This is a genomic window from Streptomyces sp. NPDC094032, assembly GCF_040303965.1.
In the GTDB taxonomy this organism is placed as follows: Bacteria; Actinomycetota; Actinomycetes; order Streptomycetales; family Streptomycetaceae; genus Streptomyces.
In genome coordinates, this window is record NZ_JBEOUE010000007.1 from 1 (window position 1) to 55,801 (window position 55,801).

Here is a 55,801-nt window from a genome sequence, read left to right on the forward strand (position 1 = left end):
CACGACTGGGCGTCCCCGCCCCAGCCATGACAGCGGACCTGAAGCACGCATGCGCGTCGACTCCCACCCTGGCAAACAGACAAATGCACACGCCTCGATCAGGCGCGTGCGTGCGTACTGTCCGTCAGGTTCGGCGGGCGGAGCAAGATCACATCTTTTCGGTTGCACACGCGTGAAGTGATGTAGGCCACACGGCAGTCCGCCATAGATGATCACCAGTGGCGATCTTTGCGATCATTAACTCAATTCGGTGCATCAAGGGCTCTTGTGCCACACGAATCCCCCCAAGGCGGACCTCGGTGACGAACGGTCAAGGACTCCACCGTTCCGCGTAACGGTCTTATAAAATTCTCATCTATGGACGCTCCGTGGCGGCTGTGTGATCGTGTGTTCGCTTTCTGCCCCGCGGCCTGCCGTCTGGGGCTGTTTGTGCTGTCTTCCATTCGTCTGGTTCACACGGGAGTAGACCGCCGTGACCGCGCCGCCCTATCTCAGCCCCTTCGTGCGCACGCGCACGCGGCTGTCTCTGACCATCGGCCTCGTTCTGGCCGCCCTCACCGCTGCCCTCTTGCCCTGGTGGCAGCCCGATTCCGCGCCCGTCACGGCCGGTGGCAAGCCCACCGACGTCAAGCGGGTATCCACCGGCCCCAAGGACGAGACCGCCGCGAGGGCCGAGGCCGTTCGCAGTGGCAAGAAGGTCCTCGTCGACACCGCCACCACCGCGAACTCCCTGACCTGGGCCCTGCCCAACGGCCAGATGCGTTCGCAGACGCACGCCCTTCCGCAGCGCGCGAAGAACGCCGCCGGGAAGTGGGCACCCGTCGACAACAAGCTCACGCGCGCCGCCAAGGCACCGCGCGGGCTCGGCGTCACGCCGGTCAACGCCGTCTACCCCGTCCGCTTCTCCAGCGGCAACGGCAGCGCCGGGGCCGACCGGGCGGACCGTTCCTTCGTCCGCGCCGAGACCCCCGGGCAGTCGACTCTGGCCGAGGTCGAGTTCGGCGGCCACACCATCGCCTACACCTGGCCCGGCACCCTGCCCGAGCCGGTGCTCGACGGTCCGCGCGCCCTCTACTCCGAGGTCCTGCCCGGCGTCGACCTGCTGCTCGTCGCGCGTGAGGAGGGCGGCTTCGCCCAGGTCCTCATCGTCAAGACGCCCGAGGCCGCCCGCCAGGAGGCCCTCAAGTCCGTCTCGTACGGGCTGCGTTCCGCGACCGCGACCTTCCGCCACGACACCAAGGCCAACCGCGTCCTGGTCCTCGACAAGGCGGGCAAGGAGGTCGGCTCCATCCCGACCCCCTTCGCCTGGGACTCCTCCGGCCGCGACCCCGAGCTGCCCGACGGCACCGTCGCCCGCACCGCCACGGACACCCCGTCCAACGTGCTCAAGCTGTCCGGCCTCACCGGCATCGAGCCCGGCGCCAAGTCCGCCCAGCTCCCCGTCGAGCTGGAGGGTGACAAGACCGGGACCGCGCGCCTGGCCCTGGATGTCGCCGGTTCGGGTCTGCTGACCCGCGAGGGCGTCAAGTACCCGCTCTTCGTGGACCCGACGATGAACGCCGGCTGGCAGTCCTGGACCACGGCCTACCGGCCGTACCCCAACTCCAGCTTCTACAACGGCACCAACTTCTCCTCCGGCACCTCCGACGCCCGCGTGGGCTACGAGTCGGACACCGGCGGTCTGGGCCGTTCGTTCTGGCGCATGGACTTCGACTCGAAGATGAAGGGCGCCACCGTCACCTCGGCGTCCTTCAAGGTCCAGAACAACCACTCCTGGTCCTGCACGGCCCGTGAGTACAAGTTCTACCTGACCGGTGGCATCTCCACGGGCACCACGTGGAACGCGCAGCCGTCCTGGACCACGCACCTCCAGTCGAAGTCCTTCGCCCACGGCTATTCCTCGACCTCCTGCCCGGACGAGTTCGAGGCCTTCAGCAACTCCGCCGTCGTCGCGGCAGCGCAGCAGGCCGCCACCGGCGGCTGGTCGAACATCACCTTCGGCATGCGGGCCACCAGCGAGTCCGACACGCAGACCTGGCGCAAGTTCCGCGCGACGTCGGCGACCTTCGAGGTGGACTTCAACACCCCGCCGAAGGAGCCGACCAGCGGCACCTCCTCCCCCGGTGGCGCCTGCGTCGTCGGCCCCGGCGCCGGAGTCACCGTCGGCAAGACGAACATCGTCCTCAAGGCCTACTCCTCCGACAACGACGGCAACCTCACGGGTCTCCGCTTCAAGTTCTGGAAGGCCGGAGCCGCCGTCCCGGCGGGCACCCTGGTGACCCCGACCGGCGGCTGGGCCTCCACGACGATCGCCGCCACCTCCCTTGAGGACAAGGCGACCTACTACTGGGCCGTCCGGGCCGAGGACGCAGCCGGCGCCGCCTCCTCGTACTTCCCGGCCAACACCACCGAGAACTGCGCGCTCACCGTGGACGGTTCGGCCCCGCCGCCGCCCACGGTCGACGAGGACACCACCCCGTTCAAGCGCGCCACCTCCGACGGCGCGACCTGGGCGAGCGTCAAGTTCGGCGGCACCGGCGACCTGACCGTCACCTCCCCCGGCGCGGCCAAGTTCCGCTTCGGCTGGGAGGGCATGTCCTACACGGACTACACGGCGACCAACGGCTCGTACACCTTCACCGGTCTCAAGCCGCCGCACGCCGGCCCGAACTGGATCCACCTCTTCGCGCTCGACTCGTTCGGCAACGTCAGTGCCCGCACGGACTACGCCACCTACATCCCGCCGCGCGACAGCGCCGACGGCCCGGGTGACGTGGGCGGCGACGGCATCGCCGACCTGATGATCATCGACGCCAACGGCAACCTCTTCTCCTACCCCGGATCCCCGGACGGAGAGCTGTACGCGGGCCTGACCGGCTCCTACACCATGGGCACCGACGGCAAGCCGGTCCTGGCTCCGAAGGCCCCGTGGTGGAACGGCACCAAGCCCGCGCTCATCAGCCACTACCAGGACGTCTACCCCGGCGACGGCTCGACCGACCTGTTCGCGGTCGACCCCGACGGCACGTTCTACCTCTACCCGGGCGACGGCTACGGCTCCTTCAACGTCGACGACCGCCTCAAGATCCGTCTCCCCTCGAACGCCCCGGCGCCGAAGGACTGGACGGAGATGAAGGCGATCGGCGACATCACGGGTGACAAGCTGACCGACGTCGCCGTCACCACGGGCACGCAGTTCTGGATCCTCTCCGGCTACACCGGAGCGACCTTCCAGACCGCGACGCTGATGGAGGGCACCGCCTGGGGCCCCCGTGACATCGTCAACATCGCCGACATCGACCTGGACAACACGCCCGACCTGCTCTGGCGCAGCCTCGACTCCGGCACGATCTACATCCGTCACGGCAAGCCCGGCACCGTCGCGGGCAGCGTCGACATCAACTCGCTGAAGACCGCCGCCGCCTCCCGCCAGGGTGTCGACACGTCCTACGGCACCAACTGGACGACGGCCAACATCACCGCGGTCATCGGCATCCCCGACGTCAACGGCGACAAGATCCCCGACCTGTGGGTCCGCTACGGCGCCGACGGCACGATGAAGGTCTACCACCCCAGCACCACCAACACCGGAGCGGCCGTCAAGACGGTCCTCTCGGTGAACTGGGCGGGCATCAAGTCCTTCGGATGATCCCCGAAAGCTGATCCCCACTAGGAACACCCCCTGAGCCCCCGGCGCCCTCGCGGCGCCGGGGGCTCAGCTCCACCTCCGCCCGCACCGTCTTGCCGACGGGCACCCGCGCCAGGATCTCCCACCGCGTGGCGAGCGCGTCGACGATACGGAGGCCCCGCCCCGCGTCCGTGAGCCGCGGGTGACGTTCCGTACGCGTGTCCGAGACATCAATGCGGAGGTACGGGTCGGGCGTCGCCGAGGTGTACGAGACCACCACCTCGAAGTCCCGCCCGGGCACCCGCCCGTGGGTCACCGCGTTCGCGGCGAGCTCGGCCACGATCTGCGCGGTCGCGTCCGACGCGGCGCTCCCGTGCGGGATCCCCCACCGGTCGAGCTGATGGAGAACAAGCCGCCGGGCCAGCCGGGCGCCGCGCGGAGTGGAGCTGAAACGCTGGGTGAACACACGTACGGTAACCGGCTCTTCGCGTGTCTGCGGTGAGGTCATGGGGCCAATGTGGCGCCGAAAAGGGCGGGTTGCCAGGTCAGAAACTCGTACGCTAAGTAAGCGTACGGGTTCAGAGGGTGGACAGTACTCGTCACCGCCCGTGAGCATTCCGCTTGGAGGTGTGCGCAATGACGGACGGCAATGCGGAACCGGAGACCTCGGACAGCCTGAAGGCCTTCGGGGAGGTGGTCAAGGCGTTCCGCAAAAGGGCGGGACTCACTCAGGAGCAGTTCGCACCCCGCGTGCGGTACTCGGTGGAGACGATCGCGTCCATCGAACAGGGACGCCGACTTCCCTCGGTGACCTTCGTCGAACGGGCCGAAGTGGTCCTGGACGCGTTCGGGGTGATCAGGGCAGCGGCGAAACATCTGACCCGGGAACCGGGGCTGGCGAGGTGGTTCATCCAGTGGGCCAAGCTGGAGAAGACGGCACTGTGCCTGTACACGTACGAGAACCGCCTGGTGCCGGGCTTGTTGCAGACGGAGGCGTATCAGCGGACGCTGTTCGCGGGGCAGCTCCCGCCCATGGGGGACGCGGAGGTCGAGGAGAACATCGTCGCTCGTGTGAAGCGGCAGAAGCTGCTCACCCAGCGGGTCAACACCGCCTACAGTTTCATCATCGAAGAGCACGTACTGCGGAAGCAGACCGGCGGGCCGGAGACGCACCGGGAGCAGATCGAGCACCTGCTGCTCATGTCGGAGCGGCGGAACATCGAGATCCAGATCATGCCGCAGGACCGCGAGCACCACGCCGGTCTCGATGGGCCGATGCAGTTGCTGGAGACCCCAGACAACCAGTGGCGCGCCTACTGCGAAGGCCAGGAGAGCGGGCTACTGATCTCCGACGCCAAAGTCGTCGGCATCCTCAAGATGCGGTATGCCAGTATGCGGTCACAGGCTCTCACCCTCGAAGACTCCCGGAGCCTGTTGCGGCAGATGCGAGGAGCTACATGAGCACCACAGACCTGGCCTGGTTCAAGAGTAGTTACAGCAGCGGCGGAAGCGGCGACTGCGTCGAAGTGGCTCTCTCCTGGCACAAGTCCACGTACAGCAGCAGCGGCGACGGAGACTGCGTCGAGGTCGCCACCTGCCCCACCACCATCCACGTCCGCGACTCCAAGCGTCCCCACGACGCCCAGCTCACCCTGGCTCCCGCCTCCTGGCGGGAGTTCGTGGACGGCTGCGGGCGCATCTGATGGCGTACCTGGACGACCTGTTCTCCCTCGCCGGCCGCACCGCCCTCGTCACGGGCGGCAGCTCCGGCATCGGCAAGGCCATAGCGCGGGCCCTCGCGAGGGCGGGCGCGTCGGTGGTGATCGTCGCGCGCCGGGAGGCGGAGCTGAAGGCGGCGGTCGAGGAGCTGGAGCAGGCGGGCGGCACGGCCGCCTGGGTGACCGGGGACCTGAGCACCCGGGACGGCGTGAAGGCCGCCGCCGAGGAGGCGGCCGGGGTGTTCGGGGAGCCGGACATCCTGGTGAACTCGGCCGGGATCAACCTGCGTCCGCCGCTCTCGGAGCTGTCGGAGGAGGTCTGGGACTCGACCATGGCCGTGAACCTGGAGGCGCCGTTCCTGCTGGGGCAGCGCTTCGGGCCGGGGATGGCCGAGCGCGGGTTCGGGCGGATCATCCACGTGACCTCCCAGCAGGCGCACCGCGCGTTCGTGCAGTCGGGGGCGTACGGGGTGTCGAAGGGCGGCCTGGAGTCGCTGGCGCGGTCGCAGGCGGAGGCGTGGTCCCCGTACGGCGTCACGTGCAACACGCTGGTGCCGGGGTTCGTGATGACGCCGCTGAACGAGCGGCTGTCGGCCGACCCGGTCAGGGTCGCGGACCTGGCGGCCCGGACGATGGTCGGGCGCAACGGGCTCGCCGAGGACTTCGAGGGGGCGGCCGTCTTCCTGGCGAGCCGGGCCTCCGCGTACGTCACGGGGCAGGCGGTGTACGTCGACGGCGGGCTGTCCGTCCACTGACCGCACGCCTCGTCCCACCCATGGCCCCCGCTTTCCCGAACGCCTGTCGTAGCCCGTTGCTAAGGTTGCGCCAGCGACGGAAGGCGGGGGCCATGACCATCGACGCGCATCTGAAGACCTCGGAAGAGGATCTGACGAAGCTGGCGGACGATCTCGACGCGATGCAGCGTCATATCGACGGCCAGGTACGGCGGATGGACGGCATCGTCGACCGGATCGAGGCGGGCTGGAAGGGCGGGACCGGGAAGGCGTACCGGTCGCTGCACAAGGCCGCGTCCGAGGACGCCGTGCGCATACGCGAGATCCTGGTCGTGCTTGAGCAGGCCGTGCGGTCGAGCCGCGACGGCTTCACCGAGCAGGAGATGGAGAATCTGCGGCGCCTGCGGAAGATGGAGAGCTCCGTGGACGTGGCGGCGGAGGCGGCGAAGCTCCAGGCGCCCGACGTTCCGGCGCCCGCCGGGCCGCACAGCGGCATCCTCGACATCTGACGGCCGCATCGGCCGCGTCGGCCGCACCATGACGGAGCACGGGGGTTCTCTTGTCCGATGACCACATAGGCGTCGACTTCGGCACGCTGGGCGATCTCGCCACGGAGCTCGAAGACATCCTCAAGCAGCTCAACAGCAAGCTGGAGACGCTCTACCAGCGCACGGAGAAGGTCGTGCTCGCCTGGGACGGCGAGGCCCGCGACGCGTTCGTGGACGAACTCGACCAGTGGGACCGGCAGATGCAGGACCTCCAGGCCGCGCAGAAGTGGCTGCACGAGGTCGTGACCAACGGGCAGGCGAACTACGGCGCCGCCCACCGCGCCGTGCTGCGCGGCTGGGGGGCGGCCTGATGGCGACCCCCACCACGCCGACCACCCCGGGCGCCGGATTCGACGTCACGCCCGCCCAGTTGAGCGGGGTGGCGGGCAGTGTCGCCCTCCACCAGGGCAGCCTGGACAAGGCGGCCAAGGACTTCCTGCACGCCGTCAGCCAGTACATGGACTGCGGGGGCTACGGGTCGGCGGCGGAGGCCGTCTCCGCCTCGTACGTGAAGGTCGGCAACCTGTTCCTCGACACCTGGGCCAAGGCCGTCGCGGGCATCGGCGGCGTCGCCACCGGCTTCGTCGTCACGGCCAACAACTACGCGCGGGCCGAGGCCGCGAGCCATCCCTCGGGCACCGCCCAGCCGCAGCAGTTCCCGCTCCCCCAGGTCATCGACTCGCCGCCCCAGTACCCCCGGATCACGGATCTGAAGTGGGGTGACATGGACGACTACTCGGGCAACTTCATCTCCTGGCTGCTCGAAGGCGTCCCCGACTGGGCGATGGACATCGTCCGGAAGCTGCTGCACCACGTCTTCCGCTGGGGCAAGGCCGCGGACATCCTGCCGCTGCCCGACTACCAGGAGATCGACAAGCTGGCGCTCGCGTGGCTCCAGCCCGGTTTCGGCGTCACCCAGGTGGAGGGGATGCTGAACCAGGCCGTCGGCTCGATCTCCGACCCGAACAACGGCGAATGGCAGGCCGCCATGCGCACGTTCACCAGCTCCCTGTGGGGCACCACGGCCTGGGGCACGTCGACCGTCGGATACGAGTGGAAGCACGACAGCGGCGGCGCCGGCACCTCGATCGCCACCAGCGCGAGCCACCCGGTGATGAGCGTCCTGTGGGACACCACCCAGGAGGTCAGCCAGGCGCTGCGGGAGTTCGCCGTGGCCGCGGCCAAGATGCGGCACGAGCTGTGGAGCATCTGGAAGAAGGCCGTCAAGGACGCCCTGCCGAACATCAAGGACGGCATCGACATGGGCGACCTCAAGAAGCTGGGCAAGAGCATCCTGTCCATGGGCCGCGACCTCGGCATCAGCATCACGCTGGAGATCGACCAGGCCGCGATGAGCCGGGCCGTGACGACGTACGAGAACGAGTGCCGGGCGGTGGTGGCACGCCTGGACAAGCTGGTGGACCCCCTCCAGGAGGCGTCCAGGGCCGTCCCCACCTACCAGTCCGAGCAGGCCAGGGCGCAGGCCTTCGGGGCGCGCTCGCTCAACGAGTTCAAGCACGAGCACAAGTTCATGGTGCCCGGGCAGAACGAGGACGACTTCTACTACCCGATCGACCTGGCGAGCCAGGAGGGGCTGTACGACAGCCACCCGATTACAAGCAGGATCTCGATCCGCCGTTCATCGTGCTCACCGCCATGCCGCACAAGGGACCGTGAGAGAGGTGTGTGCCATGTTCTCGGACGGGCCGGTGGTCCGGCTCCTCGATCTCGCCGTGTCGGTACGGGACTCGGCGGGCCGCCTCTCCCTCGACACCGAGCTCGGGCGCTATGTACGGCTGGTGCGCGGCGACACCGTCGCCCAGTGGAACTGCTCGGCGTACGCGGCGGCGGGCGCGCTCGACGTGGCGGCCGACGGTCTCGGCGGGGCGCCCGCCGCGTTCCGGGAGAAGGCGGCGCGGGCGGCCGGTGACACCGATCCGGCGGAATTCCTCCGTACCCTCGCGAAATCACTCCGCGAACAGGACCGGGCCGGGGCGCCGGAATTCAAGGATCTCCCGCTCGAAGGCTGGGAATTCCTCCACACCTTCCCCCTTCTCTTCGGTCTCGACGCGATCCTGATGGACGAGCCGGGCCCGGTCGGCGAGACCGTGCGGACGCTCCTCGGCAACGAGCACCCGTTCTGCACCGAGCTCGCGGCCGGGTACGCGGGCGAGGCCCAGAAGGCCCGCGTCCTGTTCCCCGGCGCGGAGGGGCTGCGCCCCCGCCTGTCCTGGGCGACGCGCGACGCGCTCCTCTCGATCACGGCCACCGTCGACGACCACATGCTGCGGGAGCACTGAATGACCGCGCGCCGAAACCGCGCCGCGAGCTATCCGGACCGGGAGACCGCCCAGTGGGCCACCCAGCAGGTGGTGTCCCGCAACGAGCAGGTGATCCACCGCTGGCTCGCCCAGTCCACCCGGCGGCGGCTCGCCATCGAGGCCGCCTGGCCCTCGCGCCCCGAGCCGGTCGGGCGGGTGCTGACCGACCCGATGGCGCTCGCCGGGCGGGACTCCGTCGAGGTCAGGGCCGCCCGGGTGGTGCTGCGCCGCAGCGAGACCAGCCCGCTCGGCTTCACCGTGCACTCCACCGTCCCGATCGACCTGTAGGGAGGCCCGGCCGATGCCCCTCAAGCCCCTCGAACACGACCGGAAGTACGGCGAGCTGGACCAGGTCGTCCGCGCCCACCTCGGGCGCCGCGCCGACGACCCGGAGGCCCTGGAGGCGTACCTGCGGCACTGCTGGCGCACCCGCCCCTGGGTGATCGGTGTCGCGGAGCACCAGCTGCGCGAGTACGCCCAGAATCCGCCGGGGCGGCTGCGGCTGCGGCTCGGCGAGTACTACCCGGTGCCTGACGTGGGCCTGCCCGACGACGAGGTCCAGGACTGGCTGCGCGGCCTCGCCGACCGGCTGCGCGCCAGCGTCGAGACGGGCCAGGCCCCGCCGCCGGCCACCCCGCGCACCCACTGGGAGTGGCACGCCCGCTTCCCGGAGCTGGCCCAGCTCCTGGGCGGCTGGTTCGGCCAGGACATGCCGGAGGAGTTCGACGACCACGACACGGCCCTCGCCGACTACCGCGAGACCACGGACCCGGGCCTGGTCGCCCAGCTCGTCGGCGAACTCCGCGACCTGCTGTCCCTTCCCCTGGACGAGTCCGACTACGCCCTGGCCCTCACCGAACTGGGCCTGGAGGTCGACCCGCCCGAGCCCCTGAGCCCGGGCGCCTGGGTGGCGGAACTGGCGGACCGGCTGCGCTGAGCGAAACGGCCCTGCCTCCGCCCGAAGGTTCCTTCGGGCGGAGGCAGGGCCGTTGGTGTCCCGTGGGATCAGCGCAGGTCGAACCGGTCCAGGTCCATGACCTTGGCCCAGGCCGCGACGAAGTCCGTCACGAACTTCTGCCCGGCGTCGTCGGAGGCGTACACCTCGGCGACGGCGCGCAGTTCGGCGTTGGCGCCGAAGACCAGGTCGGCACGGGTGCCGGTCCACTTGACCGCGCCGGAGGCGTCACGGGCCTCGAACGTGGTCTGGTCGTCGGAGGTGGACTGCCACTCGGTGTCCAGGTCGAGCAGGTTGACGAAGAAGTCGTTCGTCAGCTTGCCCGGGGTCTCGGTGAGGACACCGAGGGAGGACTGCGGCTGGGTGACACCCAGGACGCGCAGGCCGCCGACGAGGACCGTCATCTCCGGGGCGGACAGGGTGAGCAGGTTCGCCTTGTCGACGAGGAGGTACTCGGCGGGCAGGCGCTGGCCCTTGCCGAGGTAGTTGCGGAAGCCGTCCGCGCTGGGCTCCAGGGCGGCGAAGGACTCGACGTCCGTCTGCTCCTGCGCGGCGTCGACGCGACCCGCGGAGAACGGGACCTGGACGTCGAAGCCGGCGTCCTTGGCGGCCTTCTCGACGGCCGCGCCGCCCGCGAGGACGAGGAGGTCGGCGATGGAGACCTGCGCGCCACCGGCCGCGTTGAAGGAGGACTGGATGCCCTCCAGGACGCGCAGCACCTGGGCCAGCTCGTCCGGGTTGTTGGCCTGCCAGCCGCGCTGCGGCTCCAGACGGATGCGGCCGCCGTTGGCGCCACCGCGCTTGTCGCTGCCCCGGAAGGAGGCGGCGGAGGCCCAGGCGGCGGAGACCAGCTGGGTGACCGTCAGGTCGGAGCCGAGGATCTTCTCCTTGAGGGAGGCGGCGTCGGCGGCGCCGATCGTGTCGCCCTGGCGGGCCGGCAGCGGGTCCTGCCAGAGCAGCTCCTCGCTCGGGACCTCCGCGCCGAGGTAGCGCGCGACGGGGCCCATGTCGCGGTGGGTGAGCTTGTACCAGGCGCGGGCGAAGACGTCCGCGAACTCCGCCGGGTTCTCGTAGAAGCGGCGCGAGATCGGCTCGTAGATCGGGTCCAGCTTGAGCGACAGGTCGGTGGTGAGCATCGTCGGCAGGTGCTTCTTCGACGCGTCGAAGGCGTCGGGGATGACCGCCTCGGCGTTCTTCGCGACCCACTGGTGCGCGCCGGCCGGGCTCTTGGTGAGCTCGTACTCGTACTCGAAGAGGTTCTTGAAGAAGCCGTTGCCCCACTGGGTGGGCGTCTCGGTCCAGGTGACCTCCAGGCCGGACGTGATGGCGTCCTTGCCGGAGCCGGTGCCGTAGGAGCTCTTCCAGCCGAGGCCGAGCTGCTCGATCGGCGCGGCCTCCGGGTCGGCGCCCACGTGGTCGGCGGGGCCGGCGCCGTGGGTCTTGCCGAAGGTGTGGCCACCGGCGATGAGGGCGACGGTCTCCTCGTCGTTCATCGCCATGCGCGCGAAGGTCTCGCGGATGTCGCGGGCGGCCGCGATCGGGTCCGGGTTGCCGTTGGGGCCCTCGGGGTTGACGTAGATGAGGCCCATCTGGACGGCGGCGAGCGGATTCTCCAGCTCGCGGTCGCCGGAGTAGCGCTCGTCACCGAGCCACTCCGTCTCGGGGCCCCAGTAGACGTCCTCGTCCGGCTCCCACTCGTCGACCCGGCCGCCGCCGAAGCCGAAGGTCTCGAAGCCCATGGTCTCCAGGGCGACGTTGCCGGTGAGGATCATCAGGTCGGCCCACGAAATGGCCTTGCCGTACTTCTTCTTGACCGGCCAGAGCAGGCGGCGGGCCTTGTCCAGGCTCGCGTTGTCCGGCCAGCTGTTCAGCGGGGCGAAGCGCTGCTGGCCGCCACCGGCGCCACCGCGGCCGTCGCTGACACGGTAGGTGCCGGCGCTGTGCCAGGCCATCCGGATCATCAGCGGGCCGTAGTTGCCGAAGTCGGCGGGCCACCAGTCCTTCGAGGTGGTGAGCACCTCGGCGATGTCCTGCTTGACGGCCGGGAGGTCGAGCGCGTTGAACGCCTCCGCGTAGTCGAAGTCCCCTCCGAGCGGGTTCGCCACGGCGGGGTTCTTCGCAAGGATCTTCAGGTTGAGCCGGTCCGGCCACCACTGGCGGTTGCCGCCGCCCTGCGTGGGGTGCGCGGCACGGCCGTGGGCGACCGGGCAGCCGCCCGTGCCTTCCTGCTTCTGCTCAGACATCGGTCTTTCCTTCCGAACCATTCGGATCACGGAGCTCGGGAACTGCTGAGGCGTCGGTGTGACCGGCGCACACCCTCTTGGCTACTACTGGAGTCGATCCTATGGTGGACACAGTCCAAGTCAATACGACAGCCGGACTCATACGGATTACTCACATGGCAAGGCTGGTGACCATGAGCGATCTGCTGGATCGGCTTCGCCGACGCGGCTGGCGGATGACCGCCCAGCGCCGCGTGGTCGCCGAGGTCCTCGACGGCGAGCACATCCACCTGACCGCGGACGAGGTACTCGCCCGTGCCACGGCGAGACTGCCCGAGATCTCACGCGCGACGGTGTACAACACGCTGGGCGAGCTCGTCTCCCTCGGCGAGATCCTGGAGGTCTCCAGCGTCGGCCGCGCCAAGCGCTACGACCCGAACGCCCACGAGGCCCACCAGCACCTGGTCTGCTCGGGCTGCGGCACGGTCCGCGACGTCCGCCCGGAGGGCGACCCCCTGACGGGCCTGGCGGCCACCGAGCGCTTCGGCTTCACGGTGACGGCGGTGGAGGTGACGTACCGGGGGCTGTGCCCGGAGTGCGCGGAGGCCGACCGGGCATGAAAAAAGGCCCCCCGAAGGGGGCCTCTTCCGGTGCCGCTCAGCTCTCCGTCGGCTCCAGCCGCAGCGAGATCGAGTTGATGCAGTAGCGCTGGTCGGTCGGGGTCGGGTAGCCCTCGCCCTCGAAGACGTGGCCCAGGTGGGAGCCGCAGCGGGCGCAGCGGACCTCGGTGCGGGTCATGCCGTGGGAGGTGTCGGCGATCAGCTCGACCGCGGCGGTGTCCTTCGGGTCGTAGAAGGACGGCCAGCCGCAGTGCGACTCGAACTTCTCGGTGGACGTGAAGAGCTCGGCGCCGCAGGCCCGGCAGGAGTAGACGCCGGTGGTCTTCGTGTCCGTGTACTCACCGCGGAAGGCGGGCTCGGTGCCGGCCTGCCGGAGCACCTGGTACTCCGCCGGAGACAGCTCGGCCTGCCATTCCGCGTCCGTCTTCTCGACCTCGTACGCCATGAGCTCGCTCCCTCTGCTACTTCGCCGACTCGTCCAGGCGGGCCAGGATCCGCGGGCCCAGGTCGGTCACGTCGCCCGCGCCCATGGTGAGAACCAGGTCGCCGGGCTTGGCCATTCCCGCCACCACGTCCGGCACGGTGTCCTTGTCGTGGACGGGCGTGACGTCGGCTCCGGCGGCGCGGGCCGCGTCGATGATCAGCTCGCTGGTGATGCCGGGGATCGGGTCCTCGCGGGCCGGGTAGATGTCCAGGACCACGGAGCCGTCGGCGAGCGCCAGGGCCTCGCCCATCTCCCGGCCCAGCTCCTGGGTGCGGGAGAAGAGGTGCGGCTGGAAGACGACCAGGAGGCGGGAGGCCCCGGCGGCGCCGCGCATGGCCTCCAGGTCGGCGGTCATCTCGGTGGGGTGGTGCGCGTACGAGTCGATGACCTGGACGCCGGCGGCCTCGCCCTTCAGCTGGAGGCGGCGGCCGACGCCGGTGTACGCGGTGAGGGCCTGGGCCAGCTCCGCCGCGTCGACGCCGACGCGGGAGCCCGCGACCAGGGCGGCGGCGGCGTTGTGGGCGTAGTGGCGGCCGGGCACGGAGACCGTGAAGGTGTGCTCGGCGCCGTCGAGGGCGACGGTCACCTCGCTCTTCATCCCGTTGGGGACGATCTTGAGGATGCGGGCGTCGGAGTCCTCGGACTCGCCCACGGTGACGACCGTCAGCCCCTCGCGCCCGGCGACCCGGCGGGCCAGCTCGCGGGCGCCGGAGTGCTCGCCGACGACCAGGGTGCCGCCGGGGCGGATCTTGGCGGCGAAGGCCTCGAAGGACTCGTAGATCTCGTCCATGGAGGCGTAGTTCGCGTGGTGGTCGAGCTCGACGTTGAGGACGATCGCGACCTGCGGGTCGTACTTCTGGAAGCTGCGGTCGCTTTCATCCGCCTCCGCCACGAAGATGTCGCCGTCGCCGTGCAGGGCGTTGGTGCCGGGGCCCGCGAGGTCGCCGCCGATGGCGTACGAGGGGTCGAGGCCGAGCTCGGTGAGCGCGACGGCCAGCATGGAGGTGGTGGTCGTCTTGCCGTGCGTACCGGCGACGGCCACGGCGCTCAGGCCGTCCATCAGGGAGGCGAGCGCGTCGGAGCGGTGCACGACCGGGATGCCGAGCTCGGCGGCGCGGGCCAGCTCGGGGTTGTCGGCGCGGATGGCGCTGGAGACGACGACGGCGGAGGCGTCGTCGGCGAGGTGCTCGGCGGCGTGGCCGATGTGCACGGTGGCGCCCAGGGCACGCAGGGACTCGGCGGTCGCGGACTCCTTGGCGTCGCTGCCGGCCACCTTGGCGCCGCGCTGGGCGAGGATCTTCGCGATGCCCGACATTCCGGCACCGCCGATGCCGATGAAGTGCGGCCGTTCCATGGCGGCAGGGATGGCGGGTGCCATGCGGATCTCTCCCCGGGGTGCGTCTGTCTGGAAGTCTCCAGCCTAGTGCGTCGGGGCGGGCGTCCCGGGACGCCCGCCCCGAGGCGCGGCTAGTCGCTGTGCGAGAAGAGCTTCAGGACGGGCACGCCGACCTTGTGGCGGGCCCGGGAGGCCCAGTCGCGGTGGAAGAACTCCTCCACGTAGTGCGGGGCGGTGAGCACGATCACCTCGTCGGCGTTGACCTCGTCGACGACGCTCTTCATCAAGTCCAGGGGGTGGTCCTCGACCACCTGTCCGACCGCTTCGCAGCCGGCCGCTCTCAGCGCCTGGAGGGAGTGCTCCAGGGCCTGCTCGGCCGGCTTGCGGGCCTCCTTGCCCTCCGGTTCGTCGCCCTCCCGGGCCGCCTCCTTCAGCTCGCCCATGGCCACGTCGTCGATGGCGCGCAGCAGTACATCGGCCTGGTCACCGCGCGGCTGCATCAGGACGACGAAGGAGACACCCTCGTCGCCGTGCAGCGTGGTGACGAAGTCCACGTCGACGGCCGTCAGGGGCTTCTCGATCATCAGAACGCTTGTGAACACCTCAGGAGCCCTTCTGCGGAAACCATCCTTCCCCGTGCCCGCACGGGGACTGCGTGAGTAAGTGTGCCCAGCCGACGCTAAGCGGAACGACAAATTCCGCCGATTGTCAGATCCGACGGTAGCGGGTGAAGAGGAACCCGTCCTGCTCCAGCAGCGACGCCACGGCGAAGCGTCGCGGAACGTCCACGGAGGGACCTCCGGCGATCCGCTGCGCGCTCCCCGCCGTCATCGTCGGCGAGACGCTCAGGCACAGCTCGTCGAGCACCCCCGCCGCCACGAACTGGCCGAGCAGCCGGGGCCCGCCCTCGGTCAGCTGGCGCCGCAGCCCGCGCTCCGCGAGCAGCGCCACCGCCCGCTCCGGCTCGATCCCGCGCCCCGCGCCCGCGACCAGCACCTCCGCCCCGGCCGCGCGGGCCTGGGCCACCTTGTCGGCGGGCGCCTCGGCGCCGGTCAGGACCAGGGTCGGCACCAGCGGGGCGGTGAAGAGCGGCAGCGAGAAGTCGAGCTCCAGGGAGGCGGTCACGACCGCGATCACCGGCGCCGGACCCTGCCCCGCCGCCGCCCGGCGGGCCGCGAACGCCTCCCGCGCCCGGGCGGGCCGGTAGCCCTCCTGCCGTACGGTCTCGGCGCCGACGACGATGACGTCGGCCAGGCCCCGCAGGGTCCCGAAGATCCGCATGTCGGCGTCGGAGGAGAGCGGCTGGGAGCGTCCGTCGTGCTGGCCGGCCCCGTCGAGCGAGGAGACCATGTTGGCCCGGAGCCAGGGACCGGAGGCCGCCTCCGCGGGGTACGCGTAGGCGTCGGCGAGCTCGTCGAGGGACCACTCCCTGTCCGAGGCCGTGGCTGTCATGTCCGTCACAGGGAACAGGCGTCGCATCCTCGCAGTCTGACATGGCGCTTACAGTGGGGAACTGTGTCGACCCGTGCCATAACCGAAGCGGCTTCCACCGAAGCGGCCCCGCTCTCGCTCTGCTCCCGAGAGCCCCACGTCCCCGCCGACCGGCTCGTCGCGGAGATGGTGCCGCCGCCCCGGTTCGACTCGGTGCGCTTCGACACCTACATACCGGACCCCAACCAGCCCAGCCAGATCGACGCGGTCAAGGTCCTCTCCTCCTTCGCCGAGGGACTCGGCGGCGCCCACGCCTCCGGCGTCGGCAAGCGCCGCTGGTTCGCGAAGAAGCCGGCCGCCCCGGCCGGCCCGCGCGGGGTCTACCTCGACGGCGGCTACGGCGTCGGCAAGACCCATCTGCTCGCCTCCCTGTGGCACGCCACCCCGGCCGAGCCCTCGCTCAAGGCCTTCGGCACCTTCGTGGAGCTGACCAACCTGGTGGGCGCCCTCGGCTTCCAGCAGACCGTGCAGACCCTCAGCGGACACCGGCTGCTGTGCATCGACGAGTTCGAGCTGGACGACCCGGGCGACACCGTCCTCGTCTCCTCGCTCCTTCGCAAGCTGGTCGAGGCGGGCGTGGCGCTCGCCGCCACCTCGAACACCCTGCCCGGCAAGCTGGGCGAGGGCCGCTTCGCCGCCGCCGACTTCCTGCGCGAGATCCAGGGCCTGTCGGCGCACTTCCAGCCGCTGCGGATCGACGGCGAGGACTACCGCCACCGCGGACTGCCCGAGGCGCCCGCGCCGTACGCCGACGAGGTCGTCGCGAAGACCGCGTACGCCACTCCGGGCGCCTCCCTCGACGACTTCCCGCACCTCCTCGACCACCTGGCCAAGGTGCACCCGAGCCGGTACGGCGCGCTGACCGACGACCTCGCGGCCGTCTGCCTCACCGACGTCCAGCCGGTCCCCGACCAGTCGACCGCGCTGCGGCTCGTGGTCCTCGCCGACCGGCTCTACGACCGCGAGATACCGGTCCTCGCCTCCGGGCTGCCCTTCGACCGCCTGTTCAGCGACGAGATGCTGAACGGCGGATACCGCAAGAAGTACTTCCGGGCGATCTCGCGGCTCACCGCCCTCGCCCGGGACGCCAAGGGGCTGGTCGCGCAGTAGCTTGGGGCCCTACCCGACCGAAAGGGATCCACCATGGCCACCGTGCGTCACGCCCACACCGTCTGGGAGGGCGACCTCCTCAAGGGCAAGGGCGTCGTCACCCTCGACTCGTCCGGTCTCGGCTCCTACGAGGTCTCCTGGCCGGCCCGGTCCGAGGAGCCGAACGGCAAGACCAGCCCCGAGGAGCTCATCGCGGCGGCGCACTCCGCCTGCTTCTCCATGGCCTTCTCCAACGGCCTGGCCAAGGCGGGCAACGCGCCGACGCGCCTGGACACCAAGGCGGACGTCACCTTCCAGCCGGGCGAGGGCATCACCGGCATCCACCTGACCGTGCGCGGCGAGGTGCCCGGTCTGGACGCCGACCAGTTCCAGGCGCTCGCCGAGGACGCCAAGAAGAACTGCCCGGTGAGCCAGGCGCTGACGGGCACGACGATCACGCTCACGGCCGAGCTGCTCTGACCACACGTTCCACACGTTTCACATAGGGCAATGTGGGCCCGCACGGTTCACCTGTCACCACAGTGCGTGGTACACACGTGCGGGTCACACGTCACACCCCTGTCCGCCAACAGGAAGTGGGTTGCCTCATGTCCGCAACACGACGTCAGATCCTCGCCGCGGGAATCGTCTTCAGCGGCGCGGTGTCCGAACTCTTCGCCGGCGGCGCCTCAGCCGCCGCGCTCGGCGGCCACGCCGGATACGGCCCGCTGATCCCCGACCCGGCCGGTCTGCTCGACCTCCCGGCCGGCTTCTCGTACACCGTCCTCTCCCGGCAGGGCGACCCGCTCCGCTCCGGCGAGGGCGCGGTCCCCGGCAACCACGACGGCATGGGCGCCTTCGCGGGCCGCCGCGGCCGCGTCCACCTGGTCCGGAACCACGAGAACCGGGCCACCGCGAAGACCACGGTGCCCACCGTCCCGGGCCTCACCTACGACCCGGCCGCCAGGGGAGGGTGCACCGCGCTCGAACTCGACGGCCGCAACCGGGTCCTCGGCGAACGGGTCGCCATCGCCGGCACCGCCGTCAACTGCGCGGGCGGGCCCACCCCTTGGAACACCTGGCTGACCTGCGAGGAGACCGAGGACCGGGCCGGGACCAACGGGTACACCAAGGACCACGGCTTCGTCTTCGAGGTCGACGGCGCCGACCCGCGCCGCACCGGGGCGGTCCCGCTGACCGCGATGGGCCGCTTCCAGCACGAGGCCGTCGCCGTCGACCCGAAGAGCGGGATCGTGTACGAGACGGAGGACGCCTTCCAGCGGCCCTTCGGCCTCTTCTACCGCTTCCTGCCCGAGAAGCCGCTCGGCGGCACCGGCTCGCTGCGCGCGGGCGGCGCCCTGGAGGCCATGCGGGTGCCGGGGGTGCCGGACCTGTCGGTGATCCAGGAGACCGGGGCGCGCTTCGAGGGCGTGGAGTGGGTCCCGGTGCCGGACCCGCTGGCGGCCCAGACCCCCATCAGGCTCCAGGACTTCGGGCCCCGGGGCATCACGCACGCCCAGAAGCTGGAGGGCTGCTACTGGGGTGCCGGGCGCTCCGGCGGGCCCGGGGCCGTGTACTTCGTGTCCTCCTTCGCCCGCGCCAAGGACGGCTCCGGGGCCACCCACTTCGGCCAGGTGTGGAAGTACGAGCCGCACCGCCGCCGCCTCACCCTGGTGGTGGTCTTCGGCCCGGACACGGACCTCCAGCTGCCGGGCGAGTCGCCGGACAACATCTGTCTGGCGCCGTCCGGCGGCCTGATGGTCTGCGAGGACGGCGACGGCGCCCAGCACGTCTTCGGCGTGAGCCGGAAGGGCGAGGTGTACGCGGTGGCCCGGGGCGCCCAGAACATCGGCACCCCGGAGGCCCCGGAGTGGGGCGAGTTCGCGGGCGTGGCCTTCTCGCCGGACGGCTGCACGATGTTCGTCAACTGCTACACCCCGGGCACGACGTTCGCGGTGACGGGCCCGTGGCGCTGATCAGCGGAGCCCGTACGTCACGCCGGTGAGCCGCTCGGACAGCTCCCACAGGCGGCGGCCGGTCTCCGGATCGGTCGCCGCCGGTGCGAGGGCGACCCGCTTCGGCGCGCCGCGCAGCTCGCCGGGCCCGTCCGGCCCGTAGAGCGCGCCGCCCTCGGCGTCGGGCGCGGTCGCCGCGTAGAGCTGCGGGAGCGCTCCGGCCGCCGGGGGCTGGGCGAGCAGCGGTCCGAGGATCCGCCCGAAGACGATCCGCACGAGGGCGACCGGGGTGTCCTTCTGGAGGTTGGTCGCGGTGTAGCCGGGGTGGGCGAGGACGCTGCGCACGGGGCTTCCGGCGGCGGTCAGGCGCTGGTGGAGCGTGTGCCCGAAGACGGTGTTGGCCAGCTTGGCCTGCCGGTAGGCGCCCATGGGCGAGTAGCGCCGCTCGCCACTGATGTCGTCGAAGTCGATCGTCCCTCTGCGGTGCTCCAGCGAGCTGACGGTGACGACGCGGGGGTCGCGGCCGGCCGCGAGACGGTCGAGCAGGAGCCCGGTGAGGGCGAAGTGCCCCAGGTGGTTGGCGGCGAACTGGAGTTCATGGCCCTGGGCGCTGAGGGTGCGGGGCGGGGCCATCGCCCCGGCGTTGTTGACGAGGACGTCCAGGCGGGGGTGGTCGGCGGCCAGCTTCCCCGCGAAGTCCCGTACGGAGGCGAGGTCGGCGAGGTCGAGCCTGCGGACGTCGAGGAGGGCGCCCGGGTGCGTCCGCAGGATGTCGTCGGCGGCGGCCCGCCCCTTGCGCTCGTCGCGCACGGCGAGGACCACGTGGCCGCCGTGCCGGGCGAGCTCGCGGGTGGTCGCGAGGCCGAGGCCGCTGTTGGCCCCGGTGACGACGAAGACGCGACCGGTCAGGTCGGGGACGAGGTCGGCGTTCCAGCGCTGCTGCTCTGTCATGTGTCACACGCTGCCCTTGGTGTCACTCGGTGTCAAGTTCTTCCCCGAGTGCCATCCTCGGCTACGCTCGCCCCATGACCCCCGACATCAGCCTGGCCGAACGCAAGCGCCTGCTCGTCGCCACCGAGCTCACCGAGTCGGCGCTCCAGCTCCTGGCCCTGAAGGGCTTCGACGCGGTCACCGTGGACGAGATCGCGGCCGCCGCCGGGGTCTCGAAGCGGACCTTCTTCCGCTACTTCGCGTCCAAGGAGGACGTGGTCGTCCAGTTCCTCTCCGGCATGGGCGCCGACATCCACGCGGCCCTCGCGGCCCGCCCGGCCACGGAGCCCCCCTCCCGCTCCCTGCGCCACGCGGTCGCGGTCCCCCTGCTGGCCTGCACCGACCAGCACCCGGACCACGCGGCCAGGGCGCTGCGCGTGGTCCAGCTGATCCTCGGCACGCCCGCCCTGCTGGCCCGCTTCCTGGAGCGGCAGTCCGACTGGCAGGAGGCCCTGGCGGGGGAGCTGGCCCGCCGCGAGGGCCTGGACGCGGGGACGGACCTCTACCCGAGGCTGGCGGCGGGGACGGCGCTGGTGGCGTTCCGTACGGCCTTGCAGCGGTGGAGCGAGAGCGAGGCGGCGGAGGACCCGATGGCGCTGCTCGACCGGGCGTTCGCGGTGGTGGCCCCGGCGCTGGACGCGCAGGATCGGTGAAGGCGCGCCGACCGACGTACGGGAAGGGACACGGGATGTCTAAGCGAAGGGAAACCGGGGTGGCCCCGCTGCGCGAGCTCCTGAAGCTCCCGGTGGGCGAGCGGATCGACCTCTCCTCGTACGACGCCGCCGCGAGCCCGGGCGGCCCGGCGGACAAGGCGGCCGGTCTGGCGGCCACCGCCGCCCTCGGGCCGCGCCTCGCCGACCTCCAGGAACGCCTGTACGCGGCGAGCACGGCGGGCGACCGCCGAAGGCTCCTCCTGGTGCTCCAGGGGATGGACACGAGCGGCAAGGGCGGCACGGTCAAGCATGTGATCGGCCTCTTCAACCCCTCGGGCTGCCGCATCCAGGCCTTCAAGGCGCCGACTGCGGAGGAACGGGCGCACCCCTTCCTCTGGCGCGTCACCCAGGCCCTCCCCCGCCCCGGCGAGATCGGCATCTTCGACCGCTCGCACTACGAGGACGTGCTCATCGCCCGGGTCCGCTCCCTGGTCCCGGCGCCGGAGCTGGAGGACCGTTACGGCGAGATCGGGACCTTCGAGAAGCAGCTGACCGACGACGGCGTCACGATCGTCAAGGTCTTCCTCCACCTGTCGTACGAGGAGCAGCGCGCCCGGCTCCTCGAACGCCTGGACAACCCGGAGAAGCACTGGAAGTTCAACCCGGGCGACATCGAGGAGCGCGCGCTGTGGCCCGCGTACCAGGAGGCGTACGAGATCGCCCTGGAGCGCTGCGCGACGGAGGCGGCGCCCTGGTACCTGGTCCCGGCGGACCACAAGTGGTACCGCAACTGGGCGATCAGCACACTGCTCGGGGAGCATCTGGCGGAGCTGGACCCGCAGTACCCGAGGGGTGACTTCGACGTGGCGGAGTGCCGGAGGCGATTGCTCGCCCAATGATCGGTTAATTTCCCTGGGTGACCATTCCTGTACGAAGACTGTCGGCGCTTGCCCTTCTGGGCGCCGTTCTCGTCGGCTGCGGCGGGGGCGCGGCCGCACCGCCGGCGGCCGCGCCGGCCCCGACGAGCACGAAGCCGGGCACCGGGGCGACCGGCACCGCCACACCCGCCCCGCCCGCTGCGGGCCACCAGGCTCCCCCCTCCCCCAAGGCCCCGCCGACCCTGGCCCCGGGCCCGGACGGCCTGACCCGGGTCTACACGCACCGCACGGGCAAGCCCGCTTCCGCCTCCCCCGAGAAGGTCGTCGCCCTCACCTTCGACGCCGACATGACGGCCGACCAGGGCCCGCGCGCGGCGCGGGGCGAGCACTTCGACAACCCGCAGCTCATCGCGACCCTGCGCCGCCTCAAGGTCGACGCGACGGTCTTCATGACGGGCCGCTGGGCGGAGCAGTACCCGGACCAGGCGCGCTCGATCGGCAACGACCCGCGCTTCGAGATCGCCAACCACTCCTACAGCCACTACGCCTTCGCGACCCCGTGCTACGGCCTCCCGACCGTGGCCGCCGCCGACATGGCCGCCGACGTCAAGCGCGCCTTCGACGCCTTCCGCGACGCCGGTGCGACCCACGTGGTCCCGTACTTCCGCTTCCCCGGCGGCTGCTACGACGACGAGGCCCTGCGCGCCCTCGCCCCCCTAGGCGTCACGGCCGTCCAGTGGGACGTGGTCAGCGGCGACGCCTTCGCGAAGGACCCGGACGCGGTCGCGGACCAGGTCCTGGAGGGCGTGAAGCCCGGCTCCCTGGTCGTCATGCACTGCACCCGCAGCGCCGCCCCGGTCACCGAACAGGCGATCCGCCGCATCGTCCCGGAACTCCGCGCGAAGGGCTACCGCTTCGTGAAGGTGTCGGAGCTGATGAGCCGCTGACTCCCCGGGCCGTGTCCGCTACTCCCACCACGCGGTCGCCCGGCACGAAAGCCCCACGGCCGCCGCGCCCAGGACCAGGGCGCCCGCGAGGGCCGGCCAGGGGTAGCCGACGGTGCCGGTGATCAGCGGGGCGATGGCCGCCTTGGCCGGGGAGCCCGTGGTGACCAGGGCGAGGAGGGAGCCGAGGAGGAGGGCCGTCAGGGACCACCCTCGGGCGCGGATCAGGGGGCGGGTGGTCAGGACGCCGACCGCCGTACCGGTCAGGACGCAGACGGTCGCCGCCAGAAGTCCCGCCGCGGCGGCCGGGAGCGGGGCGACCGCGCGGTGCTCGCTGAGGACGTCGACGGCCAGGACGGCGACGGCGCCCGTGAGCAGGGTGGCCGCGGTGGCGGTCAGGACCGCCGCCAGATGGGCACGGCTCCGACCGGCGGCCGCGGCGGTCACCGCGCGGGCGGCCGGCGCCTCCTGATCGAGGCAGATCCGCACCGCCCAGGCACTCACCGGAACCAGCGCCGCCACCGTGTACCCAAGGGCCCCGAGCACCGGCTCACCCGCGTTGACACCGACCCCGACGAACACCGCGTACAGAAGAAACGGCGCCAGCCAGCGCTGGGAGCGGAGGAGCAGGGCGGCCTGGTAACGGAGCAGCGCGGTCATGGGCGTACGCCTTCGGTGCGCGGGGTGGTGGTGCCGAGAGCGTCGACGGCTTCGATGTGCCAGCCCGCGTCGAGGAGCGCCCGGAGGAGGGTGTCGGAGTGGGGGGCGTCGACGGTGGCGGTGAGACGGTCCGCGGATTCCCTACTGTCGGCGTACGCGGGGGAGCCGGGGAGGTCGGGTGGGAGCGGCTTTCCGCCGGTGGCGCGGATGTGGACCCGGGGCGGCGGGGTGGAGGCGGACGCCTCGGTGTGCTCCCGCGCGGGGACGGGCGCCCCGCTGCGTTCCCGGGCTCGGTCCCGGGCCTCCGTCGCAACGCTCACCCGGCCCTCCCCCACCCCGTACTCCGTGTCCGCCTCCCCCGCCAGCCGGCGCGGGTCATGGTCGACGAAGACGACGCGGGCGCCGGCCGCCACGCGGGCGCGTACCGCGTGGTCGAGTTCTGTGCGGGCGGCGGTGTCGAGGCCCGTCCAGGCCTCGTCCAGGACGAGTAGGTCCGGGTCGGCGAGGAGGGCCTGGGCTGCGGCCACCTTCTGGGTGGTGCCCTTGGAGAGGGCGGCGAGTGGGGTGTCGGCGTAGGCCGCCGCGTCGAAGCGGGTCAGCCACTCCCCCGCGCGGGCCCGGGCCTCGCGGCCGGTGAGGCCCTGGACGCGGCCGAGGTGGACCAGGTAGCCGGTCGCGGTGAGCGGCAGGGCGGCGGGGAAGCGCTCGGGGACGTACGCGGTGCGTGGTGGGCGGGCGCTGATGCGGCCCGCGCTGGGCGCGTCGACGCCCGCGAGCAGCCGCAGCAGCGTCGACTTGCCCGTGCCGTTGCCGCCCGTGACGCGGACGAGGGTGCCCGCGGGCAGGTCGAGGTCCACCTCGCGCAGCACCCAGGGACCGCGCGGGCCGTAGCGGCGGCCGACGCCCTCCAGCCTCATGGGCGGGGTCAGTTGGCCGACTTCTTCTGCGGGGTGAGCTCGCTGGGGCGGACGATGACGAAGCCGTTGCCCTCCAGCTTCAGCTGGACCGCCTCGCCGGAGCCGCCGCGCACCATCGAGCCGAGCGACTGCGAGCGGTGCAGCGAGGTGTGCAGCTGCTCGCTCCAGCCGACGACGGCGTCGGTGTCGACGTGGACCGGGGCGTCCGGGGTGACCGGGATGACGACCGGGTTGCCCTCGCAGATCAGGGCGATCTTGCCGTGGCCGGTGAAGACGCTGTTGAAGAGGCCGCCGCCGGTCATGCCGGCGCCCTTCACCGTCTTGATCTCGTACGCCAGCGTCGCGTCGAAGCACAGCACGTTGCGGCCGTTGACGGTCAGGGCGTCGCCCTGCTCGACCTCGACGATGAAACAGTTCTGCGCCTCGTGGGCGAACCACGCCTCGCCCTGGCCGCGGACGGTCATCAGCGGCAGGCCCTCGCCCGTGAGGGCGCGCTTGAGCAGGCCGCCGAGGCCCTGGCTCTTGTGCTCGAACTGCAGGTTCCCCCGGAAGGCGATCATCGAGCCCTGGAGGGCCCGCATCTCCCCCTGGACGGTGTACTTGACCGACTTGGCGTTCTGGAGGGTCATCCCCGGGAACGTCGCCGCCTCGGCGAGGTGCTCGCTGGCGAAAAGATCACTCTTCATGGAGGGCATCCTGTCCCGGAAGCCCTCATTCCTACAAGAAACGCGTGGGGCCGGTGCGGTGGCCGGTGGCAGACTTGCCGGGTGAGCAGCAACGACACCGATTCCGACGCGTCCCTCGACCCCCGCGACGAGAAGCCGCAGTACGTCCTCCCCCTGGTCGTCCGCATCGAGCGCGACGCTCCCCCGGCCCGTACCGACGCCCTGGAGACCTCCGCGCGCGCGGTCCTGGAGATCCTGGCCGACGACCGGTCGCTGGGCGACGGCGAGTGGGCCCAGGCGATGGCCGACTGGCAGGACGCGCGGATCCGCAAGGTCGTGCGCCGGGCACGCGGTGCCGAGTGGCGCCGGGCGGGCGCCCTGCCGGGCATCACGGTGACGGGCCGGGGCGGCGCGGAGGTACGGGTCTTCCCGCCGGTCCCGCTGGACGGCTGGCCCAAGGAGCTGGCCAAGTTGCAGGTCTCGGGCACGGACCTGGACGACCCGGCCGAGCCGGGCCCCGTGCCGGAGGGCGCGGCCATGCTGTGGCTCAACCCCGGGGTCGGCATGTCGGCCGGCAAGACGATGGCCCAGACCGGCCACGGGGCGCAGCTCCTGTGGTGGGCCCTGTCGGACGCGGACCGCGAGACCTGGCGCGAGGCGGGCTTCCCGACGGCCGTACGGACGGCCTCCCCGGAGCACTGGGCCCGGATCGTCGGCTCGGGCCGCCTGCCCCTGGTCCGCGACGCCGGCTTCACCGAGATCGCCCCGGGCCTGACCGTCGCGGCCGAGGGCAACGCCCACTTCGGCGCCGACCTGCGCCTCTGACGCGCGGGAGCGGAGAGGCTCCCTGACGGCGACTCCGGTCACCGACACGGCGCCTCTCCGCTCACCGGCCACCGCACCCACGGACTCCGGGCACCCAGGCCCGACGCCGCCCCGCCGACCACCCCGGTTACGGGCGCGCACCCACCCCGGACTCCCCCCTCACCCCGCCGCCACCACCTCCACCCCCCGCCCCCTGAGCTCCCCGAGGACCGCGTGGTCGGGGTCGGCGTCGGTGATCAGGCCCGTGACGTCCGCGAAGGGCAGGACACGGAAGCGGGAGGCCGTGCCGATCTTCTCCGAGGAGGCCAGGACGTAGGTCTCGGCGGCCCGGGCGGACAGGGCGCGCTTCATCGCGGCCTCCTCCGCGTCGCCCGTGGTCAGTCCCGCGTCCGGGTGGACGCCGGTGACGCCGAGCAGGCAGAGGTCGGCCGACACGTTCTGGGCAGCTTCCACGGCGGCGGCGCCGCAGGCGACCGCCGAGTGGGCGAAGATCCGGCCGCCGAGCACGAAGATCTCGACCCGCGGGTGGTCGAGCAGCGCCGCCGCGATGGTCGGGCTGTGGGTGATCACGGTGCAGGCCAGCTCCGGCGGGAGGGCCCGGGCGACAGCGAGGGCGGTGGTGCCGCCGTCGAGGATCAGCGCGCTCCCCGGCCGCACCAGCGCGGCGGCGGCCTCGGCGACCTTCCGCTTGCCGTCGGGGGTGACGGCCGCGCGGGCCGTGTAGTCCGCCACGGCCGGAGAGACCGGCAGCGCGCCGCCGTAGACACGGTGGCAGAGCCCCTCGGCGGCGAGATCGCGCAGGTCGCGCCGCACGCTGTCCTCCGAGATGCCCAGTTCCACGGCGACGTCCTTGGCGACGATCTTGCCCTCGCGAGCGAGCAGACCCAGCAGGTGGTCACGCCGTTCAGCAGCCAGCATCCGCATTCTCTCCCGTTCTTGCACGTTTCTGCGTGTACTGTAGCGCGCCATGAACGACAAGCCGACACACAGCGCGAGCGACGGCACGACCGGCCGCCCCGGCGTCGACATCCCCGACCACCGCGGCCGCACCGGCCTCGACCAGGCCGGACGCGACCTGGGCCGGAACCCCGACGTCGTGATCCGCGACGTGGAGCTCACCTCCCAGGGCTGGCACGTACTGCGCCGCACCACCTACGACCACCGGCGCCGCGACGGCCGCTGGGTCACCCAGCAGCGCGAGACCTACGACCGGGGCAACGGCGCCGTCGTCCTGCCGTACGACACCGCGCGCGGACTGGTCCTGCTCACCCGCCAGTTCCGCTACCCGGCGTACGTCAACGCCCATCCGGACGGCATGCTCGTCGAGGCGGCCGCCGGGCTGCTCGACGGCGACGAGCCGCTCGCCGCGATCCGCCGCGAGAGCGCCGAGGAGCTCGGGGTCGAGCTCGGCCCGCTCACCCACGTCCTCGACGCGTACATGAGTCCCGGCTCCGTCACCGAGCGCCTGCACTTCTACGCGGCCCCCTACACCCCGGCCCACCGCACCGGAAGCGGCGGCGGCCTGGAGGAGGACGGCGAGGACATCGAGGTCCTCGAACTGCCCTTCGCCGAGGCCCTCGCCATGGTCCGGGACGGGCGCATCGCCGACGGCAAGACCATCCTGCTCCTCCAGTGGGCCGCCCTGGACGGACCCTTCGCCCCCGCGCGATGAGCGCCGATGAGGGCCCGCGCAGGTGAAACCTCAAATGAAGCTCTGAACGTCCCCCTCTCCGGATTCGAACGCTTGATTCCGGGCCATCAGCTCAGGGACCGAAGGAGGGGGACATGGGGGACATGAAGGAGCTCGGTACGGGCATCGGCTGGCGGCCCGAGATCGCGGACGCGGTCGAGGGCCTCGACGGGGTCGACTGGGTGGAGGTCGTCGCGGAGAACCTGTGCGACGACCATCTGCCCGGCTCCCTGGAGCGGCTGCGGGCGCGGGGCGTGACCGTCGTCCCGCACGGCGTCTCGCTGGGACTCGGCGGCGCCGAACGCCCGGACGCGGGGCGGCTGGCCGCGCTCGCCCGGAAGGCGGAGCTGCTGGGCGCGCCGCTGGTGACGGAGCACATCGCGTTCGTACGGGCCTGGGGGCCGCGGTCCTCCCTCAAGCCGTCGGCGCCGTTCCTGGAGGCCGGGCACCTGCTGCCGGTGCCCCGGACCCGGGACGCACTCGACGTGCTGTGCGAGAACGTCCGGATCGCGCAGGACGCCCTGCCGGTGCCGCTGGCCCTGGAGAACATCGCCGCCCTGGTCTCCTGGCCGGGCGAGGAGCTGACGGAGGGGCAGTTCCTGGCGGAGCTGGTGGAGCGTACGGGGGTACGGCTCCTCATCGACGTCGCCAACCTGCACACCAACCGCGTCAACCGCGGCGAGGACCCCGCGCGGGCGCTCTCCGAGCTGCCGGTCGAGGCCATCGCGTACGTGCACGTGGCCGGCGGCCTGGAGCGCGACGGGGTCTGGCACGACACCCACGCCCACCCGGTGTCCCGGCCCGTCCTCGACATCCTGGCCGACCTCGCCTCGCGGGTCGCCCCGCCGGGCGTGCTCCTTGAGCGCGACGACCGCTTCCCGGCGCCGGAGGAGCTGGCCGCCGAACTCGACGCCATCCGCACGACGGTGGCGACCGCCCGCCCGCGCCCGCTGCTCATCGGGGCCGGGGCCCGGGTCTCGGGCGGGACGATGCCGGTACGGACGCCGGTGACCGCGCCCCCGCCGGTGCCCGCGCCCCGGAGCGCCCCGGCCGTCGAGGCCGCCGAAGCCACCAGGACCGCCCCCGCCCGCCAGCGCGTCGGCCTCGCCCAGGCCGCACTCCTCTCGGCGCTCGTCGCCGGAACGCCCGCCCCCGAAGGGTTCGACCTGCGGCGGCTCGGGGTGCAGAGCCGGGCGCTCGCCGCCAAGCGGGCGGACGTCGTGGCCAAGGTCGCGCCGGAGCTGCCGGAGATCCTGGGCGAGGAGTACCGGACCGCGTTCCTCTCGTACGCCAGGAACAGGCCCATGACGGACGGCTACCGGCACGACGCCCTGGACTTCGTCGAGGGGCTGCTCGTCGCGGGCCGCCCGGAGGACCCGGCGGCCCGCCGCGCCCTCACCGCCTGGTGGCGGGAGCGGGCGGGCATCCGTCCGCCGGGCCCCGCCGCCCGCATCGCGCACCGCGTCCGCACCGCACTCGGAAAGGGGTGAGGCGGCCATGAGCATCCCCGTCGTCCTCTTCTACGCCGTCGGCGTCGCCGCCGTCGGCTGGCTCGTCGTCCTGTCGCGCCGGGCCCGGAGCGGCTCCGGCGGCCCCGTCCACGACCGCTACGAGGCCGCGTTCCTGAACGGCGGCCCGGCCAGGGTCGTCGACAGCGCCCTCGCCTCCCTCCAGGCCGACGGCCGGATCGCGGTCGGCGGCCCCGGCATCGTCCAGGTCCTGCGGCCCACCGCCCACGACCCCGTGGAGCGGGCCGTCCTCCAGGAGCTGGCCGCCGCACCGCACGGCGCCCTCGCCGCGCTGCGGCTCGCCGTCATGCGGCACCCGGCGGTCCAGGAGACCGGCGACGCGCTCGCGGCGCGCGGGCTGATCTCCGAGCCCTCGGCGCGGCGCCGGGTGGTCCGCTGGAGCCTCGGGCTCGGCTTCGCGGCCGTGGCCATGGCCCCGGTCGCCCTGGTCATCACGGTCATGCAGTACGCGGGCGGGGACACCCCGGTGCCGTTCATCCTGAAGGTGCTGCCGGCGATCGTCGGCGTGGCGGTCACGGCCGTGGTGTGCGGTTCGTCGGCATCGAGCCGGGTCTCGGCGGCCGGTCACGCCGCCGTCTCCGCGTACCGGCGTCAGCACGGGCACGTGGCCGACCCGGGCACGCTCGTGGCGCTGCACGGGCTGCGGGCGCTGCCCGACCCGATGCTGCGGGAACAGTTGGCGACGGCGGCCCGCTTCCGTGCCGCACCGCCGTTCCCCCGGGGCCGGCGGCGGGGCACCACGCACCACTCCCCCGACTCCGACTCCGACTCCGACTCGGCCTTCCTGCCGGTCATGTGGTGCGCGGCGGCGGCCGGTGGCGACAGCGGCGGCGGGGGCGGCTGCGGAAGCGGCAGCTCGTGCTCCGGAAGCTCGGGCGGCAACTCCTGCTCGGGCGGCGGCAGTTCGTGCTCGTCCGGCGGCGGCAGCTCCTGCTCCTCCTCGTCGGGCAGCTCCTGCTCCTCGTCCTCCTCCAGCTCCTGCTCCTCGTCCTCCTCCAGCAGCAGCTCCTGCGGCAGCAGTTCCTGATCCCGCGCACCCCGCCGCCCCGTTCCGGTGGCGGGGTGCGCGGTCCTCCCGTACAACCGGTTCATGGTCTGGGTCCCGTTGCTCCTCGTCGCCCTCGTCGTCTCCGGTGTCAGCTGCGCCCGCGTGTGCCGGGCCGCCGTCCTGACCGACGCGCGGGCGGGCGGGGACGGCGACGGGCTCAGCGTCAGCGAGGCGGCGTATCTCGCGGGCGGGCCGCTGCGGGTCACCGATCTCACCCTGGTCTCCATGCACCGGGCCCGGCTGCTGCTGCTCGCGGGGAGCGGCTGGGCCACCGTCGCGGCCGACACCGGCGGCCGGGACGCGCTGGAGCGGGCGGTCCTCGGCGCGATCGGCCCGGACGGGCAGTCGCGGATCCCGGCGGTACGGCCGCTGGTCGCCGACGACGCGAGCGTACGGGCGCTGGCGGCCGGCCTGGTCGCGCGCGGGCTCGCGCTGCCGGAGCACGCGCGCGCCTCGGTGGCGTCGGGGGCCCGGGCCGTGCGGGCCGCGTTCCTGCTGACCCTGGCGCTCGGGACGGGCGCCGCGCTGCTCGTGCCGTCGGGCGAGCGGGGGGCGGTGCTCGCCGGGTTCTCGCTGCCGCTGGTGGCGGCCGGGCTCTGTCTGCTGATCGCCCGCGCCGAGACGCCCGACTACGCGTGCTGGGCGTCACCGGCCGGCCGGCGGCTGCTCGCGGGGCTCTCCCCCGCCGACCCGCTCACCGCGCTCGCGACGCGGGGCACCCGGGTCCTGGAGCCCGAGCTCCGTGCCGCCTTTCGGGTACATGACAGGCAACACCTGTCGTAGGTCCTTTACTTCGCCCGCGCGCCGGGTTCCCTTGGGCGTCACGCTGCCGTGGCCAGGCCCGTAGAAGGGAAGCGCCGATGAGGTCCGTCGCGCTGCACACGCTCCTGCTGTCCGCCCTCGTCGCCCCCGCCCTGATCGCGCCGGGCGCCGTCGCACCCGCCGCCGCCGCGCCGGGGCTCGACGCGCCGCCCGCCGAGACCCGGGGCGTCCGGGCCGCCGTGCGGACCGCCGCCGCCGAGGGCATCCGCTTCGGGGCGTGCCCGGCGGCCGAGCACCTGCCGGCCCCGGTCGAGTGCGGCACGGTACGGGTGCCGCTCGACTACGCGGCCCCGGACGGCACCCGCATCCCGCTCACCGTCAGCCGCGCCAGGGCAACCGGCCCCGTCGAAGGACGCCAGGGCGCGCTGGTCTACAATCCGGGCGGGCCCGGCGCCTCCTCCCTGTACTTCCCGCTGGCCGCCGGGCTCCCCGCGTGGCAGCGGATCTCCGCCGCGTACGACCTGGTCGGCTACGCCCCGCGCGGGGTGGGCAGCTCGGCGCCGGTCTCCTGCCAGGACCCGGCCGACCGGGCGAAGGGCCCGACGCTCGCGCCGACGCTGCCCTCGGAGGTCTTCAAGAAGGAGCGGGTCGCCCGCGCCACGACCTACGCCCAGGGCTGCGCCCGCCGCACCGGCGCGGCGCTGCGGCACTACCACTCGCTCAACAACGCCCGCGACCTGGAGGTCCTGCGGGCCGCGCTCGGCCAGCCCCGGCTCACGTACATGGGCGCCTCCTACGGCACGTACTTCGGCGCCCTGTACGCGACGCTCTTCCCCCACCGGGTGCGCCGGATGGTCTTCGACGCGCCCGTGAACCCGGCGCCCCGGCAGATCTGGTACGTCAACAACCTGGACCAGTCGCTCGCCTTCGAGCGGCGCTGGGCGGACTTCCGCACCTGGGCGGCGAAGCACGACGCCGTGTACGGCCTGGGCGCGACGGCCGCCGAGGTGGGCGAGAACTACGAGAAGGTACGGGCCGAGCTGGCCGCCGCCCCGGCGGGCGGGAAGGTCGGTCCCGGGCAGCTGCACGGGGCGGTGCTCCAGGCGCTGTACGACGACCGCTTCTGGGCGGCGCGGGCGGGCGCCCTCGGGGCGTATCTGAAGGGCGACGCGAAGCCGCTGATCGCCCAGGCGGGGCCCGCCGAGGCGCCCCGCAGCGGGGAGGCGGAGGCCGGTGATCCGGGCAACGCGGCCGCCGTGTACACGGCGGTGGAGTGCAACGACGCCCCCTGGCCGGAGGACTTCGCGCTGTGGGACCGGGACAACACCCGGCTGGCGAACCTGGCCCCGTTCGAGACCTGGGACAACGTGTGGGCCAACCTGCCCTGCGCGTACTGGAAGGCGCCGCGCCAGAAGCCGCTGGACGTGCGGACGGGTCCCGGGGTGCTGCCGCCGGTGCTGATCCTGGCGGCCGAGCGGGACGCGGCGGCCCCGTACGAAGGGGCGCGGGAGCTGGAGCGCAGGCTGTGGGGCGCGGCGCTCGTCACCGAGCGGGACGCGGGCAGCCACGGCATCGGCGGCGGGAGCAACGCGTGTGTGAACGGCTACCTGGAGCGCTATCTGCTCACGGGGGCCGTGCCCGGCCAGGCGGCGCAGCCGGAGGGAGGGACGCCGGTGCGGCGCGCGTCATGCGCGCCGCACCCGGAGCCGGACCCGGTGTCGCTGGAGCGGCAGGCGGAGTTCCGCCGGCCCTCTGATCTTCCGGGTCGAGGGGTCGCCGCCCGGCTGGGAGCGGGGCGGTGACCGGGTTCGGTGGACCGGGCCGTCAGGCCAGGCCGGCCACCAGGTCCGCCACGCTGCGGCGGCGGCCGGTGTAGAACGGGATCTCCTCGCGGACGTGCATCCGCGCCTCGGAGGCCCGCAGGTGGCGCATCAGGTCGACGATCCGGTGCAGCTCGTCGGCCTCGAAGGCCAGGATCCACTCGTAGTCGCCGAGCGAGAACGAGGCGACCGTGTTGGCGCGGACGTCCGGGAAGCCGCGGGCCATCTTGCCGTGGTCGGCGAGCATCCGGCGGCGGTCCTCGTCCGGCAGCAGGTACCAGTCGTAGGAGCGCACGAAGGGGTAGACCGAGACGTAGTCGCGCGGGGTCTCGTCGGCCAGGAAGGCCGGGATGTGCGACTTGTTGAACTCGGCCGGGCGGTGCAGCGCCATGTTCGACCAGACCGGCTCCAGGGCGCGGCCCAGGCGGGTACGGCGGAAGAGGTTGTACGCCTCCTGGAGCTCGTCGCTCGTCTCGGCGTGCCACCAGATCATCACGTCGGCGTCGGCGCGCAGACCGGACAGGTCGTACGTGCCGCGGATCGTGATGTCCTTCGCGGCGAGCTGGTCGAACAGCTCCTGGACCTCGTCGGCGTAGCCGGCGCGGTCCTCGGGAAGGGTGTCGCGCAGCTTGAAGACGGACCACAGGGTGTAGCGGATGACCTCGTTGAGGTCCTTCGCCTTCTTACCGGCGTTCGGGATCTTTTCGGGCGCACTCATACGCCTATTCTCGCCCGTCACGATGAGTGCCCCGCACCAGGGTCGGTGGTTTCGGACGTGGCGATGATCTCGTCCGCCGCGCGGTGGCCCGAGGCGACGCACGCGGGGATGCCGACGCCCTCGTACGCGGCGCCCGCGAGGTGCAGTCCCGGCAGGCCGGAGACGGCGGCGCGGACCCGGGCGACCCGGGCGAGATGGCCGACCGGGTACTGCGGCAGGCCGCCGATCCAGCGGGTCACGGTGGAGGCGACCGGGCGGGCGGCGAGGCCGGTGGCGGCGGCGAGGTCCTTGAGGGAGACGTCGACCAGGTCGGCGTCCTCGCGGTGCACCTGCTCCTCCTCGCCGTACCGGCCGACGGAGGTGCGAAGGACGAAGAGGTCGGGGGCGGAGTCCGCGACCCAGGACCACTTCTGGCTGGAGAAGGTGGAGGCCTTGATGGTGTGCCCGTCGACGGGCGGTACGAGGAAGCCGGAGCCCTGCGGCAGTCCGGTCACGTCCGCGCGCCGGAAGGCGAGGGTGACCAGGGCCATGGAGGCGTACTCGACGGCGGCGAGCTCGGCGGAGGCGGCGGGCGCGGTGTCGGCGAGGAGGGCTGCGGCGGGCCCGGCGGGGGTGGCGAGGACGACGGCGTCGGGGGTGAGGACCCCCTCGGGGGTCACGACCTGCCAGCCGCGCGGGCCGGTGCGGCGCAGCGCGGTGACCGGGGTGCCGGTGCGGATCTCGCCGCCCGCGGCGCGGATCGCGTCGGCGACGGCGCCGGGCAGGGTGCCGACGCCGCCGCGGATGCCCGCGAAGGCGGCGCCGCCGAGGCCGGTGGCGGCGCCCGCCGCGTCGCTCGGGGTGGCGGCCCCGGCCCGCTGGACGGCGCGGACGGCCTCGGCGAGGGTGCCGTGGGCGCGGGCGGCGGCGAAGAGGGCGGGGACGGCGGCCTTCATGGAGATGCGGTAGGCGTCGCCCGCGTAGACCCCGCCGAGGAGGGGCTCGACGAGCCGGTCGACGACCTCGTGGCCCATGCGCTCGGCGACGTACGCGCCGATGGCGATGTCCTCGCCGATCTCGGTCGGCGGGAGCTCGGCGTCGCGGGCGATCCGGTGGACGCCCTCCGGGGAGAGCAGCCCCCCGACGGCGTCGCCGTCGGCGGGGACGCCCATGACGTGCCCCTTGGGCATGGGGGTCAGCTCGCCGCGCGACCAGACGGAGGCGGTGGTGGTGGCGGGGGCCAGGAGCCGGTCGGCGAGGCCGACCCGGCGCGCGAGCGCGATGGCCTCGGGGCGGCGGGCGAGCAGGGACTCGGCGCCGAGGTCGACGGGGGCGCCGGCGATCTCCCCGGCGAGCAGCTTGCCGCCGAGCCGGTCCCCGGCCTCCAGGAGGGTGACCCGCGCGCCGGACGTGACGAGGCGGTGGGCTGCGGCCAGGCCGGCGATGCCGCCTCCGACGACGACGACGTCCGGTCCGCCCGTGGTCTGCGCGTTCGCGTTCATGGGACCACTCTCTCAAATCGCCCAGGCGCTCCCGTTCCGAGGCCGGACCGTGACCGCTTCGCTACCGCCGCGCCGAAACCCGCCGCCGGGACGGCACGTCCAACGGGCATCACACACCACGACCTTGGGGGGTCACCTGTGCGGGGTTCGAGAAGAAGAGCCGCGGCGGCGCTGCTGGCCGGCGCCCTGTTCCTGACGGGCTGTGCCGGATCGGGCGGTGCCGACACCATGGCGTCCGACGCCAAGGTGGACTCGGGCGCGGCGAAGCCCGCCTACGAGGGGCCGGAGGGGGCGGGGGCCTCCGGCGCCGAGAAGGCGCCCGACGGCACGGCGGGGAGCAGGGCGCCGGTGCGGGTCCCGCAGCACGTGGTCAGGACCGCCGAGATGTACGTCGAGGTGAAGGACGCCGTGAAGGCGCTGGCCACCGCCCGGCGGGTGGCGGCGGGCGTCGGCGGCCACGTCGAGAACGAGACGACCGAGCGCGTCGACGACACCCATGTCACCTCGCGGGTCGTGCTGCGGGTCCCGCAGGAGCGGTACGACTCCGTCCTCACCGAACTGGCGGGCGCGGGCAGGCTCCTTTCGCGCAAGGCGGACGCCAAGGACGTCACCGCCCAGGTGGTGGACGTGGAGAGCCGGATCGCGACCCAGCGGGCCAGCGTGGCGCGGGTGCGGGCCCTGATGGACAAGGCCACCCGGCTGGGCGACGTGGTCACCCTGGAGGGCGAGCTGAGCCGCCGCCAGGCGGACCTGGAGTCGCTGCTCGCCCAGCAGGCGGCGCTGAAGGACACGACGACGATGGCCACGATCACCCTTCAGCTGACCGAGCCGGAGTCCGGCGCCCCGGCCGGGGACGACGACCGGCCCGGTTTCCTGGACGCGCTCGGCGGCGGCTGGGACGCGCTGGTGGCGGCGCTCGCCTGGACGCTGGTGGTCCTCGCGGCGCTCGCGCCGTGGCTGGCGCTGCTCGCGCTGGGGTACGCGGTGTGGCGCTGGGCGGTCCGGCCGCGGCTGGCCCGGCGGACGAAGCGTCAGGCGGAGCCGGTCGACGCCGCCGTGGAGGAGGCCGCCGAGGAGTCCGCCGAGGCGCTCGCCGAGGAGGGGAACACCCCGTAACCGCCCTCCCGTCGTAGCGTGTTCGTATGACGGAACGACTGGTGGTCATCGGCGGGGACGCGGCGGGCATGTCCGCCGCGTCCCAGGCACGCAGGCTCAAGGGGCCCGGGGAGCTGGAGATCGTCGCCTTCGAGCGGGGGCACTTCAGCTCCTACTCGGCCTGCGGCATCCCGTACTGGGTCGGCGGCGACGTCGCCGAACGGGACGAGCTGATCGCCCGGAGCCCCGAGGAGCACCGGGCCCGGGACATCGATCTGCGGATGCGCACCGAGGTGACCGCGCTCGACCTGGACCGGCAGCGGGTGCTCGGCCGGGACCTGGAGTCGGGCGCGGAGGAGTGGACCGGCTTCGACAAGCTGGTGATCGCGACCGGCGCCCGGCCGCGGCGCCCACCGCTGCCGGGCATCGACGCGCCGGGCGTGCACGGGGTGCAGACCCTGGACGACGGGCAGGCGCTGCTCGACTCGCTGGGCCTCGCCCGGGGCCGCCGGGCGGTGGTGGTGGGCGCCGGGTACATCGGCGTGGAGATGGCGGAGGCGCTGCTCGGGCGCGGTTTCGAGGTGACGGTCCTCAACCGGGGCGAGCAGCCGATGGCGACGCTCGACCCGGACATGGGGCGTCTGGTGCACGCGGCGATGGACGGGCTCGGCATCACGACGGTGGGCTCCGCGCCGGTGACGAAGATCCTCACGGGTGAGGACGGCCGGGTGCGCGCGGTGGCGACCGACGCGGGCGAGTACCCGGCGGACGTGGTCGTCCTCGGCATGGGCGTGGTGCCCGAGACCTCCCTCGCACGGGCGGCGGGGCTGCCGCTGGGCGCGTACGGCGGTCTCCTGACGGACCTGGCGATGCGGGTGCGCGGGCACGGGAACATCTGGGCGGGCGGTGACTGCGTGGAGGTCCTGGACCTGGTGTCGGGCCGTGAGCGGCACGTCCCCCTCGGCACCCACGCCAACAAGCACGGCCAGGTCATCGGCTCCAACGCGGGCGGCGGCTACGCGACCTTCCCCGGGGTGGTCGGCACGGCGGTGTCGAAGGTCTGCGACCTGGAGATCGCCAGGACCGGGCTGCGCGAGAAGGACGCCCGGGAGGTCGGGCTCCAGTACGTGACGGTGACGATCGAGTCGACGAGCCGGGCGGGCTACTACCCGGGGGCGGCGCCGATGACGGTGAAGATGCTGGCGGAGCGGCGTACCGGCCGGCTGCTCGGGGTGCAGATCGTGGGCCGGGAGGGCGCGGGCAAGCGGGTGGACATCGCCGCGGTGGCGCTCACGGCCGGAATGACGGTGGAGGCGATGACGGCCCTGGACCTGGGCTACGCGCCGCCGTTCTCACCGGTGTGGGACCCGGTCCTGGTGGCGGCCCGCAAGGCGGTGGCCGCGGTGCGGGCGGCGGGCTGAGCCCGCCGCCCCCGGCGGATCAGACGGCGGTGCGGGTGTGCACGTAGTCGACCAGGTGGGTCAGGGCGTCCGGGTCCATCGCGGGCATGACGCCGTGGCCCAGGTTGAAGACATGGCCCTCCAGGTCCTTCGCCGCGGTGAGGACCTCGTCCGCCTTGGCCTCCACGACCTCGCGCGAGGCGAAGAGCACGGCCGGGTCGAGGTTGCCCTGGAGCGCCTTGCCGGGGCCGACCCGGCGGGCGGCCTCGTCGAGCGGGACGCGCCAGTCGACGCCCACGACGTCCGCGCCGGCCTCGCCCATGAGGCCGAGCAGCTCGCCGGTGCCCACGCCGAAGTGGATGCGGGGGACGCCGTACGAGGCGACCGCGTCGAACACCTTCACCGAGGCCGGCATGACCGAGCGGCGGTAGTCGGCGGGGGCCAGCGCGCCCACCCAGGAGTCGAAGAGCTGCACGGCGGAGGCGCCGGCCTCGATCTGCACCTTGAGGAAGGCCGAGGTGATCTCGGCGAGACGGTCGAGCAGGTCGGCCCAGAGCTGCGGGTCGCCGTACATGAGCGCCTTGGTGTGCTCGTGGCTGCGGGACGGACCGCCCTCCACGAGGTAGCTCGCGAGGGTGAACGGCGCACCGGCGAAACCGATGAGGGGCGTGGCGCCGAGCTCGGCGGTGAGCATCCCGATGGCCTCGGTGACGTAGTGGACGTCCTCGGGGGTCAGGTCGCGCAGCCGGGCCAGGTCGGCGCGGGTGCGGATCGGGTCGGCGACGACGGGGCCCACCCCGGGCTTGATGTCGAGGTCGATGCCGATGGCCTTCAGCGGGACCACGATGTCGCTGAAGTAGATCGCGGCGTCGACCTTGTGGCGGCGCACGGGCTGAAGGGTGATCTCGGTGACCAGCTCGGGCCGCATGCACGACTCCAGCATGGGGATGCCCTCGCGGACCTTGAGGTACTCGGGCAGCGACCGCCCGGCCTGCCGCATGAACCAGACCGGCGTGTGCGGCACGGCCTCGCGGCGGCACGCCTTCAGGAACGCGGAGTCGTACGTCTGCGGCTGGTGCTTCGTCTGCTGGCCCTTCGGGCTGTCAATGGCGCTCACGCCCAGAATCTTCGCATGTGGCGAGAAGCCGCTCGCCCGGCGCGGGTGTCCCTCCCTGCGCACGGGCCCCGTTCCGCCTACTCTTCCCCGCATGGCTGCGGCTCAGGGACATTTTTCCGATCATTCCGACGGCATTCGAGGGACGGAGAAGACGGCGGGCGACAGGGTGGACCCCACGGAGAAGGACCCGGTGCCTCCCGCGTTCGGGCGGGCGGTCGAGGGGCTGCGCACGGCCCGGCTGCGGCCGGAGATCGAGGTCGATCCGACCCGGCCGCCGCAGCGGCTCGCCCCCTACGCGTACGCCCTGGAGGCGGCCGTGGTGGACGGCGAGGAGGATCTGGCGGACGGGCGGCTCGTGCTGCTGCACGACCCGGCGGGGCACGAGGCCTGGAAGGGCGAGTTCCGTCTGGTGACGCTGATCAGGGCCGAGCTGGAGCCGGAGATGGCCGCGGATCCGCTGCTGCCCGAGGTCTGCTGGTCCTGGCTCACTGGGGCCTTCGAGGCGCGCGGTCTGGCGTACGGGGAGGCGAGCGGGACCGTCACGATGGCGGGCTCGCACTACTTCGGGGGGCTCGCGGAGCGGCGTCCGGCGACCCAGATCGAGATCCGGGCCTCGTGGACGCCCCGGGAGGGCCCGGCCGGGGTACCGGACACCGGCGCGCACCTGGCGGCCTGGTGCGATCTGCTCTGCCAGATCGCGGGCCTGCCGCCGTCGGCGGCGGACCCGGGGGCGGGCACGACGTCGGGCGCGGGGGTCGTCTCGCTGCCCCAGCGGCGCGGGCCGCAGCAGCGGTAGCGGTGCGGGCCCGCTCGTAACGTCGATTTCCGGACAGATGCGGCCCCGGTGCGCGTACGGCTCGTACGATGATCGATCACGCGTCCGAATTGCCCCAATTATTACTCACCAAATCGTGATCTTTCCCTAAAGGCGGGCGGCCCAGCTGCCGAAGGAGTCAGTGACCCCTTCACAGCACGGGTTCGCCCCCGGCTTCTTCCCCGAGCCGGCTCCGTCCCGCATCCTTCCCAGGAGGCCTGGTGTCCGTTCTCCTCGAGCAGCCCGCAAGCCTGGTCGCCTACCGCCCGAACAAGCCGACGGCCATGGTCGTCGTGGCCGACCCGCGCGTCCGCTCCACCGTCACCCGCCACCTGTGGGCGCTCGGGGTGCGCGACGTCATCGAGGCGTCGTCCATCGCGGAGGCCCGCCCCCGCGTCGGCAACCCGCGCGACATCTGCGTGGCCGACGTCCATCTCCCGGACGGCAGCGGACTCACGCTGCTGTCCGAGACCCGCGCGGCGGGCTGGCCCAACGGCCTCGCCCTGTCCGCCGCCGACGACATCGGCGCCGTGCGCAACGCCCTCGCGGGCGGAGTCAAGGGCTATGTCGTCACCGGTACGCGCACCAACATCGGGCACCCCACCCGCCCCGGTGCCGCCCCGATCGGCTCCGCGGCCGCCCGCCTCGGCCACCGCCGCCCCCCGGGTGCCCCGAGCCACCCGGGCGGCTACCGCGAGCTCTCCGGCCGCGAGGTCGAGGTGCTCCGGCTGGTGGCCGAGGGCCAGTCCAACAAGGCGATCGGCGTCTCCATGGGCCTGTCGGCCCTCACCGTGAAGAGCCACCTCGCCCGCATCGCCCGCAAGCTGGGCACCGGCGACCGGGCCGGCATGGTCGCCGTGGCCCTGCGCACCGGAATCATCCACTGAGCACGCCGGCCCCGTGAGGGCCGTGCGGGTCGACATACGACCGGCCCCTGTCGACGGAACGTTCCCTCGCCGCGATCACCGCCTTCCGGCCACCGCGATCGTGCCAACCGTTCCGTTCCGTCGGCAGGGTCTTGCCATTCGCAGATACCCTTGACAGGTGACCGACGCCCAAGACACCGCAAGCGACACAGCGCTGCGAACCACCGGGGGCGCCCCCTCGGACGACGACGTCCCTGCGAATGGGCTGCCGATCCCGTTGCTCGAACCCCGCGAGGGCATTCCGCCCGTCGTGGCGACCGATGAGGCCCTCGCCGAGGTCGTCGCCGCCTTCGCCGCCGGCCGCGGCCCCGTCGCCGTGGACGCCGAGCGCGCCTCCGGCTACCGCTACGGCCAGCGCGCCTATCTCGTCCAGCTCCGCCGCGAGGGCGCGGGCACCGCGCTGATCGACCCGGTCGGCTGCCCCGACCTGTCGTCCCTCGGCGCGGCGCTGCCCGGCACCGAGTGGATCCTGCACGCCGCGACCCAGGACCTGCCGTGCCTGCGGGACATAGGCATGGTGCCCTCGCGGCTCTTCGACACCGAGCTCGCCGGCCGCCTCGCGGGCTTCCCCCGGGTGGGCCTCGGCGCGATGGTCGAGTCGGTCCTCGGTTACGCCCTGGAGAAGGGGCACTCTGCGGTCGACTGGTCCACCCGCCCGCTGCCCGACCCGTGGCTGCGCTACGCCGCGCTCGACGTGGAGCTGCTCGTCGACCTGCGCGACGCCCTTGAGGACGAGCTCGACCGGCAGGGCAAGCTGGCCTGGGCCCTGGAGGAGTTCGACGCCATCGCCTCGGCCCCGCCGGCCCCGCCGCGCAAGGACCCCTGGCGCCGCACCTCCGGCATGCACAAGGTCCGCAGGCGCCGTCAGATGGCGGTCGTCCGGGAGCTGTGGACGGCCCGGGACGCGGTGGCGCAGCGGCGTGACGTCTCCCCCGGCAAGGTGCTGAGCGACGCGGCGATCGTGGAGGCCGCCCTGGCGCTTCCGCCGAACGCGGGCGCCCTGTCGGCGCTGCCCGGCTTCGGCCAGCGGATGGGCAAGCGCCAGCTGGAGCAGTGGCAGGCCGCCGTGGACCGGGCGAAGGCCCTGCCGGAGTCGGAGCTGCCGCAGCCGGGCCAGCCGCTCGCGGGGCCGCCGCCGCCGCGCGCCTGGGCCGACAAGGACCCGGCCGCCGCGGCCCGCCTCTCCGCCGCCCGCGCCGCGGTCTCGGCGCTCGCGGAGGAGCTGCACCTGCCGCAGGAGAACCTGATCACCCCGGACACGGTCCGCCGCGTCTGCTGGGAGCCCCCGGCCGCGCCCGACCCGGAGACGGTCGCCGAGGCCCTCCGGGGCTACGGCGCCCGCCCCTGGCAGGTGGGCCTGGTGACCCCCCTCCTGGCGACCGCGCTGAACACCCGGGCCTGAGCCCGCCCCGTACGGACCTGACGAAGTACGGATCTACCGAAGCCCCCGGACCCCGGTCCGGGGGCTTCGGCGCGCCCGGCGCGGCCGCCTTCGCGGGTGTGACCTTCGCCGCTTGGGGCGGGGGGACTGGGCAGCGTGGTTACCCGCAAGTAGCATGGGGGAGCAAGCGCGCGCTTAGGCGCGTGCCGGGCAGTGCGCCCGCAGCAGTGCCACCCCGCACCCTGGAGGAGAGCCATCGTGCCTCGTACCGTCAGGGACGTCGTCTTCGTCGACGGCGTCCGTACCCCGTTCGGCAAGGCGGGCCCGAAGGGCATCTACCACGAGACCCGCGCCGACGACCTCGTCGTCAAGGCCATCCGGGAGCTGCTGCGCCGCAACCCCGGTCTCGACCCCGCCCAGATCGACGAGGTCGCCATCGCCGCGACCACGCAGATCGGCGACCAGGGCCTGACCCTCGGCCGCACCGCGGGCATCCTCGCGGGTCTGCCGCAGTCCGTGCCCGGCTACTCCATCGACCGCATGTGCGCCGGTGCGCTGACCGCCGTCACCTCGGTGGCCGGTTCGATCGCCTTCGGTGCCTACGACGCCGTCATCGCCGGTGGCGTCGAGCACATGGGCCGTCACCCCATGGGCGAGGGCGTGGACCCGAACCCGCGCTTCGTCAGCGAGAAGCTGGTCGACGAGTCCGCCCTCTTCATGGGCATGACCGCCGAGAACCTGCACGACCGCTACCCGAGCATCACCAAGCAGCGCGCCGACGAGTACGCCGTGCGCTCGCAGGAGAAGGCCGCCAAGGCGTACGCCGACGGCAAGATCCAGCAGGACCTGGTGCCGATCTCGGTGCGCCGCACCTCCCCCGAGGCCGGCGAGACCGGCTGGGGTCTGGTCACCGCCGACGAGCCGATGCGCCCGGGCACCACCCTTGAGTCGCTGGCCGGCCTCAAGACGCCGTTCCGCGTCCACGGCAACGTCACCGCGGGCAACGCGGCGGGCCTGAACGACGGCGCCACCGCCTCGATCATCGCCTCCGAGGACTTCGCCCGCGAGAACAACCTCCCGGTCAAGATGCGCCTCGTCTCCTACGCCTTCGCCGGCGTGGAGCCCGAGGTCATGGGCTACGGCCCGATCCCGGCCACCGAGAAGGCGCTGGCCAAGGCCGGTCTGTCGATCGAGGACATCAACCTCTTCGAGATCAACGAGGCCTTCGCCGTCCAGGTCCTCGCCTTCCTGGAGCACTACGGCATCGCCGACGACGACACCCGCGTCAACCAGTACGGCGGCGCCATCGCGTACGGCCACCCGCTCGCCTCCTCCGGCGTCCGTCTGATGACGCAGCTGGCCCGCCAGTTCGAGGAGCAGCCGGAGGTCCGCTACGGCCTCACGACCATGTGCGTCGGCTTCGGCATGGGCGCCACGGTCATCTGGGAGAACCCGAACCACAAGGACGCCGGAGGCAGCAAGTGAGCACCACCGCAGAGCTTCTGAAGGGCGCCGCCGAGCTCTTCCCGGACGAGGTCGTCACCTCGGCCCACGTACGTCACTTCGAACTCCCCGCCGCCGCGGGCCGGTTCGCGCTGATCACGCTGGACAACGGCTTCGACCACACCAAGCCGACCACCTTCGGCCCGCAGTCGCTCGCCAACCTGAACACGGCGATCGACCAGGTCGAGGCCGAGGCCGCGAACGGTGAGATCGTCGGCGTCGGCATCACCGGCAAGCCGTTCATCTTCGCCGTCGGCGCCGACCTCAAGGGCGTCGAGCTGCTCAAGCGGCACGAGGACGCGCTCGCCATCGGCAAGGGCGGCCACGACGTCTTCAAGCGTCTCGCGGGCCTGGCCGTGCCGACCTTCGCGTACTACAACGGCGCGGCCATGGGCGGCGGCGTCGAGGTCGGTCTGCACTGCACCTACCGCACCGTCTCGAAGGCCCTGCCGGCCTTCTCGCTGCCCGAGGTCTTCCTCGGCCTGGTGCCCGGCTGGGGCGGCTGCACGATCCTGCCGAACCTGATCGGCGCGGAGAAGGCCGTCTCGGTCATCATCGAGAACAGCCTCAACCAGAACCGTCAGCTCAAGGGCAAGCAGGTCTTCGAGCTCGGCATCGCCGACGCCCTCTTCGAGGGTGCCGACTTCCTGGAGCAGTCGCTGATCTGGACGGCGTCCGTCCTCAACGGCTCCGTGACCGTCGAGCGCCCCGAGATCGACCGCGGCGAGGGCTGGGACCAGGCCGTCGCCAAGGGCCGCGCCCTCGCCGACTCCAAGGTGCACGGCGCCGCCCCGGCCGCCTACCGCGCCCTGGACATCATCGAGGCCGCCAAGGACGGCGACCTCCAGAAGGGCTACGACGCCGAAGACCAGGCCCTCGCGGACCTGATCATGGGCGGCGAGCTGCGCGCCGGCATCTACGCCTTCAACCTGGTGCAGAAGCGCGGCAAGCGCCCCGCCGGCGCCCCGGACAAGTCCCTCGCGCGCCCGGTCACCAAGGTCGGTGTCGTCGGCGCCGGTCTGATGGCCTCCCAGCTCGCCCTGCTCTTCCTGCGCCGCCTGGAGGTGCCGGTCGTCCTGACCGACATCGACCAGGAGCGCGTCGACAAGGGCGTGGGCTACGTCCACGGCGAGATCGAGAAGCTGCTCGGCAAGGGCCGCATCAACCAGGACAAGGCCAACCGCCTCAAGGGCCTGGTCTCCGGTGTGCTCGACAAGGCCGAGGGCTTCGCCGACGCGGACTTCATCATCGAGGCCGTGTTCGAGGAGATGTCCGTCAAGCAGAAGGTGTTCGCGGAGGTCGAGGCGGTCGCCCCGGCGCACGCGATCCTCGCCACCAACACCTCCTCGCTGTCGGTCTCCGAGATGGCCTCGAAGCTGAAGCACCCCGAGCGCGTGGTCGGCTTCCACTTCTTCAACCCGGTCGCGATCCTCCCGCTCCTGGAGATCGTCCGCGGCGAGCGGACCGACGACGCCTCCCTGGCCACCGCCTTCGGCGTCGCCAAGAAGCTGAAGAAGACGGCCGTGCTCACGAAGGACGCCCCGGCGTTCGTCGTGAACCGCATCCTGACCCGCTTCATGGGCGAGATCCAGAACGTCATCGACGAGGGCACCCCGGTCGCCGTCGCCGAGAAGGGCGTCGAGCCGCTCGGTCTGCCGATGTCGCCGCTGGTGCTCCTGGAGCTCGTCGGCCCGGCGATCGGTCTGCACGTCTCCGAGACCCTGAACCGCGCCTTCCCGGAGCGCTTCACCGTCTCCCCCAACCTGAAGGCGGTCGTCGAGGCCGGCAAGCGCGGCTTCTACGTCTACAAGCCGGAGAACGGCTTCAAGCCGGAGCTCGACCCCGAGGTCGCCGCGCTCCTCAAGCAGGGCGACGTCGTCCTGACCGAGGAGCAGGTCCGCGACCGCGTCCTGGGCGCCGTCGCGCAGGAGATCGGCCTGATGCTGGAGGAGGGTGTCGTCGCCGAGGCGCAGGACATCGACCTCTGCCTGATCACGGGCGCGGGCTGGCCCTTCCACCTGGGCGGCATCACGCCGTACCTGGACCGTGAGGGCGTCTCCGAGCGCGTCAACGGCAAGCGGTTCCTCGCGCAGGGCGTGGCGAGCGTCCCCGCGTAACACCGTCCCGCAAGGGTGATGACGGCCCCGGTACCGCTTCGGCGGTGCCGGGGCCGTCATGCTGTGCGGATGGAGCTTCTGATCGTCGACGGGGCGAATGTGGTGGGGTCCCGGCCGGATGGCTGGTGGAAGGACCGGCGCGGGGCCGCCGAGCGGCTGCGGGACCGGCTCGCCGCGCACGGCGGGCCCGCGGAGGGCGGGCCGTACGAGATCGTGCTCGTCGTCGAGGGGCGCGCCCGGGGTGTGGCGTCGGTGCCGGGGGTACGGGTCGAGGAGGCGCCCGGCAGCGGTGACGACCTCATCGTGGAGCTGGCCCGGAACGCGGCCGGCCGGCCGTGTCTGGTGGTCACGGCCGACCGGGAGCTGCGGCGGAGGGTCGAGGAGACGGGCGGGCGGTGCACCGGGCCCAGGAGCCTCCCCGGCTAGGACGTCAGTACTCCGCGTCGGCGCCCATCTTGCCCAGGCGGCTGTGCTTGCGGCCGTACAGGAAGTAGACGACGAAGCCGAGCAGCATCCAGACGGCGAAGCGGAACCAGGTCTCGGCGGGCAGGTTGAGCATCAGCCAGAGCGAGGCGGCGATGGAGATGATCGGGAGCACCGGGACCCACGGGGTGCGGAAGGCGCGCTCCAGGTCGGGGCGGGTGCGGCGGAGCACCATGACGCCGACGGCGACCACGACGAAGGCGAAGAGGGTGCCGATGTTCACCAGGGTCGCCAGCTCGTTGATGCTGGTGAAGCCGGCGACGACGGCGATGATCCCGCCGAGCAGGATGGTGGGCCGGTACGGCGTCCTGTACTTCGGGTGCGTCACCGAGAAGAAGCGGGGCAGCAGCCCGTCGCGGCTCATCGCGAAGAACACCCGGGTCTGGCCGAGCAGCAGGATCAGACAGACCGTGGTGAGGCCGATGGCGGCGCCGAAGCTGATGACGCCCGCGTAGAACGGATGGCCCACGGCCTTGAAGGCGTCGGCGAGCGGGGCGCTGACGGAGAGCTCGGTGTACTTCTGCATGCCGGTGACGACGAGGGCGACGGCCACGTACAGCACGGTGCAGATGATGAGCGAGCCGAGGATGCCGCGGGGCATGTCGCGCTGCGGCAGCTTGGTCTCCTCGGCGGCGGTGGCGACCACGTCGAAGCCGATGAAGGCGAAGAAGACGACGGAGGCGGCGGTGAAGATGCCCATGACGCCGAAGTTGGTCGGCGCGTAGCCGAACATCAGCTGGACCAGCGGCTCCGTCCAGTCGGAGCCGCCGCCGGGCGGGGTGACGGCCGGCGGGATGAAGGGCTTGTAGTTGTCGCCGACGATGAAGAACAGACCGGCGACGATCACGATCAGCACGACCGTCACCTTGATGGCGACGACGATGCCGGTGATGCGCGCGGAGAGCTTCATGCCGAGGACGAGGATCGCGGTCAGCACCAGGACCAGCACGAAGGCCAGGATGTCGAAGGTGCCGCCGGGCGCGTCGGGGCCTTCGAGCGAGGCGGGCAGATGCCAGCCGACGTTGTCCATGAGGGAGCGCACGTAACCGGACCAGCCGACGGCGACGACGGCGGTGCCGAGCGCGAACTCCAGGACGAGGTCCCAGCCGATGATCCAGGCCGGCAGCTCGCCGATGGAGGCGTACGCGAAGGTGTACGCCGAACCGGCCACCGGCACGGTCGAGGCGAACTCCGCGTAGCACAGGGCGGCGAGGGCGCAGACGATGCCGGCGGCGACGAAGGCCAGGGCGGTGGCCGGGCCCGCGTTCTCCTTGGCGACCTTGCCGGTGAGGACGAAGATGCCGGTGCCGATGATGACGCCGACGCCGAAGACCGTCAGGTCCCAGGCGGACAGGGACTTCTTGAGGGCGTGCTCCGGCTCCTCGGTGTCGCGGATCGACTGCTCGACCGACTTGGTCCGGAACATCCCTGAACTCGCGCGTGGCTGTTGGTCCGTACTCACCGTCGCACCTCCTGCCAGGGGGCTGCCCGCTCGCGGGCCGAAACGCACGCGAAAGGGCCGGTCGCCACTCCGAAGAGTGAGCCGACCGGCCCAAAGGTGACGCTGGGTGAGATCGTCGCCGATCCGCCGCCGATCCGCCGCCGGGTCAGTCCCGGGCGGGCTCCACCGCCTTCGCGCTGGCCTCGAAGCGTCCGTCGAGACGCGAGACCAGGCCGGTGACCTGACGGGCGATGTCCGGGGCGGTGAGCCCGATCTCCGCCATGACCTCGCCGCGCGAGGCGTGGTCGAGGAAGCGCGGCGGGATGCCGAAGTCGCGCAGCGGCACGTCGACGCCCGCGTCGCGCAGCGCCTGGGCGACGGCGGAGCCGACGCCGCCGACGCGGCTGTTGTCCTCGACGGTGACGACCACCCGGTGGCGCTCGGCGAGCGGGGCCATGGCCTCGTCGACGGGCTTGACCCAGCGCGGGTCGACCACGGTGGTGGAGATGCCCTGCGCGTCGAGCAGGTCCGCGATCTCCAGGCACATCGGCGCCAGGGCGCCGACGGAGACCAGGAGGACGTCCGGCTTGTCGCTGCCCGGCTCACGGAGCACGTCCATGCCGCCGACCCGGCGCAGCGCGGGGACGGCCGGGCCGACCGCGCCCTTGGAGAAGCGGACGACGGTGGGCGCGTCGGTGACCTCGACGGCCTCGCGCAGCTGGGCGCGTACCTGGTCGGCGTCGCGCGGGGCGGCGAGCCGCAGGCCGGGCACGACCTGGAGGATCGACATGTCCCACATGCCGTTGTGGGAGGCGCCGTCGGTGCCGGTGACGCCCGCCCGGTCGAGGACGAAGGTGACGCCGCACTTGTGCAGGGCCACGTCCATCAGGACCTGGTCGAAGGCCCGGTTGAGGAAGGTCGCGTAGACCGCGAAGACCGGGTGGAGGCCGCCGGTGGCCAGGCCGGCCGCGGAGACCGCGGCGTGCTGCTCGGCGATGCCGACGTCGTACACCCGCTCGGGGAAGGCCTTGGCGAACTTGTCGAGGCCGACGGGCTGGAGCATGGCCGCGGTGATCGCGACGATGTCCGCGCGCTCCTTGCCGAGCTCGACCATCTCCTGGCCGAAGACGCTGGTCCAGTCGGCGCCGGAGGAGGCGATCGGCAGACCGGTGTCGGGGTGGATCTTGCCGACGGCGTGGAAGCGGTCCGCCTCGTCCTGGAGGGCCGGCTGGTAGCCGCGGCCCTTCTCGGTGAGGCAGTGCACGATGACCGGGCCGCCGAAGCGCTTGGCGCGGGTCAGCGCCGACTCCAGGGCCTCGATGTCGTGGCCGTCGATGGGGCCGACGTACTTCAGGCCGAGGTCCTCGAACATGCCCTGGGGGGCGATGAAGTCCTTGAGGCCCTTCTTGGCGCCGTGCAGGGTCTCGTAGAGCGGCTTCCCGACGACGGGGGTGCGCTCCAGGATGTCCTTGCCGCGGGCGAGGAAGCGCTCGTAGCCGTCGGTGGTGCGCAGGGTCGCCAGGTGGTTGGCGAGGCCGCCGATGGTGGGGGCGTAGGAGCGCTCGTTGTCGTTGACGACGATGACGAGCGGACGGTCCTTGGCGGCGGCGATGTTGTTCAGCGCCTCCCAGGCCATGCCGCCGGTGAGCGCGCCGTCGCCGATCACCGCGACGACGTGGTCGTCCTTGCGGAGGATCTCGTTGGCCTTGGCCAGTCCGTCGGCCCAGCCGAGGACGGTCGAGGCGTGCGAGTTCTCGATGACGTCGTGCTCGGACTCCGCCTGCGAGGGGTAGCCGGACAGGCCGCCCTTCATCTTGAGCTTGGAGAAGTCCTGGCGGCCCGTGAGCAGCTTGTGGACGTAGCTCTGGTGCCCGGTGTCGAAGAGCACCTTGTCCTTGGGCGAGTCGAAGACGCGGTGCAGGGCGATGGTCAGCTCGACCACGCCGAGGTTGGGGCCGAGGTGCCCGCCGGTCTTGGAGACGGCGTCCACGAGGAACGACCTGATCTCTCCGGCCAGCTGGTCCAGCTGTTCCGAGGAGAGCCGGTCCAGATCTCGCGGTCCCCTGATACGGGTCAGCAGAGCCACCCGTGCCTCCTTGCGTTTGAGCTGGTCGAGCTTGCCGATTTGTCGAGTCTAATGTTCCGTCTTGGATCGTGGGCATCGGGCCGGGCGATCGAGCGCCACCCGCATGGCCGACACACCGCTGATCCGCACGGCCGGTGCACTGCTCCGGACGCAGCAGCGCCCGGCGCCGGTTCTCGGCGCCGGGCGGAGTGTGGCGAGCGTTACGCGCGCCCCGCGGTCTTCTGCGTACGGCGGGAGACCGAGTCGATCACGACGGCGGCGAGGAGCACCGCGCCGGTGATCATGTTCTGGATCGCGTTGGACATGCCGATCATGTTCAGGCCCTGCTGGATCGACTGGATCACGATCATGCCCAGGAGCGCGGACCAGACCTTGCCGCGGCCGCCGAAGAGGCTGGTGCCGCCGATCACGGCCGCGGCGATGACCAGCATCAGCGTGTTGCCGCCGCCCAGGCTCTTGGTCGCGCCGCCGGAGAGGCTCGCGATGAACAGGCCGCCGAAGGCGGCGAGGGTGCCGGAGATCGCGAAGACGGCGATCCGGACCCGGTCCACGTTGATGCCGGCCCGGCGGGCCGCCTCGGCGTTGCCGCCGACGGCGAAGACCTTGCGGCCGAAGAGGGTGCGGCGGGCGACGAAGTCGGCGATCACCAGGACGGCCAGGAACAGCACCAGGGCCAGCGGCAGGCCGCGGGCGCCGGCGGGCTCGTTCATGACGTACGCGACGACCAGGACCAGGACGGCGACGACGCCGGTGCGCAGCACGATCTCGGCGATCGGGCGGGCCGGGAGCTGGGCGGCCTTGCGACGGCGGCTGTCGCGAAGCAGCGAGAACAGGTACACGGCGACGGCGGCCAGGGCGAGGCCGTAGGCGGCGATCTTGTCGGCGAAGAAGTAGTTGGTGAGGTTCTCCACCACGCTGCCGGACGGCGTGTTGATGGAGCCCTCGCCGCCCATGAGCCACTCCTGGAGGCCCATCCAGCCGAGGAAGCCCGCCAGGGTGACGACGAACGCGGGGACGCCGATCTTGGCGAAGAAGAAGCCGTGCAGCGCGCCGATGACGGTGCCGGTGAGCACCGCGAGCACGATGGACAGCCACTGGTTCATGCCGTTGCTGACCTGGAGGCCGGCCCAGACGGCGGCGCCGACGCCGGCGACGGAGCCCATCGAGAGGTCGATCTCGCCGAGGACGAGGACGAACACGATGCCGACGGCCATGATGCCGAGGCCGGAGGCGTACACCGCGACGTTGGCGACGGAGCTCGCGGAGAGGAAGTTCGGGTTCTGGATCTGGAAGACGACCGCGATGACGATCAGGCCCAGGATCACGGGGAGGGAGCCGAGCTCGCCGCCGCGTATCTTGCGGGTGAACTCCGTCCAGTAGCCCTTGACGCCCTCCTCGCGCACGAGGAGACGGGGGTCGACCGCGGGGACGGCGGGGCCGGCCGGGGCGGGGGCCTCGGGGGTCTTGGCGAGCTCGCTCACTTGGCGGCCCCCTTCTCGTCGTTCGCGGCCGCCGCCGTACGGGCCTGCCTGCGGGTCACCGCGTTGTCCGTGGCGCCGGTGATGGCGGCGATGATCGTCTCGTGGGTGGTGTCCTCGACGTCGAAGACCCCGTTGTTGCGGCCGAGGCGGAGCACGGCGACCTTGTCGGCGACGGCGCGGACGTCGGCCATGTTGTGGCTGATGAGGATGACGCCGTGGCCGCGCTCGCGCAGCCGCTCCACCAGGTCGAGCACCTGGGCGGTCTGCTCGACGCCGAGGGCGGCGGTGGGCTCGTCCAGGATGACGATCTTCGGGTCGCCGATCAGGGCGCGGGCGATGGCCACGACCTGCCGCTGGCCGCCGGAGAGGGCGGCGACGGGGATACGGACCGAGGGGATGCGGATGGACAGGGTGTCCAGGAGCTCCCGGGCGCGCTTCTCCATGGCGATCTCGTCGAGCACCTTGGCGGAGCTGAGCTCGCTGCCGAGGAAGAGGTTGGCGACGACGTCGAGGTTGTCGCAGAGCGCCAGGTCCTGGTAGACGGTGGCGACCCCGAGGTTCTGGGAGTCGTGGGGCCGGGTGATCTGGACCGGGCGGCCGTCCCACTCGATGGTGCCCTCGTCGATCGGGTGGACCCCCGAGATCGTCTTGACGAGGGTCGACTTGCCGGCGCCGTTGTCGCCCACCAGGGCGACGACCTCTCCGGCGTGGATCTCCAGATCGACATCGGTGAGCACCTGGACGGCGCCGAACCGCTTGGAGACCCCGCGCAACGCCAGCACGGGCGTAGCGGACACGTGAATCATCTCCTTCGCCGCCTGACCGGCGGGGATGTGGTGCGAGAAGTGCGGTGGGGACACCGCGGGGACCGCGAGGGAGTCCGGCGCCCCGCCCCCGCTTGCGGGGCGTGGAGTGGGGCGGGATGCGCCGGACGGTCTTCCGTGGGGGGCGGGGCGGGCTACTTGATGCCCGCGGCCTCGCAGGCCGCCTTGTACTCGGCGGTGCAGATGTCGGCCGCCTTGTAGACGTTGTCGGCGACGATCGTGGAGGCGATGTTCTCCTTGGTCACGATCTGCGCGTCGTACAGCTTGGCGGGGATGTCCTTGAACTCGCCGGTGAGGCTGGTGACCTTCACCGGGACGAGGTCGTCGATCTTCTCGCCCTTGAGGAGCTTGACCGCGATCTCCGCGGTGGTCTCGGCCTCGGGCTTGATCTGCTTGTAGATGGTGAAGGCCTGATCGCCCTTCAGGATCCGCTGCAGACCGGCGAGTTCGGCGTCCTGGCCGCCGACCGGGACCTTGACGCCCTGCTTGCCGAGGGCGGTGATGATGCCGCCGGCCATGCCGTCGTTGGCGGAGTAGACGCCCTGGAAGCCCTCCTTGCCCAGGGAGTCGATGGCGGCGCCCATCTTCTTGTTGGCCTCGTCCGGGGACCAGTCCGGGATGTCCTGCTCGTAGACGACCTTCTTCACGCCGCCGTCGAGGACGCTGTGGGCGCCCTTCTTGAACAGCGGGGCGTTGGGGTCGGTCGGTGAGCCGTTGATCATGACAACGTTGGCGTCCTTGGCCTTGGCGCCGAGCGCCTTCACCAGGGCCTCGCCCTGGAGGCGGCCGATCTTCTCGTTGTCGTACGAGACGTAGGCGGAGATCGGGCCCTCGGCCAGGCGGTCGTACGCGACCACCTTGACGCCCTTCTTCTCGGCCTGCTGGATCCAGGACTTGGTGGCCTTGTAGTCGACCGAGTCCAGGATGATGACCTTCACGCCCTGGGTGACGAGCGCGTCGAACTGCTTCTTCTGCGTCTCGGTGTCCTGCGCGGCGTTGTTGTACTTGACCTCGCAGTCGGAGCAGAGCGCCTTGATCTTCGCTTCCATGATCGGGCGGTCGAAGGTCTCGTAGCGGGTGGTCTTGTTCTCCGGGAGCAGCAGACCGATGGTCTTGCTGTCGCCGCCGTTCGCATCGCCCGAGCCGTTGTCGCCCGCCTTGCCACAGGCGGCGAGGGAGAGGGCCATGGAGACCGCGGCCGTGCCTATGACGACGCGACGCGTCATTGCGTTCATGTGGGGTTGCCTCCCTGACGAGGCCGCGACGTTGCGGCCGAGGTGGCTGGAAGTCAACTCGGCCGCAGGGTCGACGTCAAGGAGTAAATCCTTAACGAGATGACAACGGTGCCATCCGTTATCTAAGTGAACGCAAGCCGGGATCCGTTCAGGGCGCTTCCGGAGCCCCCCGCCGCACCTTCCAAAAGGGTTGAATCACCCATCTCGCTGAGGACGAGCGCGAGCGCGCCGAGCACCTCGGCGCGGCCGCCCAGCGCCCCCTGGGCCAGCGACAGCTGCCGGGCGGCGCTGGGGATCGCGTACCGCGAGACGGAGTCCCTGATGGGCGCGAGGACCAGCTCGCCGGCCTCCGCGAGGTCGCCGCCGAGGATCACCCGGCTCGGGTTCAGGAGATTGCAGAGGTTGGCGATGCCGCTGCCGATGTGGCGGCCGACGTCGGCGATCACCCGCCGGCAGCCCGGGTCGCCCTCGCGGGCCAGCTGGACGACCCGCTCCATGGTCAGGTCGGCGCCGTGGCTCGACTGGAGCAGCGGCAGTACGTAACGGGCGGCGGTGAAGGTCTCCAGACAGCCGCGGTTGCCGCAGCGGCAGACCGGACCCGACTCGTCGAGGGTGATGTGGCCGATCTCGCCGGCCGTGCCGCCCGGGCCCCGGTAGACCCGGCCGTCGATCACGAGCCCGGCGCCGACGCCGCTGGCGACCTTGATGTACGCGAGGTCCTTCACGCCCCGGCCGCTGCCCCAGACCAGCTCGCCGAGCGCGCCGAGGTTGGCGTCGTTGTCGACGTGCACGGGGACGCCCAGGCGGGCGGAGAGCTCCTCGGCGGGGTTGATCCCGCTCCAGCCCGGCAGGATCGAGGTGGAGCCCAGGAGGCCCGAGGAGACGTCGATGGGGCCCGGCACGCCGAGGCCGACGCCGACCACCTTCTCCCGGCCGATGCCGGTGGCCGCGATCAGCCGGGTGACCAGCCGCTCGGCCCGGTCGAAGCCCTCCGCGGCGGAGGCGTCCACGTCCAGCGGCTCGGCCTCCTCGGCGAGCACCTGGTGGGCCAGGTTGCCGACCGCGACCCTCAGGTGCGTATGGCCGAAGTCGACGCCGATGACGATCCCCGCGTCACCGCTGAGCGAGACGCTGCGGGCCCGGCGGCCGCCGGCCGAGGTCGGGGTGACCTCGACGGTGCCGCCCTCCTTCAGCTCCCGCACGATGTTGGAGACCGTGGCGGCGGACAGGCCCGTCGCCCGGGCGATCTCCGCCTGGGTGAGCGATCCGGCCATCCGCACCGCCCGGACGACCCGCTCCAGATTGGCCCGGTGCAGCGACGACTGCGACCCCGGAGTCTCCATTGACTCTCTCCACCCTACGACGTGTACAAGTTATGAACTCCAAGCTCCTTCGTAGGGCTTGTCGCCGTCAAGTCCTCGACGGTAGCCGAATACGGACGCAAAAGGTCCGGTCCCGGGGTGGACTCCCCGGGACCGGACCTCTGGGCGGTGCCGTCGTTACTTGAGCGTGGCCGAAGTGAGACCGGCCTGGACCTGCCGCTGGAAGGACAGGTAGACCACCAGCATCGGGATCATGGCGATGGTGACACCGGCGAAGAGCACCGGCAGGTCCGTCTCGTACCCCTGCTGCTGCTGGAGCTGGATCAGGCCCTGGGTGAGCACGTACCGCTCGGGATCGTCACCGCTCTGCGGCTGCATCAGCACGGTCGGCAGGACGAACTGGTTCCACTGCCCCAGCGTGTTGAAGATGCCCACGCTGACCAGGCCCGGCTTGGCCATCGGCAGCATCACCTGGAAGAACGCCCGGGTGTGCGAGGCCCCGTCCAGGATCGCCGCCTCGAAGACCGCCGTCGGCAGGGTCCTGAAGAAGGAGTGCATGAAGAAGACGGTGAACGGCATCGAGTAGGCGACGTACACCAGGATCAGGCCCTGGTAGGTGTTGAGCATCCCGAGCATCTTCACCATGAAGAAGAGCGGGACCAGGGCCAGGAAGACCGGGAACATCGCGCCGGCGACGAAGAAGTAGTAGATGACCCGGTTGCCCCAGAACTGGTAGCGGGCCAGGACGTACGCGGCCATGGAGCCGAAGAGCATGGTCAGCGGCACCGAGAACACCAGGACGATCACGGTGTTCACGAAGTAGTCGCCGATGCCCTTGTTCCAGGCCCGGCCGAAGACGTCGAGCGACCAGTTGGCCGGCCAGCCGAAGGCCGATCCGGCGATCTGGGAGTCGGTCTTGAAGGAGCTGAGCACCAGCCACAGCAGCGGCAGCACGATCAGCAGGGCCCACACGGCGAGGAAGCCGTGCGAGAAGACATTGAGGACGACGCCCTCGCGGGCGGGGCCCGGGGCCGGGGTGTGTCCCGTGCGTGCCGCGCGCTGCCGGGGCACGGAGCCCCCGCCCGTGCCGGTGGCCGGGCTCGCGTCGGACTTCTGGATGGGTGCAGTCATGGTCTGGTTCTCCCGCTCAGAACTCGAGGCGCTCGCGGCGGGTGGCGCGCAGCGTGACCACGGACACGATCAGGGTGAGGAGCAGCATGACCACGCCCATGGCGCAGGCGTAGCCGCTCTTACCGAAGTAGAGGAAGTTGCGCATCATGACCGTCGACATGGTCTCGCTGTGGTGGTCGGGGCCGCCGCCGTAGTCGCCCGAGGTCATCGTGGAGACCAGGACGAACATGTCCATGGCCACGATGCCGAGGTAGACCCAGGCGGTCTGCACCGAGTCCCACAGCAGCGGCAGGGTGATGCGGAAGAAGGACTGGGCGCGGCCGGCGCCGTCGATCAGCGCGGCCTCGTAGATGTCCCGGGGGATGGACTGCATGGCGGCGGAGAACAGCACCAGGTAGAAGCCGACGCCGTGCCAGACCACGACCGCCATGAGCGCCCACAGGACGAAGTTGGGCTCGTTGAGCCACTCGATCGGCTCGGCGGCGTCGATGAGGCCCAGCTTGAGCAGCAGGCCGTTGAGCATGCCGCCGGTGTCGCTGCGGTACACGGCGCCGAAGAGCACCGCGAGGATCGCCAGCGAGAGCACCTGCGGGAAGAAGTAGACCACCTTGTAGAACTTCGACCCGGCGACGCCCGCGACGCCGCCGGCCTTGCCGCGCCCGCCCGCGTTCACCATGAAGGCGAGGAAGAGGGCGAGCAGGATGGTGATCACCGGGATGAACACCAGGAACAGGATGTTGTGCCAGACCGCTCCCAGGAAGACG

At 72.1% G+C, this 55,801-nt stretch carries 52 protein-coding genes (1 of these 52 cut by a window edge); 30 read left to right on the forward strand and 22 right to left on the reverse strand.

Going from position 1 to position 55,801, the window contains the following annotated elements; translation table 11 throughout:
- Window positions 1-472 precede the first annotated feature (472 nt).
- On the forward strand, window positions 473-3,649 hold the full coding sequence (locus ABTZ54_RS12525) for a DNRLRE domain-containing protein (protein ID WP_351660887.1): 3,177 nt from the start codon (window positions 473-475) through the stop codon (window positions 3,647-3,649).
- On the opposite strand, the gene ABTZ54_RS12530 is transcribed toward ABTZ54_RS12525, so the two are convergent.
- Window positions 3,633-4,136, reverse strand: coding sequence for an ATP-binding protein (locus ABTZ54_RS12530; RefSeq protein ID WP_351660890.1), 504 nt, complete (start codon window positions 4,134-4,136; stop codon window positions 3,633-3,635). The genes ABTZ54_RS12525 and ABTZ54_RS12530 overlap by 17 nt on opposite strands.
- A gap of 128 nt (window positions 4,137-4,264) precedes the next feature.
- Here ABTZ54_RS12530 and ABTZ54_RS12535 point away from each other — a divergent pair, with 128 nt between their 5' ends.
- From ABTZ54_RS12535 to ABTZ54_RS12570, 8 genes are all read left to right on the forward strand, one after another.
- Window positions 4,265-5,089 carry a helix-turn-helix domain-containing protein gene (locus tag ABTZ54_RS12535; RefSeq protein WP_351660893.1) on the forward strand — a complete coding sequence of 275 codons (825 nt, stop codon included), beginning with the start codon at window positions 4,265-4,267 and terminating at the stop codon, window positions 5,087-5,089.
- The gene (locus tag ABTZ54_RS12540) at window positions 5,086-5,331 is read left to right on the forward strand and encodes a DUF397 domain-containing protein (protein ID WP_351660896.1); all 246 of its coding nucleotides are present in this window, start codon (window positions 5,086-5,088) and stop codon (window positions 5,329-5,331) included. The genes ABTZ54_RS12535 and ABTZ54_RS12540 overlap by 4 nt, the downstream gene beginning before the upstream one ends.
- Window positions 5,331-6,101: an SDR family NAD(P)-dependent oxidoreductase gene (locus ABTZ54_RS12545; protein ID WP_351660898.1), complete on the forward strand. Its 771-nt coding sequence runs from the start codon at window positions 5,331-5,333 to the stop codon at window positions 6,099-6,101. The genes ABTZ54_RS12540 and ABTZ54_RS12545 overlap by 1 nt, the downstream gene beginning before the upstream one ends.
- A gap of 92 nt (window positions 6,102-6,193) precedes the next feature.
- On the forward strand, window positions 6,194-6,589 hold the full coding sequence (locus ABTZ54_RS12550) for a WXG100 family type VII secretion target (RefSeq protein WP_351660901.1): 396 nt from the start codon (window positions 6,194-6,196) through the stop codon (window positions 6,587-6,589).
- A gap of 50 nt (window positions 6,590-6,639) precedes the next feature.
- Window positions 6,640-6,939: a WXG100 family type VII secretion target gene (locus ABTZ54_RS12555; protein WP_351660904.1), complete on the forward strand. Its 300-nt coding sequence runs from the start codon at window positions 6,640-6,642 to the stop codon at window positions 6,937-6,939.
- Window positions 6,939-8,558, forward strand: a complete 1,620-nt coding sequence (locus ABTZ54_RS12560) for a hypothetical protein (RefSeq protein WP_351660906.1) — start codon at window positions 6,939-6,941, stop codon at window positions 8,556-8,558. The genes ABTZ54_RS12555 and ABTZ54_RS12560 overlap by 1 nt, the downstream gene beginning before the upstream one ends.
- Before the next feature lie 370 nt (window positions 8,559-8,928).
- Complete coding sequence (locus tag ABTZ54_RS12565) at window positions 8,929-9,237, forward strand: RNase A-like domain-containing protein (protein ID WP_351660908.1); 309 nt, start codon at window positions 8,929-8,931, stop codon at window positions 9,235-9,237.
- A 13-nt stretch (window positions 9,238-9,250) separates the two neighbouring features.
- Complete coding sequence (locus ABTZ54_RS12570; RefSeq protein WP_351660911.1) at window positions 9,251-9,886, forward strand: contact-dependent growth inhibition system immunity protein; 636 nt, start codon at window positions 9,251-9,253, stop codon at window positions 9,884-9,886.
- A 68-nt stretch (window positions 9,887-9,954) separates the two neighbouring features.
- On the opposite strand, the gene katG is transcribed toward ABTZ54_RS12570, so the two are convergent.
- Window positions 9,955-12,147: a catalase/peroxidase HPI gene (katG, locus tag ABTZ54_RS12575; RefSeq protein WP_351660914.1), complete on the reverse strand. Its 2,193-nt coding sequence runs from the start codon at window positions 12,145-12,147 to the stop codon at window positions 9,955-9,957.
- A gap of 173 nt (window positions 12,148-12,320) precedes the next feature.
- On the opposite strand from katG, the gene ABTZ54_RS12580 reads away from it, so the two are divergent.
- The gene (locus ABTZ54_RS12580) at window positions 12,321-12,746 is read left to right on the forward strand and encodes a Fur family transcriptional regulator (protein WP_351660917.1); all 426 of its coding nucleotides are present in this window, start codon (window positions 12,321-12,323) and stop codon (window positions 12,744-12,746) included.
- Between the two features lie 37 nt (window positions 12,747-12,783).
- Here ABTZ54_RS12580 and msrB read toward each other — a convergent pair whose 3' ends face one another.
- The 4 genes from msrB to ABTZ54_RS12600 all read right to left on the reverse strand — a co-directional run bounded on the left by msrB (window position 12,784) and on the right by ABTZ54_RS12600 (window position 16,045).
- Window positions 12,784-13,191: a peptide-methionine (R)-S-oxide reductase MsrB gene (msrB, locus tag ABTZ54_RS12585; RefSeq protein WP_351660920.1), complete on the reverse strand. Its 408-nt coding sequence runs from the start codon at window positions 13,189-13,191 to the stop codon at window positions 12,784-12,786.
- A 16-nt stretch (window positions 13,192-13,207) separates the two neighbouring features.
- On the reverse strand, window positions 13,208-14,608 hold the full coding sequence (gene murC, locus ABTZ54_RS12590; RefSeq protein ID WP_351660923.1) for a UDP-N-acetylmuramate--L-alanine ligase: 1,401 nt from the start codon (window positions 14,606-14,608) through the stop codon (window positions 13,208-13,210).
- A gap of 89 nt (window positions 14,609-14,697) precedes the next feature.
- On the reverse strand, window positions 14,698-15,168 hold the full coding sequence (locus ABTZ54_RS12595) for an indole-3-glycerol phosphate synthase (RefSeq protein WP_351660926.1): 471 nt from the start codon (window positions 15,166-15,168) through the stop codon (window positions 14,698-14,700).
- A gap of 106 nt (window positions 15,169-15,274) precedes the next feature.
- A complete protein-coding gene (locus tag ABTZ54_RS12600) occupies window positions 15,275-16,045 on the reverse strand; it encodes a pyrimidine reductase family protein (protein WP_351660929.1) in 771 nt (256 codons plus the stop codon).
- 36 nt (window positions 16,046-16,081) lie between these two features.
- Here ABTZ54_RS12600 and zapE point away from each other — a divergent pair, with 36 nt between their 5' ends.
- From zapE to ABTZ54_RS12615, 3 genes are all read left to right on the forward strand, one after another.
- Window positions 16,082-17,167, forward strand: a complete 1,086-nt coding sequence (gene zapE / locus ABTZ54_RS12605; RefSeq protein ID WP_351660932.1) for a cell division protein ZapE — start codon at window positions 16,082-16,084, stop codon at window positions 17,165-17,167.
- Between the two features lie 33 nt (window positions 17,168-17,200).
- Complete coding sequence (locus tag ABTZ54_RS12610; RefSeq protein WP_351660935.1) at window positions 17,201-17,626, forward strand: OsmC family protein; 426 nt, start codon at window positions 17,201-17,203, stop codon at window positions 17,624-17,626.
- Window positions 17,627-17,754: 128 nt separating this feature from the next.
- Window positions 17,755-19,122 carry an alkaline phosphatase PhoX gene (locus ABTZ54_RS12615; RefSeq protein ID WP_351660938.1) on the forward strand — a complete coding sequence of 456 codons (1,368 nt, stop codon included), beginning with the start codon at window positions 17,755-17,757 and terminating at the stop codon, window positions 19,120-19,122.
- Here ABTZ54_RS12615 and ABTZ54_RS12620 read toward each other — a convergent pair whose 3' ends face one another.
- Window positions 19,123-20,052, reverse strand: a complete 930-nt coding sequence (locus ABTZ54_RS12620; RefSeq protein WP_351660941.1) for an oxidoreductase — start codon at window positions 20,050-20,052, stop codon at window positions 19,123-19,125.
- 74 nt (window positions 20,053-20,126) lie between these two features.
- On the opposite strand from ABTZ54_RS12620, the gene ABTZ54_RS12625 reads away from it, so the two are divergent.
- From ABTZ54_RS12625 to ABTZ54_RS12635, 3 genes are read left to right on the forward strand one after another with little or no spacing between them, the layout of a single operon-like run.
- Window positions 20,127-20,744, forward strand: coding sequence for an acyl-CoA-like ligand-binding transcription factor (locus ABTZ54_RS12625; protein ID WP_351660944.1), 618 nt, complete (start codon window positions 20,127-20,129; stop codon window positions 20,742-20,744).
- Window positions 20,745-20,779: 35 nt separating this feature from the next.
- Window positions 20,780-21,643 carry a PPK2 family polyphosphate kinase gene (locus ABTZ54_RS12630; RefSeq protein ID WP_351660947.1) on the forward strand — a complete coding sequence of 288 codons (864 nt, stop codon included), beginning with the start codon at window positions 20,780-20,782 and terminating at the stop codon, window positions 21,641-21,643.
- Window positions 21,644-21,660: 17 nt separating this feature from the next.
- The gene (locus ABTZ54_RS12635) at window positions 21,661-22,569 is read left to right on the forward strand and encodes a polysaccharide deacetylase family protein (protein ID WP_351660950.1); all 909 of its coding nucleotides are present in this window, start codon (window positions 21,661-21,663) and stop codon (window positions 22,567-22,569) included.
- An 18-nt stretch (window positions 22,570-22,587) separates the two neighbouring features.
- Here ABTZ54_RS12635 and ABTZ54_RS12640 read toward each other — a convergent pair whose 3' ends face one another.
- Genes ABTZ54_RS12640 through ABTZ54_RS12650 form a run of 3 tightly spaced genes read right to left on the reverse strand, consistent with a single transcriptional unit; the run spans window position 22,588 to window position 24,829 of the window.
- On the reverse strand, window positions 22,588-23,226 hold the full coding sequence (locus ABTZ54_RS12640; RefSeq protein WP_351660953.1) for an ABC transporter: 639 nt from the start codon (window positions 23,224-23,226) through the stop codon (window positions 22,588-22,590).
- Complete coding sequence (locus ABTZ54_RS12645) at window positions 23,223-24,143, reverse strand: ATP-binding cassette domain-containing protein (protein ID WP_351660956.1); 921 nt, start codon at window positions 24,141-24,143, stop codon at window positions 23,223-23,225. Before ABTZ54_RS12645 ends, ABTZ54_RS12640 begins: the two co-directional genes overlap by 4 nt.
- An 8-nt stretch (window positions 24,144-24,151) precedes the next feature.
- Window positions 24,152-24,829, reverse strand: a complete 678-nt coding sequence (locus ABTZ54_RS12650; protein ID WP_351660959.1) for an AIM24 family protein — start codon at window positions 24,827-24,829, stop codon at window positions 24,152-24,154.
- Between the two features lie 81 nt (window positions 24,830-24,910).
- Between ABTZ54_RS12650 and ABTZ54_RS12655 the strand changes: the two genes are divergently transcribed.
- The gene (locus tag ABTZ54_RS12655) at window positions 24,911-25,633 is read left to right on the forward strand and encodes a peptidyl-tRNA hydrolase (RefSeq protein ID WP_351660962.1); all 723 of its coding nucleotides are present in this window, start codon (window positions 24,911-24,913) and stop codon (window positions 25,631-25,633) included.
- 159 nt (window positions 25,634-25,792) lie between these two features.
- Here ABTZ54_RS12655 and ABTZ54_RS12660 read toward each other — a convergent pair whose 3' ends face one another.
- The gene (locus ABTZ54_RS12660) at window positions 25,793-26,551 is read right to left on the reverse strand and encodes a DeoR/GlpR family DNA-binding transcription regulator (RefSeq protein ID WP_351660965.1); all 759 of its coding nucleotides are present in this window, start codon (window positions 26,549-26,551) and stop codon (window positions 25,793-25,795) included.
- Window positions 26,552-26,600: 49 nt separating this feature from the next.
- Here ABTZ54_RS12660 and ABTZ54_RS12665 point away from each other — a divergent pair, with 49 nt between their 5' ends.
- The 5 genes from ABTZ54_RS12665 (at window position 26,601) to ABTZ54_RS12685 (ending at window position 32,464) form a co-directional block, all read left to right on the forward strand.
- Window positions 26,601-27,305 carry an NUDIX domain-containing protein gene (locus ABTZ54_RS12665; protein WP_351660968.1) on the forward strand — a complete coding sequence of 235 codons (705 nt, stop codon included), beginning with the start codon at window positions 26,601-26,603 and terminating at the stop codon, window positions 27,303-27,305.
- A gap of 122 nt (window positions 27,306-27,427) precedes the next feature.
- On the forward strand, window positions 27,428-28,813 hold the full coding sequence (locus tag ABTZ54_RS12670; RefSeq protein ID WP_351661624.1) for an MbnB/TglH/ChrH family RiPP precursor modification enzyme: 1,386 nt from the start codon (window positions 27,428-27,430) through the stop codon (window positions 28,811-28,813).
- A gap of 7 nt (window positions 28,814-28,820) precedes the next feature.
- Window positions 28,821-29,879 carry a TIGR04222 domain-containing membrane protein gene (locus ABTZ54_RS12675; RefSeq protein WP_351660971.1) on the forward strand — a complete coding sequence of 353 codons (1,059 nt, stop codon included), beginning with the start codon at window positions 28,821-28,823 and terminating at the stop codon, window positions 29,877-29,879.
- Between the two features lie 63 nt (window positions 29,880-29,942).
- Window positions 29,943-30,683 carry a TIGR04222 domain-containing membrane protein gene (locus ABTZ54_RS12680; protein ID WP_351660974.1) on the forward strand — a complete coding sequence of 247 codons (741 nt, stop codon included), beginning with the start codon at window positions 29,943-29,945 and terminating at the stop codon, window positions 30,681-30,683.
- Window positions 30,684-30,760: 77 nt separating this feature from the next.
- Window positions 30,761-32,464 (forward strand): alpha/beta hydrolase, encoded by a 1,704-nt coding sequence (locus tag ABTZ54_RS12685; protein ID WP_351660977.1) that lies wholly within the window; start codon window positions 30,761-30,763, stop codon window positions 32,462-32,464.
- A gap of 22 nt (window positions 32,465-32,486) precedes the next feature.
- Here the strand turns inward: ABTZ54_RS12685 and hemQ are convergent, their stop codons facing one another.
- Window positions 32,487-33,200 carry a hydrogen peroxide-dependent heme synthase gene (hemQ, locus tag ABTZ54_RS12690; protein ID WP_351660979.1) on the reverse strand — a complete coding sequence of 238 codons (714 nt, stop codon included), beginning with the start codon at window positions 33,198-33,200 and terminating at the stop codon, window positions 32,487-32,489.
- 17 nt (window positions 33,201-33,217) lie between these two features.
- A complete protein-coding gene (gene hemG, locus ABTZ54_RS12695; RefSeq protein ID WP_351660982.1) occupies window positions 33,218-34,681 on the reverse strand; it encodes a protoporphyrinogen oxidase in 1,464 nt (487 codons plus the stop codon).
- Window positions 34,682-34,819: 138 nt separating this feature from the next.
- Between hemG and ABTZ54_RS12700 the strand changes: the two genes are divergently transcribed.
- Both ABTZ54_RS12700 and ABTZ54_RS12705 read left to right on the forward strand, forming a co-directional pair.
- Entirely contained in the window at window positions 34,820-35,797 is a 978-nt protein-coding gene (locus ABTZ54_RS12700) for a DUF4349 domain-containing protein (protein WP_351660985.1), read from the forward strand.
- Window positions 35,798-35,823: 26 nt separating this feature from the next.
- Window positions 35,824-37,197, forward strand: a complete 1,374-nt coding sequence (locus ABTZ54_RS12705; protein WP_351660988.1) for an FAD-dependent oxidoreductase — start codon at window positions 35,824-35,826, stop codon at window positions 37,195-37,197.
- Window positions 37,198-37,216: 19 nt separating this feature from the next.
- Here ABTZ54_RS12705 and hemE read toward each other — a convergent pair whose 3' ends face one another.
- Window positions 37,217-38,293: a uroporphyrinogen decarboxylase gene (gene hemE / locus ABTZ54_RS12710; protein WP_351660990.1), complete on the reverse strand. Its 1,077-nt coding sequence runs from the start codon at window positions 38,291-38,293 to the stop codon at window positions 37,217-37,219.
- A 91-nt stretch (window positions 38,294-38,384) separates the two neighbouring features.
- Between hemE and ABTZ54_RS12715 the strand changes: the two genes are divergently transcribed.
- From ABTZ54_RS12715 to ABTZ54_RS12740, 6 genes are all read left to right on the forward strand, one after another.
- A complete protein-coding gene (locus ABTZ54_RS12715; RefSeq protein ID WP_351660993.1) occupies window positions 38,385-39,089 on the forward strand; it encodes a DUF3000 domain-containing protein in 705 nt (234 codons plus the stop codon).
- A gap of 239 nt (window positions 39,090-39,328) precedes the next feature.
- Window positions 39,329-39,994 carry a response regulator transcription factor gene (locus tag ABTZ54_RS12720; RefSeq protein WP_017242457.1) on the forward strand — a complete coding sequence of 222 codons (666 nt, stop codon included), beginning with the start codon at window positions 39,329-39,331 and terminating at the stop codon, window positions 39,992-39,994.
- Window positions 39,995-40,151: 157 nt separating this feature from the next.
- On the forward strand, window positions 40,152-41,435 hold the full coding sequence (locus ABTZ54_RS12725; RefSeq protein ID WP_351660997.1) for an HRDC domain-containing protein: 1,284 nt from the start codon (window positions 40,152-40,154) through the stop codon (window positions 41,433-41,435).
- Window positions 41,436-41,672: 237 nt separating this feature from the next.
- Window positions 41,673-42,899, forward strand: a complete 1,227-nt coding sequence (locus tag ABTZ54_RS12730) for a thiolase family protein (protein ID WP_351661000.1) — start codon at window positions 41,673-41,675, stop codon at window positions 42,897-42,899.
- Window positions 42,896-45,034, forward strand: a complete 2,139-nt coding sequence (locus ABTZ54_RS12735) for a 3-hydroxyacyl-CoA dehydrogenase NAD-binding domain-containing protein (RefSeq protein WP_351661002.1) — start codon at window positions 42,896-42,898, stop codon at window positions 45,032-45,034. The genes ABTZ54_RS12730 and ABTZ54_RS12735 overlap by 4 nt, the downstream gene beginning before the upstream one ends.
- 69 nt (window positions 45,035-45,103) lie before the next feature.
- Window positions 45,104-45,460, forward strand: coding sequence for a PIN domain-containing protein (locus ABTZ54_RS12740; protein ID WP_351661005.1), 357 nt, complete (start codon window positions 45,104-45,106; stop codon window positions 45,458-45,460).
- Window positions 45,461-45,464: 4 nt separating this feature from the next.
- Here the strand turns inward: ABTZ54_RS12740 and ABTZ54_RS12745 are convergent, their stop codons facing one another.
- The 8 genes from ABTZ54_RS12745 to ABTZ54_RS12780 all read right to left on the reverse strand — a co-directional run.
- The gene (locus ABTZ54_RS12745) at window positions 45,465-46,943 is read right to left on the reverse strand and encodes an amino acid permease (RefSeq protein WP_351661008.1); all 1,479 of its coding nucleotides are present in this window, start codon (window positions 46,941-46,943) and stop codon (window positions 45,465-45,467) included.
- Between the two features lie 181 nt (window positions 46,944-47,124).
- Window positions 47,125-49,044, reverse strand: coding sequence for a 1-deoxy-D-xylulose-5-phosphate synthase (gene dxs, locus ABTZ54_RS12750; protein WP_351661011.1), 1,920 nt, complete (start codon window positions 49,042-49,044; stop codon window positions 47,125-47,127).
- 200 nt (window positions 49,045-49,244) lie between these two features.
- Complete coding sequence (locus tag ABTZ54_RS12755) at window positions 49,245-50,525, reverse strand: sugar ABC transporter permease (RefSeq protein ID WP_351661014.1); 1,281 nt, start codon at window positions 50,523-50,525, stop codon at window positions 49,245-49,247.
- Window positions 50,522-51,331, reverse strand: coding sequence for an ATP-binding cassette domain-containing protein (locus ABTZ54_RS12760; RefSeq protein WP_351661017.1), 810 nt, complete (start codon window positions 51,329-51,331; stop codon window positions 50,522-50,524). The genes ABTZ54_RS12755 and ABTZ54_RS12760 overlap by 4 nt, the downstream gene beginning before the upstream one ends.
- Window positions 51,332-51,483: 152 nt before the next feature.
- Complete coding sequence (locus ABTZ54_RS12765; RefSeq protein ID WP_351661020.1) at window positions 51,484-52,584, reverse strand: sugar ABC transporter substrate-binding protein; 1,101 nt, start codon at window positions 52,582-52,584, stop codon at window positions 51,484-51,486.
- A 122-nt stretch (window positions 52,585-52,706) separates the two neighbouring features.
- A complete protein-coding gene (locus ABTZ54_RS12770; protein WP_351661023.1) occupies window positions 52,707-53,927 on the reverse strand; it encodes an ROK family transcriptional regulator in 1,221 nt (406 codons plus the stop codon).
- Window positions 53,928-54,083: 156 nt separating this feature from the next.
- Window positions 54,084-55,037, reverse strand: coding sequence for a carbohydrate ABC transporter permease (locus ABTZ54_RS12775; protein WP_351661025.1), 954 nt, complete (start codon window positions 55,035-55,037; stop codon window positions 54,084-54,086).
- Window positions 55,038-55,053: 16 nt separating this feature from the next.
- A protein-coding gene (locus ABTZ54_RS12780) for a carbohydrate ABC transporter permease (RefSeq protein WP_351661028.1) crosses the window boundary here: on the reverse strand, window positions 55,054-55,801 show its 3' portion. 182 nt of this gene lie beyond the right edge of the window; 748 of the gene's 930 nt are visible here — the last part of the coding sequence; its start codon lies beyond the right edge, outside the window; the stop codon is at window positions 55,054-55,056.

Excerpts from the sequence above, each read along its gene's own strand:
- ABTZ54_RS12530 (WP_351660890.1), bottom strand. The coding sequence starts at position 4,136 with ATGACCTCACCGCAGACACGCGAAGAGCCGGTTACCGTACGTGTGTTC.
- ABTZ54_RS12535 (WP_351660893.1), top strand. The coding sequence starts at position 4,265 with ATGACGGACGGCAATGCGGAACCGGAGACCTCGGACAGCCTGAAGGCC.
- ABTZ54_RS12540 (WP_351660896.1), top strand. The coding sequence starts at position 5,086 with ATGAGCACCACAGACCTGGCCTGGTTCAAGAGTAGTTACAGCAGCGGC.
- ABTZ54_RS12545 (WP_351660898.1), top strand. The coding sequence starts at position 5,331 with ATGGCGTACCTGGACGACCTGTTCTCCCTCGCCGGCCGCACCGCCCTC.
- ABTZ54_RS12550 (WP_351660901.1), top strand. The coding sequence starts at position 6,194 with ATGACCATCGACGCGCATCTGAAGACCTCGGAAGAGGATCTGACGAAG.
- ABTZ54_RS12560 (WP_351660906.1), top strand. The coding sequence starts at position 6,939 with ATGGCGACCCCCACCACGCCGACCACCCCGGGCGCCGGATTCGACGTC.
- ABTZ54_RS12565 (WP_351660908.1), top strand. The coding sequence starts at position 8,929 with ATGACCGCGCGCCGAAACCGCGCCGCGAGCTATCCGGACCGGGAGACC.
- ABTZ54_RS12570 (WP_351660911.1), top strand. The coding sequence starts at position 9,251 with ATGCCCCTCAAGCCCCTCGAACACGACCGGAAGTACGGCGAGCTGGAC.
- katG (WP_351660914.1), bottom strand. The coding sequence starts at position 12,147 with ATGTCTGAGCAGAAGCAGGAAGGCACGGGCGGCTGCCCGGTCGCCCAC.
- ABTZ54_RS12580 (WP_351660917.1), top strand. The coding sequence starts at position 12,321 with ATGAGCGATCTGCTGGATCGGCTTCGCCGACGCGGCTGGCGGATGACC.
- msrB (WP_351660920.1), bottom strand. The coding sequence starts at position 13,191 with ATGGCGTACGAGGTCGAGAAGACGGACGCGGAATGGCAGGCCGAGCTG.
- murC (WP_351660923.1), bottom strand. The coding sequence starts at position 14,608 with ATGGCACCCGCCATCCCTGCCGCCATGGAACGGCCGCACTTCATCGGC.
- ABTZ54_RS12600 (WP_351660929.1), bottom strand. The coding sequence starts at position 16,045 with ATGCGACGCCTGTTCCCTGTGACGGACATGACAGCCACGGCCTCGGAC.
- ABTZ54_RS12610 (WP_351660935.1), top strand. The coding sequence starts at position 17,201 with ATGGCCACCGTGCGTCACGCCCACACCGTCTGGGAGGGCGACCTCCTC.
- ABTZ54_RS12615 (WP_351660938.1), top strand. The coding sequence starts at position 17,755 with ATGTCCGCAACACGACGTCAGATCCTCGCCGCGGGAATCGTCTTCAGC.
- ABTZ54_RS12620 (WP_351660941.1), bottom strand. The coding sequence starts at position 20,052 with ATGACAGAGCAGCAGCGCTGGAACGCCGACCTCGTCCCCGACCTGACC.
- ABTZ54_RS12625 (WP_351660944.1), top strand. The coding sequence starts at position 20,127 with ATGACCCCCGACATCAGCCTGGCCGAACGCAAGCGCCTGCTCGTCGCC.
- ABTZ54_RS12630 (WP_351660947.1), top strand. The coding sequence starts at position 20,780 with ATGTCTAAGCGAAGGGAAACCGGGGTGGCCCCGCTGCGCGAGCTCCTG.
- ABTZ54_RS12640 (WP_351660953.1), bottom strand. The coding sequence starts at position 23,226 with ATGACCGCGCTGCTCCGTTACCAGGCCGCCCTGCTCCTCCGCTCCCAG.
- ABTZ54_RS12645 (WP_351660956.1), bottom strand. The coding sequence starts at position 24,143 with ATGAGGCTGGAGGGCGTCGGCCGCCGCTACGGCCCGCGCGGTCCCTGG.
- ABTZ54_RS12650 (WP_351660959.1), bottom strand. The coding sequence starts at position 24,829 with ATGAAGAGTGATCTTTTCGCCAGCGAGCACCTCGCCGAGGCGGCGACG.
- ABTZ54_RS12660 (WP_351660965.1), bottom strand. The coding sequence starts at position 26,551 with ATGCTGGCTGCTGAACGGCGTGACCACCTGCTGGGTCTGCTCGCTCGC.
- ABTZ54_RS12665 (WP_351660968.1), top strand. The coding sequence starts at position 26,601 with ATGAACGACAAGCCGACACACAGCGCGAGCGACGGCACGACCGGCCGC.
- ABTZ54_RS12670 (WP_351661624.1), top strand. The coding sequence starts at position 27,428 with ATGAAGGAGCTCGGTACGGGCATCGGCTGGCGGCCCGAGATCGCGGAC.
- ABTZ54_RS12675 (WP_351660971.1), top strand. The coding sequence starts at position 28,821 with ATGAGCATCCCCGTCGTCCTCTTCTACGCCGTCGGCGTCGCCGCCGTC.
- ABTZ54_RS12680 (WP_351660974.1), top strand. The coding sequence starts at position 29,943 with ATGGTCTGGGTCCCGTTGCTCCTCGTCGCCCTCGTCGTCTCCGGTGTC.
- ABTZ54_RS12685 (WP_351660977.1), top strand. The coding sequence starts at position 30,761 with ATGAGGTCCGTCGCGCTGCACACGCTCCTGCTGTCCGCCCTCGTCGCC.
- hemQ (WP_351660979.1), bottom strand. The coding sequence starts at position 33,200 with ATGAGTGCGCCCGAAAAGATCCCGAACGCCGGTAAGAAGGCGAAGGAC.
- hemG (WP_351660982.1), bottom strand. The coding sequence starts at position 34,681 with ATGAACGCGAACGCGCAGACCACGGGCGGACCGGACGTCGTCGTCGTC.
- ABTZ54_RS12705 (WP_351660988.1), top strand. The coding sequence starts at position 35,824 with ATGACGGAACGACTGGTGGTCATCGGCGGGGACGCGGCGGGCATGTCC.
- ABTZ54_RS12715 (WP_351660993.1), top strand. The coding sequence starts at position 38,385 with ATGGCTGCGGCTCAGGGACATTTTTCCGATCATTCCGACGGCATTCGA.
- ABTZ54_RS12740 (WP_351661005.1), top strand. The coding sequence starts at position 45,104 with ATGGAGCTTCTGATCGTCGACGGGGCGAATGTGGTGGGGTCCCGGCCG.
- ABTZ54_RS12745 (WP_351661008.1), bottom strand. The coding sequence starts at position 46,943 with ATGTTCCGGACCAAGTCGGTCGAGCAGTCGATCCGCGACACCGAGGAG.
- ABTZ54_RS12760 (WP_351661017.1), bottom strand. The coding sequence starts at position 51,331 with ATGATTCACGTGTCCGCTACGCCCGTGCTGGCGTTGCGCGGGGTCTCC.
- ABTZ54_RS12765 (WP_351661020.1), bottom strand. The coding sequence starts at position 52,584 with ATGAACGCAATGACGCGTCGCGTCGTCATAGGCACGGCCGCGGTCTCC.
- ABTZ54_RS12770 (WP_351661023.1), bottom strand. The coding sequence starts at position 53,927 with ATGGAGACTCCGGGGTCGCAGTCGTCGCTGCACCGGGCCAATCTGGAG.
- ABTZ54_RS12775 (WP_351661025.1), bottom strand. The coding sequence starts at position 55,037 with ATGACTGCACCCATCCAGAAGTCCGACGCGAGCCCGGCCACCGGCACG.